The sequence below is a fragment of the Pseudomonas sp. PvP100 genome (genome assembly GCF_017833055.1).
GTDB classification, from domain to species: Bacteria; Pseudomonadota; Gammaproteobacteria; order Pseudomonadales; family Pseudomonadaceae; genus Aquipseudomonas; species Aquipseudomonas syringae.
The window spans coordinates 3,278,813-3,336,483 of sequence record NZ_JAFIBO010000001.1 but is presented as its reverse complement, the minus strand read 5'-3'; the positions used below and the strand labels follow the sequence as shown (position 1 = coordinate 3,336,483).

Here is a 57,671-nt window from a genome sequence, read left to right as displayed (position 1 = left end):
TCGAAGTTGAAAACGGGCCAGGTTGCGTAACAGGGAGAAGGGGTGCTCGGTCATGTCCGGCTCTCCGGTGGTCATGACCCAGCCTTGTTTACCATGGCGCTCGCGTCTAGCTGACAAAAGTGTCAGTCAACCCTCAACAACACCAAAAATTTCTCATCAAAACAGAGTATTAGCGACCGACGCTGAAGGTATATTCATTGGCGATTGACTACCCAACGGTTATGCCTATTGGTTCTTGACCAAGCCGCGTGCTTCCGTTTGTCTGCTGTTATGGTTGAAGGGCGTCACTAACGGCGGGTAGAGGTTTCAAGGATGAGCTCGATCACGCACACCAACACGCCGCAATTGGCGGTCAGCGATTCACGGGGTCTGCCGGTACGCAGTGTGCAGTTCTATCGTGGCGCTGATGGTCAGCCTGTTGACGCGAGGGTGACGCAGCACTATTTCGACAAGGCCGGGCGACTGATCGCCAGTCGCGATCCACGTTTTTCCAGTCGTTTGAAAGATGGCGTCTGCGCGCCTGTGAACCTGATGCAAATCGTCAGCTTGTCCGGGGCTTTGCTGCTATCGAACAGTGTCGACTCAGGTTGGCGGGTGAGCCTGAACGGCGAAGCGGGGCAGTTAGTCGACAGCTGTGACGGACGTGACAACCCGCGCCAGATCGAATACGACAGGCTGTTGCGCCCTTTGGCGATCAACGAATCAGGCCGAATGACCGAGCGCTTCACTTATGGCGGGCCTGCCACTGCTGAGCATAACCAGTGCAATCAACTGATTCGCCATGACGATACGGCAGGCTCGCGTTTGCTGCTGGACTATGGACTGTCGGGTAGGGCGTTGAGCGAAAAAAGGTACTTCCTGCAGTCGCCCGACAGCCCGGACTGGCCACTTGCCGAGCCTGATCGTGATGCACTGCTCGAGCCGGTCGGCCTGCAGACACGCTGGGCTTTCAACGCGCAGGGCGAAGCGCAGGTGCAGACTGACGCCAACAGTAACGTCCAGCGTTTCAGCCACGGTGTGGATGGGCAACTGCGCGCTGTTGAACTGACCCTGGCCAATACGGAACAGCCGCAAACGATGGTCAGTGCCATTCACTACGACGCGTTCAATCAGGTCGAGCAGGAGACCGCAGGAAATGGTGTGGTCAGTCGCTATGTGTATGATCAACAGGACGGTCGGCTGACTGAGCTCAGTGCGCTATCTGCCGACGGCTCAGTGTTGCAAAAACTGAACTACAGCTATGACCCGGCAGGTAACGTTCTACTCATCAACGATGCCTCGCAACCAGACCGGTATTGCGGCAATCAGCGTATCGAGCCGATAAACCGTTACTGTTACGACACGTTGTATCAGTTGATCGAAGCCACGGGGCGGGAGGTCAGAAACGGGGCCAGCCATGGTCCGGCGCTACCTGGTCTGCAACCTCTGCCGACGCTCGATCCTTGCCAGGTCAGCAACTACACACAGCGTTACAGCTACGACGCTGCGGGTAACCTGCTGCAAATGCGCCACGAAGGCGCACACAACTTCACCCGCAACATGCACGTTGCACCGGACAGCAATCGCAGCCTGCCGGACGATGACGGGGATGTGGATTTCGCTAAGAGTTTTGATGCCAATGGCAATCTGCTGCAACTGGTTCGCGGGCAGGTTATGGGCTGGGATGCGCGTAACCAGTTGCAGCACATCACCACTGTGCAACGTGAAGACGGGTCGAACGATGAGGAACGCTATGTCTATGACGGCCAGGGTCAGCGTTGTCGCAAGATCAGCACCGCGCAGGCATCAGGTCGCACACTGACCAATGAAGTTCGCTACCTGCCGGGACTGGAAGTTCGGACCACGGCCGATGGAGAAACTCTTCACGTCGTTACGGCTCAGGCGGGTCGCAACAGCGTGCGGGTCTTGCACTGGGAAGCCGGAAAACCAGGCGCTATTGCGAACGATCAGGTGCGTTACAGCCTGGGTGATCATCTGGGCTCGAGCACGCTGGAGCTTGATCAGCAAGGCGGCCTGATCAGCCAGGAAAGTTATTACCCCTTTGGCGGCACGGCCTGGTGGGCGGCGCGCAGTGCAGTGGAGGCCAAGTACAAGACAGTGCGTTATTCGGGTAAAGAGCGTGACGCCAGCGGGCTTTATTATTACGGCTTCAGGTATTACGCGCCGTGGTTGCAGCGGTGGATCAATCCGGACCCGGCGGGGGCTGTGGATGGGTTGAATTTTTATGCAATGGTTGGGAATAGTCCGTTACGAAATAAAGATATAGCGGGTTTGCAACATCGACCTTATCAGGGCTTTCAAGACGGTTACGAGCAGCAGGCCAGTTCAAGTGGCCTCACCCTCATCGCTCGAGGCAGAGAAAATATAAAACTGTTGAAGAAGCCTCCGACAGATAAGCTGGGTCATGCCCTTGAGGTTGTTGAAGTGGCCTATAAGGAGAGTCAACGTGTTTTTAATAGCGGAGATTTAACTGAAACGCAAAAAGTCGTCGTCTGGAATGTCATGGGGTATACATCACTGGCACAAATGCCCGAAATGGCCAGTCAGTACGCGAGCTTGAACGACGTGGTGCAGGATTATACGGCAGGGCACGGGTTTAATCAGTTTGCCGTCTTTGGCAGGCAGCCAGGTACTCAGGGTCTTACCTTTTCAAACGACCCACACAAAAGAATATTTTTAGGGCGTGAGGTATTGGATTTTCATGTGCTGGGAACCGCGCTGGTAATGGGCCATGAAATTTCCCATACCACGCAGAGGCGTTCGAATGATTACATTTATATGAATGCGAGCGTCAATCGGGATGAAGGTGTTGAGCAGCTAACATCCGGTAACGTGGATGAGCATTTGCAGAGCATGTTAGAGTCGGCAAGTCATATTACAGCAGGGCAGCATGATCACGTCATATTTTCGAATATTGATAGCATGATTAGCGAAGGTAAGCTGACGACAGGTGATGTAACAGGTCTGTTTGCAACCCGTAGTCTTCAAGATATCAACGTTAACCGCTTAAAGTACCCGGGTGTCCGGGACCGCATCCTGCGTAATAATGCAGATAATATTGCGTTTTTAGGGCTTTTTCTCGGAAGAGAGCAGGTTGTTTCAAAAATGAAGGCGCGAGGCTATGTTAAGTAGATGCAGGATGCTGTGGTCGCGCGAAGGTGTCTGGTCTGTACTTGAAGTATGAGCTTGATTTTTCGTGCTGCACGTCCGTGTACTGATCCTGTCAGGCAGGAATAGTGTTCTTATCAAACTTTCATGGATGAAGGTCATGAGTTCGATTGTGCACAGCAATACGCCAATACTGGCGGTCATTGACCCGCGTGCGCTGGCCGTGCGTAGCGTGCAGTTCTGTCGAACTGTGGCCGGGCAGCCTCTTGCCGCGCGGGTGACCCATCAGCGCTATGACTGGGCAGGGCGTCCGGTTGTCGGTCGTGATCCGCGTCTGTTCAGTCGCTCGGAAACCGAAGCGCAGACCCCGGCAAATCGGCTGGTCAGGTTCAGTCTGTCCGGAGCGGCCTTGCTGAGCGAAAGCGTCGACTCGGGTTGGCGACTGAACCTGATGGGCGAGGCAGGGCAGTTGCTTGAAAGCCGGGACGGGCGAGGCACTCAGCGCTTGATGGAATACGACAGTTCGCTGCGTTCGGTCTCTGTGACAGAGCAGGGGCTTGTCGTCGAACGCCTGGCCTATGGTGGCGCCGACGCCGTTGAGCATAACCAGTGCAATCAACTGATTCGCCATGACGATACGGCAGGCTCGCGTTTGCTGCATGATTACGGCCTGCTTGGCGCTGCGCTGTGTGAGAAACGGCATTTTTTGCAAGCGCCTGAAAGTCCGGACTGGCCGCTGGCCGAAGCAGAGCGAGATGCGCTGCTTGAGCTTGTCGGGCTGCAAACCCGCTGGGGTTTCAATGCGCTGGGCGAAGTGCTCGTGCAGACCGATGCCATGGGCAACACGCAGGCCTTTGGCATGACCGTCGCTGGGCAGCTGAAAACTGCTGAACTGACATTGGCCGGTGCCGCACAGACGCAGACGCTGGTCAGTGAAATTCATTACAACGCGCTTGACCAGGTCGAGCAGGAAACGGCGGGCAATGGTGTTGTCAGTCATTTCCAATATGATCCGCAGGACAGTCGGCTCGGTGCGCTCAACGCGATGGCGGCGGATGGCGCGCTGTTGCAAAAGCTGATTTACAGCTATGACCCGGTCGGTAATGTTGTGGTGGTCAACGATGCGTCCCAGCCAGACCGCTATTGTGACAACCAGCTTATCGAACCGATCAGTCGCTTCGAGTACGACACGCTGTATCAACTGATCGAAGCCAGCGGCCGTGAAGTCAGAAACGGTGCCAGCCATGGCCCGGCGTTGCCGGGCCTGCAATCTCTGCCGACGGATGATCCGTGTCAGGTCAGCAACTACACACAGCGTTACAGCTACGACGCTGCGGGTAACCTGCTGCAAATGCGCCACGAGGGCGCGCACGACTTCACCCGCAACATGCACGTTGATCCCGACAGCAATCGCAGCCTGCCCGACGATGACGGGGACGTGGATTTCGCCACGAGCTTTGATGCCAACGGCAACCTGCTGCAACTGGTTCGCGGGCAGGTTATGGGCTGGGATGCGCGTAATCAGTTGCAGCACATCACCACCGTGCAACGTGAAGACGGGTCGAACGATGAAGAACGCTATGTCTATGACGGCCAGGGTCAACGTTGTCGCAAGATCAGCACCTCGCAGGCATCAGGTCGCACACTGACCAACGAAGTTCGCTACCTGCCGGGGCTGGAAATTCGTACCACGGCCGATGGCGAAATCCTTCATGTCGTTACGGCTCAGGCGGGTCGCAACAGTGTGCGGGTGTTGCACTGGGAGGCTGGAAAACCGGATTCTATTGCGAACGATCAGGTGCGTTACAGCCTGGGTGATCATCTGGGCTCAAGCACGCTGGAGCTTGATCAGCAAGGCGGTCTGATCAGCCAGGAAAGTTATTACCCCTTTGGCGGCACGGCCTGGTGGGCGGCGCGTAGTGCAGTGGAGGCCAAGTACAAGACCGTGCGTTATTCGGGTAAAGAGCGCGATGCCAGCGGGCTTTATTATTACGTGTTCAGGTATTACGCGCCGTGGTTGCAGCGGTGGATCAATCCGGACCCGGCGGGGGCTGTGGATGGGTTGAATCTGTACCGTTTTGTTGGCAATGCGCCGGTACTCATGGTCGACAACACCGGCTTGTTTGGTGAGCGAAGCAACGCTGCGAAGCAGGCTGCCGAAGCGAGCAAGCTGCACTTTGATACGTATCTTCAACCCAGAATAATGGAGCGGAGGGAAAGGGATAAGGAAAGCGCCATCGAATCATTGAAAAAGCGCACGGGGGCGAGGTCTTCAGGAAGTGTCGGAGAACTCTTAGATGCGGTGAGCGTGGTTCTTGAGACAGCCCCAATGACCTTCAATATCAAGCCAGAAAAACTCGCAACGCTGAAAGGTAAGGGCATGGTTAATACATGGCATACGTTGAAGAGAGAAAATACCTATACGTCGTTGAGGGACAGGTTTGAAAATCAGATGTTTGAGTATGAGAAATCATCATCTGCGCTCACCCGTAAAGCAGCATTGGCAGGAAAGCAAAAGAACAAGGGAGACCACCGTCCTCTTTATGGAGCCCTTGAGATCGCCAGGGACAGCACGAAAGTGGGGGGCGCTCCTACCTATGGCCGTGCGGCTTTTCATTTGTCTGATCGAGCAAGGTCCTACATGACGTTCACCGGAGCGGACAGTCTTTCTACAGGCGCCAGCCTGGACAGTCTTGCTTCATCCCGGAATGTATTCCCGTTGATACGCGACATGCGTCCAGATACATGGGAAGCGCTCAATCAACATATGAACGGTCAAGATAATGCCGTTCGTATTTCTGAGTCCTCCAGCTATATAGAGTGGCAGTCGCATGCGCCTGTAGCATGGAAGGAGATGGAGTTTTTGGATTTCGAGACGCGCCTGGATTTTGAAAAAGCACTCGATAATCCATCTGCGGTGGCTTTTTTTGAAAGGTATTCGGTCAAAGCGCGCTTGCACTCACAGTAACCCTGGTTTCCTCGCTGTAGGAAAGCATAACCCGTGGTAACGAATTCGGAATGTAGTCCGAATTCGCTACCTGACCGAATGGCGCTTACTGCACTTCCACCGCCAGACTGTCGCTGATCTTCTTCTGCCAGATCTGCGGGCCGGTTATGTGAACGGATTCGCCGGTGCTGTCTACCGCAACGGTCACCGGCATGTCCTTGACCTCGAACTCGTAGATCGCTTCCATGCCCAGCTCGGCGAAGGCCACGACGCGGGATTTCTTGATCGCCTGAGCCACCAGATAGGCAGCACCACCAACGGCCATCAGGTACACGGCCTTGTGGTCACGGATCGCTTCGATGGCGGTCGGGCCGCGTTCGGACTTGCCGATCATGCCCAGCAACCCGGTCTGATCGAGGATCTGCCGGGTGAACTTGTCCATCCGGGTGGCCGTGGTCGGGCCGGCCGGGCCGACGACTTCTTCGCGTACCGGATCAACCGGGCCGACGTAGTAGATGAAGCGACCCTTGAGGTCTACCGGCAGGGTTTCACCCCTGTTGAGCATTTCGACCATGCGCTTGTGCGCTGCATCGCGGCCGGTGAGCATCTTGCCATTGAGCAAAACGGTTTCGCCCGGTTTCCAGCTTTGTACTTCTTCCGGGGTCAGGGTATCGAGGTTGACGCGGCGGGCCGACGGGCCGGCTTCCCAGACGATTTCCGGGTAGGCGTCCAGCGATGGCGCTTCCAGCGAAGCAGGGCCGCTGCCGTCGAGCACGAAGTGCGCGTGGCGGGTGGCGGCGCAGTTGGGGATCATGCACACCGGCAGCGACGCGGCGTGGGTCGGGTAATCCATGATCTTGACGTCGAGCACGGTGGTCAGGCCGCCCAGGCCCTGAGCGCCAATGCCCAGCTGGTTGACCTTCTCGAACAGCTCCAGACGCATCTCTTCGATACGATTCTGCGGGCCGCGGGCTTTCAGTTCGTGAATGTCGATGGACTCCATCAACACTTCCTTGGCCATGACCGCGGCCTTTTCTGCGGTGCCGCCGATGCCGATGCCGAGCATGCCCGGCGGGCACCAGCCTGCGCCCATGGTCGGAACGGTTTTCAGAACCCAGTCGACGATCGAGTCGGACGGGTTGAGCATCGCCATCTTCGATTTGTTTTCCGAGCCGCCGCCTTTTGCCGCGACGTCTACTTCCACGGTGTTACCCGGGACGATGGAGTAGTGAATGACGGCCGGGGTGTTGTCCTTGGTGTTTTTGCGAGCGCCTGCCGGATCGGCAAGGATCGAGGCACGCAGCACGTTTTCAGGCAGGTTGTACGCGCGGCGCACGCCTTCGTTGATCATGTCGTCCAGGCCCATGGTGGCGCCGTCCCAGCGAACATCCATCCCCACGCGCACAAAAACCGTGACGATGCCGGTGTCCTGGCAGATCGGGCGATGACCGGTCGCGCACATGCGCGAGTTGATCAGGATCTGGGCGATGGAGTCACGAGCGGCAGGCGACTCTTCACGCAGATACGCCTCGTGCATGGCCTGGATGAAGTCCACGGGGTGGTAATAGGAAATGAACTGCAGTGCGTCTGCAACGCTCTGAATCAGGTCGTCTTGCTTGATCACGGTCATGCGGCGCGCTCCTCTGTAAGGACGGGAACATTCAATTACGCTATCGGCGGCAGTCTGGAACTGCGGCTTGAACCAGAGCTGTCAGGGTGGCGATAGCGGGCGCAAAAAGGCGCGGCAGTATAACCCGCCCGACAGGCCAGTCTGTACAATCGCCGTTATTTTCTGCACAGGCCGTCTTGATGCCTCAATTGCATGTGGGTGAGCTTAGCTGGTCGGTGGCATCGGCCAGCAATCTGCTCGACGCCCTGAACCATGCCGGTATTCCGGTCCCTTATAGCTGTCGTGCCGGCAGTTGCCATGCGTGTCTGGTGCGCGTCGTAAAGGGCGAGCCTGAAGACGCTTTGCCCGACGCGCTGCCTGTCGAAAAGCGCCAGCAGGGTTGGCGGCTTGCCTGTCAGTGCCGAGTGACGGGGGATCTGGCTGTCGAGGTGTTTGACCCACAGCGTGATGGCCTGCCTGCCACGGTGGCAGGCTGCGACTGGCTCTCTGCATCGGTGCTGCGTTTGCGTCTGGAGCCAGCGCGACCGCTGCGCTACAGCGCCGGGCAGCACCAGGTGTTGTGGACCGAGAGCGGTGTTGCGCGGCCTTACTCGCTGGCGAGCCTTCCCGGTGAGGATGCATTTCTGGAGTTTCACATTGACTGCCTGCAGCCCGGGGCCTTCCGTGACGTTGCCCGCCAGTTACAGGTCGGTGACGCCCTGAGGCTCGGCGAGTTGCGTGGCGGGGCGCTGCGTTACGACCCGGACTGGCAGGAAAAACCCTTGTTGCTGCTGGCCGCCGGCACCGGGCTCGGGCCCTTGTGGGGTGTACTGCGCGAGGCGCTGCGCCAGGACCATCAGGGCGCCATACGCGTGATTCATCTGGCCCGCGACAGCCAGGAGCACTACCTGGCCGATGAACTGCGCGCCCTGGCTGAGCGTTATCCCCAAGTGCATGTTCAGTTGGTTACCCCGCAGACGCTACAGGCAACCCTGGCTGAACTGCGCCTGTTGTCTCGGCACGCGATGGCGCTGGTGTGTGGCAGTGCCGACAGCGTGGAGATATTCGCCAAACGCCTCTACCTGGCAGGTCTGCCGCGTAATCAGTTGCTGGCGGATGTGTTTGTGGCGCGGGATTAAGAGTGACGTCAGTTACAGCTCTCGTTCTTCGGCACGATAATCACATGATTCGCAGGGCTGACCCAACGCAAAAGGCCCCGACTCTTGCGAGACGGGGCCTTGGCTTGCTGTGTGCTGCGATCAGACCAATGGGTCGCCAACGTGCAGAATCTTCATGCCGTTGGTGCCGCCGATGGTGTGGTAGCTGTCGCCCTTGGTGAGGATGACCCAGTCACCTTGCTCGACCAGACCACGCTTGAGCAGTTCGTCGACTGCGGCCTGGCTGACCTGACCTGGCGGCAGGGCTGCCGGGTCGAATGGCACGGTGTAGACACCACGGAACATCGCTGCACGCGCCTGAGTACCACGGTGCGGAGAGAACGCGTAGATCGGCACCGAAGAGCGAATGCGCGACATGATCAGCGGGGTATAGCCGCTTTCGGTCAGTGCGATGATCGCCTTCACACCCGGGAAGTGGTTGGCGGTGTACATGGCCGCCAGCGCGATGCTTTCATCGCAACGGGTGAACGAGTGACCGATACGGTGGCTGGAAGTCTTGCCGGTCGGGTGCTTTTCAGCACCGATGCAGATACGGGCCATGGCCTGAACCGCTTCGATCGGGTAGGAGCCTGCAGCACTTTCGGCCGACAGCATCACAGCGTCGGTGTAGTCGAGCACGGCGTTGGCCACGTCGGACACTTCGGCACGCGTCGGCATGGGGCTGGAGATCATCGACTCCATCATCTGCGTGGCAACGATCACTGCCTTGTTGTGGCGACGAGCGTGCAGGATGATGCGTTTCTGTACGCCGACCAGTTCGGCATCACCGATTTCAACGCCCAGGTCACCACGAGCGACCATGACCGCGTCACTGGCGCGGATCAGCTCATCCAGCACTTCGTCGTTGGCAACGGCTTCGGCGCGTTCGATCTTGGCCACCAGCCAGGCCGTACCACCGGATTCGTCGCGCAACTGGCGAGCGTATTCCATGTCGGCGGCGTCGCGCGGGAAGGAAACGGCCAGGTAGTCGAGGTCCATCTCGGCAGCGAGCTTGATGTCCTGCTTGTCTTTTTCGGTCAGTGCCGGCGCCGTCAGGCCACCACCACGACGGTTGATGCCTTTGTGGTCGGACAGCGGGCCGCCGATCAGCACGGTGCAGTGCAGTTCGTTAGCGGTCTGGGTGTCGACGCGCATGACCACGCGACCATCGTCGAGCAGCAACTCGTCGCCTACGCCGCAATCCTTGACCAGATCCGGGTAGTCGATACCCACGATCTGTTGGTTGCCACTGGTCAGCGGATGAGCGGTGGAGAAGGTGAACTTGTCACCGACCTTCAGCTCTATTCGCTTGTCGGTGAACTTTGCGATACGGATCTTCGGACCCTGCAGGTCGCCCAGCAGAGCGACGAAGCGCCCGTGTCTGGCGGCGATTTCGCGGATCAGCCTGGCGCGAGCCTTGTGCTCGTCCGGAGTACCGTGGGAGAAGTTCAGACGAGCAACGTCCAGACCCGAAAGGATCAGTTGTTCGATGACTTCCGGCGAATTGCTGGCAGGGCCAAGTGTGGCGACGATTTTGGTGCGGCGAACGGTCATGCACAAACTCCTTAATTGAAGCGCAGCGAGAGGCTACTCCTGTCTGGGTCTTTAGTCATTGTTCCTTTGCACTACCGTGTCAGGGTCCGGGAGGGCAATCGGCTGACAACCGGCGCTCTATTGGCCTGAAGAAACAGGCTGTGACGCCGATACAGGGCAGAGAACAGGAGAGTCCCATGCGTATTGTAACGATTGTTGTATTACTGACTGCGCTCAGCGGTTGCACCCGCTGGGCGATGAATTCCAACCTTGATCACGCTTACCGTGCCTATCAGGAAGGTGACTGTGATCGGGTGATGCTCGATCTCTCCAAGGTCGAACGCCAGAGCCGCTCGCGCCGTTATGTCCAGCCGGAAGTGTCGATGTTGCGCGGCCAGTGCCTGGAACGGCAGAAATTGTATGTCGACGCGGCACAGACCTATCAATTCCTGATGGCGCAGTATCCAGAAAGTGAATACGCCTTCCGTGCACGCGCCAGACTCGACACGCTGGCGCAAACAGGTCTTTACCCCAGGGCTCAACCTGCCAGACCCATACCTGTACCTGTTCGAAACGCTCCTGTATCGAAATAATTACCCTCGTTTGAATGGAAGGTGCTGTGTTCGGGTGGATTTCGAATAATTGTGAGCTAGGCTGAGGTCACAAAGCGGACGAGCTGCAGGGCTCCGGGTCGAGACTGTTTCCTGGATAGCCTCTGTCGTGCAGCGCATTAGAAGTCCGCAACGAACACACGGTGCCGCGTGGTCGCAGCATCGGTCTCGGAAGGCAGCTTGCCATGTATAAAGAGCGGAAAATCGAACGTCATCAACTGCAGGATTATTTGCAGGTTTTCAATCGTCATACCGGCAAGCTGGTGGGGTGTCTGGGGAATGTGTCCGGTGAGGGGCTGATGCTTATCAGCAGCCTGCCGGTGCTGGTGGGCGCGAGATTCGATCTGTGCCTGAAACTACCGAATGGCAACGTCGGACAGCCCATCGATGTGAGCGCCAGGTGCCTCTGGTGTCACGAAGACGAGACACCAGGCAGCTATGACTCCGGTTTTGAATTGTGTCAGGTCTCGACAGAGTATCTGGAGTTCGTGCAGCTGTTGCGACAGTACTTCTGTTTTTACCCCTCCTACGAAGCCTCTGCCTGAGGCTGCTGCCTGACGGGCAGGGCGTCGTTCATAACGTACCTGCCTTTTTCCAGCTCATGTAACGGTTGACCAGCTGTGGGCCCAGTTCTCCTGGCCGCGCATCCATGATCACGATGCCTTGCGCGCTCAAACGATCGTGCAGCGAAGCGCGGGCATTGAGGAAGTCGATCGTCCCGCAATAACTCAGTGCTTCATCGTAGGTGTGTACCGGCGAGTGGCGCAGGCCGTCGAGGACTTCTTCGCGCAGACTGGCGATCAGTACCCGATGCTGTTTGCCGAGCTGCCTGGCAGCGGCCAGCAGTTCCTCATCGTCTTCATCGCGCAAGTTGGTCATCAACACCACCAGTGAACGTCTTTTATGACGAACCATCAGATGGCGCACGGCGGCGCTGTAGTCAGCGGGGCGCCGGGTGGTCTGCAGGTCATAGACCGTGTTGAGCACCCGATTCAGCTGCCCAGGCCCCTTCACCGGCGCCAGATAACGATCCTGCTCGCCGGCAAAGGTCGCAATACCGACAGAATCACCCTGACGCAGCGCGACATAACTCAATAGCAGGCAAGCGTTGAGGGCGTGATCGAAGTGAGACAGGTCGCCGTCCTGACTGCGCATCCGACGTCCGCAATCGAGCATGAAAACGATTTGCTGATCCCGCTCGTCCTGGTATTCCCGTGCGATGGGCGCTCGCTGGCGAGCGGTGGCTTTCCAGTCGATCTGGCGCAGGCTGTCGCCCTCGCGAAACTCACGCAACTGGTTGAATTCCATGCCCAGCCCGCGGCGTTGTAGCTGGCGTATGCCCAATTGGCTCAGCCAGTTATCCACCGCCATCAATTGACCGCCGCAGAGGCGGGCTAAATCCGGATAGACCCGCGTGCTGCCGGGCACTGCCAGGTAGCGTCGTGTCGTCCACAGGCGCAACGTTCCCGGCAGGCTGATTTCGCACTGCTCAAACGTAAAGTGACCCCGGCTTGACGGGCGCAGGCGATAGCCGATGCTGCCTTTGCCGCGTGCGGCCAAGGTGAGGGACTGAGGCATGTTTTCGTGTTCCAGCCCGTGCGGCACATGATCGAATAGCCGCATGATCACGGGTCTGCGATCGTCGTGCTGGACGTCGAGCCGGACTTCGTTCCAGCGGTCCAGCGTCAGACTGCCCGCCAGCTCGCGCTGCACGCGTGGCGAGGGGCTTCTGAGTAGCCAGATTGCATCAAGCACGCTCACGACGACGAGGGCCAGCAATGCCCCCCAGTAAAGGTCGTCGATTTTTGCCGGATACTCGATGCCCAGCGCATGAAACGTTCCGAGCAGCAAGGCCACGCCCATCAGTCCGCCGAGCCAGCGCAGCAGCGTTATCGACGGCTTGAGGACCTGTTTCACAGGCGCGGTGCCGAGACCTGGTCGAGGATCTGCCTGAGCACCTGATCCACCGACAGCCCTTCGATGTCCAGCTCAGGCGACAGCCTGACCCGGTGTCGCAGCACCGCCAGTGCACAGCCCTTGATATCGTCCGGGGTCACGAACTCGCCGCCACGCAACACGGCTCGGGCCCGCCCACCACGCACCAGCGCAATCGAAGCGCGAGGGCCTGCGCCCTGACTCAGACCTGGCCAGGTGCGCGTGCTGCGAGCCAGTCGCACGGCGTAGTCCAGCACTTGCTCATCGATGGGCAGTTCGCTGGCAATGCGTTGCAGCGCCTGAACCTCGCGGGCCTGCATGATGACCCTGAGCGGTCGCACATCCAGCATGTCAGCCCGGGACGAGCGGGTGACCTGACGTACCATGTTCAGCTCTTCCTGCGCTTCGGGGTAATCCATGCGCAGTTTGAGCATGAAGCGATCCAGTTCAGCTTCAGGCAATGGATAGGTGCCTTCCTGTTCGATGGGGTTCTGGGTCGCCAGCACCATGAACGGCTGCGGGATCGGCAGCGCGCGCCCTTCAAGGGTGACTTGCCGCTCCTGCATCGCTTCGAGCAAAGCCGCCTGGGTCTTGGCCGGTGCCCTGTTGATTTCGTCGGCCAGCAGCAGGTTGGTGAACAGCGGCCCCTTGCGCAGCTTGAACTGCTCGGTCTGCATGTCGTACACCGCATGACCGGTGACATCGCTGGGCATCAGGTCCGGCGTAAACTGGATGCGGGCGAATTCGCAGCCGATGCAACTGGCCAGCGCCCGAACCAGCAGCGTCTTGCCAAGTCCCGGAACACCTTCCAGCAACACATGTCCGCCGCCAATCAGCGCGGTCAGCACATCGTCGATAACCGCATTTTGTCCGATCACGGCCTTTTGCAGCTCATTGCGCAACGCCTGAGCCAGCTGGCTGGCACGCTGCCGCTGCTGCAACTGGGTGGTGGATTCGGCTGCGGGCTCGGCAAGTGACTCTGTGCTGCTGCCTGATGGGGCGGGTGTTTGATCGCTCATAAGTTCTGGAGCCTTATTAACCGTTACATTTGATTTATCGTCCATAAATCAATTACTTACCTGATTTAACTTTTTTTGTGATTTTTGTGCGCAGCGACGGAGTGTTTCCTCTCTCGCCTAGCATTATTTCCATGGTAACCGCTCAGGGCATGCGGCGTGTTGGTGCATGCCATTCAATTGCACTGACGTAGCTGCTGTCTGCAACAAAGGTAGAAATCTGCGGAAGGATGCCTTTTCTGAATGGGTGCCTCGTGGCTCGAAGGTCAGCAGTCCATTTAAACAAACAGCTTGGGCTTGGAATAACACCACCTAGGTGTGAGCTGTGTCATTTTCCGTGAATACCAAGGAACGCCTGCCTGTAATCTGTTCAGGAGGTCCCTGCCAACTCTCTCAGGATCGTTCGCGATTCGTTACCAATCCTGACAGAGAACCCCTATGACAGAGTCTATCCGCCGAGCAACATCCCTTCGTCCTAGACAATTCAAGCACTTGATCCGCGTAGCATCCGTGACTGGCCGTCTACCAGAGCGCGACGTGATGCTTTTGTGGCTCACCCACACCACTGGCGTTCGCGTAACCGAGCTGGCCTTGGTGGAGGTCGCAGACGTGCTGTATCCCAGTGGGGCCATCAAGCCCGATGTTTATCTTCGCGCAGAGATCACCAAGGGCTGCCGGCCGCGCAATGTGTACCTGACCCATCCACGATGAGTTGCCGCCTTAGAAAGCTGGATAGCGGTTCGCTTGCAGCGCCGCTGGGGCCTTTCTGGCGATGCTGAATACCGAGGCCTGCGCCCAAGTTCAAAACTGGTCACCACACACAAGGGTCAAGCCTTTGAACTGGCGTTCAAGCACCGTGAGCTGGACGGATGGCCAGAAGTTTACCGGGCCTGTGATTCGCTCCAGCAGACCATCAGTAGGCTATACCGGCAAGCCGGTATCAAGCAGGGGGCATCGCACAGCGGCAGGCGCTCCCTGGCAGCAAAAGTGTTGGCCGCTACAGGCGACGTTGAGACAGTGCAGACCATCTTGGGGCACGCCTGCCTTGATCACAGCAAGCCTTATTTGACTGTAACCAAGTGACAATTCGACGTGCATTCGAGGTTGCACTGGCATAGCGACATCAGTAGTGTGGGTTGGATTCATCTTCGAGCAAGAATCGGTTGCTCAGCTACGACCAAGGCCTCAGTTTCCCTCAAACAGAAATGGAATTCGCAAGTGAATTTATTGCTCTGGCTCACTGATTTGAAAGAACTCTGGATAGCACTCGTAGGTGCGATCGTCGGTGGCTTGTTTACCATGTGGGCTACGCATCTTACTCAGAAGGGAGAATTGAATCGCGCAGCACAAGAGCGGCGCGAGGAAAAAGTACAGATTGACGCTGAACATCAGCTGGTCCTTGCCAATACGGCTAAGCTGATTTTGGTAGAGATCACCACCGCTTGGAACGTCTATCGAGATGAGTATGCTGCAGATCTGATGCAGCTGCCCGACGGTGTGCCCTACCTTTGCGTTTTTCCTGTGGGAGAAAATTCGTTTCCCATTTTTGATTCTGCCCCTACGTGTTTAGCGCAACTGCCTACTGAAACTGCGCAACTAATCGTCAGGTTCTTCATGCGTGCAAAAGGCCTAATTGCTATGGTCAACATGAACAATATTGATACCGAGCGAGCACGCGAATACGCTAACGCAGAGCTGCAAAAACGCAGTAGCCAAGCGCTGCTTTCAGTCCAGCTCGAAAACGCCGAGGATATCAATACGAGCTACGTCCAGGACGCTAAAAGAATGGCTTCACTGATTGGGATGGGCAGTACAGCTGACGGTATGAAAGGACTCACGATTGAGATAGAAACGTTGGTTCTCGATCTCCAAGCCCGACTGGTCTGCGTCGACTGACCAGTCGATCGTCTGAGTTGTTTGCTAAAAAAGCTGCTATCTCTCCCACGGACTTGCTGGTTGCTGCCGTCAAGAACGTCAAGTCAATCCGTCTACAACCAGATCCATGAACAATGGAAAAAGTCGCTGCATTCACAAGCCCGCCGAGTTGCGGGCTTTGGCAGTGTCAGGATGCGGTTTTCGCGTCCTCAAGAACGAAGCAGGCTCTATGAATAGTACCTATCTTGAAGCACTTGAGGAGTTTGAAACCCTGACGGGCACTCCCTACCGAGATGAGCTTTATCTAACTCCAGCATCTGTTCCTGCTGAACTGCTCGACGTTATCAGCAAAGCAAAAATCAGTCAGGCTCACGCTCAGCAAATCAGCATTTCCCATCAGATGCAGCATTTCAAACAAGGCAATGTCGCCGTACTGCCAGAGGATAAGACGTACCTGGTGGGTGATTTTGAAAAGTGCAGGGAACAAATCGAGCTATGGAGTGCTGCACGTTCAGATCGTAAAAGTAAGTAGGAAAGCGTACCAAGCGCACACGAAGATCAGCCCATGCTGGGCCGAGGACGTAAAAACAGGGCGTTTTCAGCCCACTACATCAAGTTTGAATTAACCCTAAGAGACGCTATAAATGCTGATGCAAACCCGTGAATATTACCCAATTGCCACCCTATCGGGTGCTCAACCAGTCAAGTTCGAGGTGTCTCCGTTTCACTTGCATGTGAGCATTGGGCAGCCATACACCAAGATGGCCGTCAAGTTGGGCCAATTGCGCTTCGAGGACACCACAATGACAGTCAACAAAATTCCAGTTGTCAACGTGTGCGGTGGTAGCGGCAGCGATTTGTTCTGGCAGATCGCGCTTAAGCCTGAAGACGCCGCCGACCTGCAAGCGCTGATCGCTGAAATTTCCGAAGCGGCCAAGAGTCTCTAGCGACCCCGCCCCAGTTCGACGGGTCTTCAAGGAAAAAAGAGCCTATGAACCTTGATGAAATTCCAGTTGCAGCGCTGTTGGCATTGGCAGTATCCCTGTTTGGGCTATGGCGCGCTGAACGGGCACAAGGCAGGTCCAGAGCAGCGGAGCGATTTCTGCTGCAGCAGACAGTCTTACTCAAGGTCGAGGCGGCCCGCTCCGAATGGTACGCACTGGAGCGGGAAAACAACACGTTGATCCTTCGCTTGAGTCTTGATAGCGGCCTTCAACCTGAACTCCGAGCAATCGCTTCCGACTACCTTAAAGGTCAGAAAGAATTTCTCGCGATGTGTATTGCCGACGCAACCGCGTGTGCAGAAAACGTTTTTGCTAACGGTACCAAGTTCAGTGAGAAAAAATGCCGCGATGACCTTCGCCTTATCGAACTCAGTCTCGAAAAACTGAGACGGAATCAAGGGGTATCAGAGCGAAAGTTTGACGAACTCATGCAGCAAGCAGCTGCCCACGGCTGAATCTAGGAAAACCACCCTTTGTATGTTTTGGGCTGTTACTGCCAGCTGCGGTGACAAGTCACCCCGTCCAACACCAGCTCCACGAACGTCTGGACCTCAATGAAGGGAAGAACCATGGAATTCAAGCTTACTTATCGAACACTTCGCTGGTCAGCAAACACCTCACTCCGAGTCAAAAAGATCGACACTGGATGGCACATTTCACATCAGGCGATTAATGGTGACGCGGACTGCGAAGGCGCACCCTTTCTGGAAATGAATCTGAATCAAGATAACGTTAAATTCCCCGAAGGAGTGGGTACGTTTCTTGGCTTCGTGTGGCATCAATTAGACATTGGCGATATCGACGAGGAGCGGGCCCAGCAGATGATTCAGGAAATTGGCGACTGGATTACTGCCTGTGAGGCATCGCAACCGGTGTGGAAGGTTTGGAACAGCTAGGAAAAGGCGAGGATACCAACATGGAAGAAGTAGCTGTTTTTACTCGGCAGATTGCCTTGCGATCTACTGATCACAAACGGGCTATGCAGCTCGTGTCGGCTGCAAATATCCCAAGTCAGATGATGGCAATTCTGCGTCAAGAGCTGGACTCAATGGTTAGGGTCATCTACCTATTGGCTCAGGAACCTGCACGGCGTGATGAATTAATTATCGCTTCCGTGAATGGTGAGCTCTGGCGGCAACCCAATGGGCGCGGTCGTGTAACGGATCATGAGATGGTTGAGCTGGCACAGCATCTCCAAAATTGGGCTCGATCCGTCTACAAATTTGGTTGTGCTTTCATCCATTTATCCAATTTGCACGATTACAACGACAGAGATCCGTTGCAGCAGCTTCCAGCCGCTGAGCGTGACGCGGTTCTAGAGCACTGCCGGCACTACCATGGTGGTCCTGTGGGATCAGACTTTTCGGAGTTGGTGCCATACTTGCCGAGCGTTTTGGAGAAAGTGTCGAGTAACCTTGAACACTACCTACAGCAGCTAAGGGATGGGGGATTTCATAAGCCCGGTGACATTTGGTAGGAAAATCCTATGAGAGTGCTATGACTAATCGAAAATTTGCGTATCTAGTCGCGGCGATTTTCGTGCTACTCGCGGTTTTCCACCGTCAGCTGATTGGTTGGATTGATGTCGACGGATTCTGGTTTCTGGTCGTTTTTGTCGCAGTGTTTACGGGGCGCTTGAGCCTTTACGTTTACAGGAAATCGCGAGGTAGGAAAGACAGCCTCGATACTCGCCGTTGGTGGGATATCTTTTGATCTAGGAAACGCGCCGCTTGCCCGGTCGCAATATTTACCTGTGGCCGCACTGGATGGCCTGTCCGACGAACGATAGGAAAAATCGATGTCTCGTCAAAGAAAGGTTTCAGTTGCAACGTGGTGCCTCATAGGGCATTCCTGATTGTTTGCAGGTGGGCTACCTGGCGGGTGAATTCGCTGTGTGACAGGCGTTGCGGCGGGCGAGGGCGCAGCGCGTCGCTGATGGCGCTGGTGGGCTGACGGGTCAGGCGTGCAAGCACTTGCCATTGTTCGGCAACGACCAGCCGCTCGAAACCGGGATGCAGCTGGCGGGCGCGACGCAGGATGTCCTGTTGCAGGCGTTTGATCAGCGTCTGCTGCCCGGTGTGTTTGCGCAGGAACTCGGCACTGGCGCGCAGGTGCTCGGTCAGTTGGCGGCGTGCAAGTGGTGCGGGCCTGCGCAACGGGCCCTCGCGCAGACCGATGTGCCACAGACCCAGGCCGATCAGCAGTGCCAGCGTCAGCAGCGCCTGAGGATAGTTGCGCAGCAACAGGCTCAGCAGGTTGTCGTGTTCGGTTTGCAGCACCAGGGTCACTTGGCTGTCCTGCGTCAGATACCAGAGCAGCCAGGCATTGTCATAGTGGCCGATCGAGCGGGTTTTCCACAGGTTGGCGTCCGTGATAACCGTGATCAGCCCAGTGCCCCGGCTTATCTGCAGCAGGTGCGTGGCATCGGCGCTGTTCGCCCAGGACTGGGCGTGATCTTCCGGGTCTTCGAGGTGAAACGCCGGATCGAAACTCATGTAGGCCGGGGCGCTCTCGTTTTCCAGGTACAGGCGGGTCAGCTCCGGCCAGGGCATCTTCTTGTGTTTGGGGGCGGGCGTCATCAGCGGGATGGGCAGTGGCGGCTGAGCGTCGGTCAGCTGCTGTTCCTTGGCATTGATGTCTTTGGTGAGGTACTGATGAATCTGCAGACTGTCCAGCAGCAGATCGCCGCTGCGACCTTTTTGTTCGTCCCAGAGTTGTTCGGCGACAAACAGCAGGTGCCCGCCTGCTTCGGCCCAGTCCAGCAGCTTTTGGGTTTGCGCCGGCGTCATGTCTTCCCGGTCATCAAGCAGCAGCAGGGTCTGGGTGCTCTGACTCGGGTCGGGAAGCTGGGCCAGCGTATCGACGGTATTCACTGTAACAGAGAGGCCACGCAGAAAATGTTCGGCCGCCAGCCAGGGATTGGCCTTCGCCTCTGGCGAGGGGCCCTGATCGACCGTTTTCTCGTAGCGCTCGAGCTGAGTGCTCAGAAACAGCGCGCCACTTGCCAGCAGCAACAGAACCAGCAGCCCGATCAGCAGTCCGGTACGGCGGCTCATGGCTGCGCTGCCTGGTTGAACAGGCGACGCCAGCCATCGCAGAGTTCCTGCCGGGCATGGGCTGGTGGCAGGCGATGCCCGTAGGCGAGGTTTTGCCAGTGTGCGGTCAGCGTGCGGCTGAACTCACTCAGCAGCGGCTGGTTGAGCGCGGCGATACGTTCGAGTACCTGACTTTCGGTATCGGCATTTTTCAAGGGCAATCGATAGTCGCTCAGCAAGCGGCTGAGCAAGGCGCGGTACAGCAGACCCAGCGCTTCGCGAGGCTGGCTGTTCCAGAGCTGCTCGGCCCGGCCAGCAACATCGTCGGGCAGGCTTTCAGCATTCACTTGCAGACCAAAGAGCTGCTCGGGTGTAGGGCGGGTGGTTTTGGCCTTGCCGGTCTTCCGGCCAACGAAGGTCTTGAACCAGTCCCGGTAACGAAAGATCACCAGTCCCACAAGCCCGATGAACACGGCCCACAGCAGTACTTCAATCAGGCTGGCCAGGGCGCTCGCTGCGCGCAGAAGCCGGTTGAGCCAGGTCATCAGCCAGCTCTGATCACGCGTGTCCCGCGCCGCAGACTGGCCTTTCTGTTTTTCAGGAAAGCGCCAGCCCGTTTCGGTCCGGGGGTTGCGGAAGGGCGGCTGTTGCAGAACGTTGTGAATCTGGCTGCGTGCCGCTTCGCTGGTCAGGGGCTGGCGGGTCAGGCGCGGCGTGTCGGGCGCCGCCACGGACGGAGCGGATTGCGCAGGGGCGGATTCCGGCAACGGGCAGCTGTAGCTTCGCTGATCGGCCCAGACCGGTTCTGGCGCTGCCGAAAGCATCAGCCCGACGCCCATCAACACGGCATAGGCCGTACCGATCAGGCGCTGCCGCAGGCGTCGGAAGATCAGTTCTATGTCCCAGGCTTCAAGAACCGTGCGGCGATTCAAGTACAGCGTGAAGCCGCAGGCGACATACACAGGCTCCCAAAGTATCAGCGCCAGGGCATACAAGAGGTTGGTCAGGTGGTCGATCCACAGCCATTGGTTTTCGACGTCGAGCAGACTCATCCAGTGCCAGTCGATCTGGATTTGCTGCGGTATCAGGGCGTAAAGCAGGACCAGCAGGCCTATCCACAGTGCGTATTCCAGGTGTGCGCCAACGATGGTGAGCAGCTGTGCGGCACGCAGGTCTTTCTGGCTGAGAAGGCCGATGCGCAGGGCGCGTTCGGTGCCTGCCAGATGCTCCAATTGCTGCACCGGCAGTTGGAAACTGCGACTCAGGGAAAGACGTCGCCACAAGAGGCTGGGCAGCAGTTGCTCCTTCAGGGTCGCCGGCCAGGCCTTGAGGGCCTGTCGCAGTGTCGGCGTGGCACCGAACAGTGACTGCGAAAGGATCAGCAGCGGCAACCGCTCGAACGCAGGTTTGAGCCACCAGAACAGCAGGATGGCGGCCGTGGGGTAATCCCAGAACAGTGCACTGAGGACACAGAAAAAGGGCAGGGTGACGATTGCCCAACTGCTCATCAGCACACCGCGGTGCCGCCCGGCGAGCAGTACGCCCAGGTCGATGGCTTCCCAGGGCGAGCGAGGGCGTATTGCAACAGTCGACTCAGTCAGGCGCATGAGGTGTACGTCCTGCCAGAGTCAGATACGCGGCCACCAGCACCCACAGGACGGCGCCTGTCAGGTACTTGAGAAGGGGCCCGGGCCAGGTCATCGATGACCAGTAGGCCTCGATGAAGGCTGCGATCAGCAGAAACAGGATCACCCCGCCGACCAGCTGCATGCTGGCCCGCGCGGCGATGCGCAATGCGGCACTGCGCGTCAGTCTTCCCGGAGCCAGCAAGGCCCAGCCCAGTTTGAGGCCCGCCGCCCCGGCGAGGGCGATGGCCGTCAGCTCGAAGGCGCCGTGACCGATGACGAAGGGCCAGAAGGTCTGCCCGTAACCGATGTCTGTCAGGTGCCCGGCGATTGCGCCGGTCATCAGCCCGTTGAAGAGCAGGAAGAACAGACTGCCCAGCCCGAACAGCAAGCCGCTTGCATAGGTTTGGAAGGCGATACCGATGTTGTTCATGATGTAGTAGCCGAACATCATCCAGTCCGTATCGGAACCCCGTTCGACGGGCTGACCGACCCGGCTGGCCGACGGGTCATACATGCTCTGCATGTCTGCCAGTTGTTCGGGGCTGACGACGCTGTAGATCAGTTGTGGAAAACCATAGACCAGCAACGCCATGCCGATCAGGCTGCCGAACAGCAGCAGGCTGGCAACCAGTACAAAGCGCCATTCGGTCCGCACGCGTCGCGGAAAGCCGCTCAGAACGAAGCTCAGCAATCGCACCCCGGCAGTGCTGCGGTGGCGGTAAAGTTGCTGATGACCGCGCATGGCCAACTGATGCAAGGGGTCGACCAAATGGCTGCTGTAGCCACGCTCCTGTGCCAGCGCCAAGTGGTGGCAGAGGCGCCGATAATCGCCGGGAAAGTTCGCGCCGCCGCCGAGATCGCCCTTGCCCTGTTCAAGGGCTGTCAGGCGCTGCTCGAAGCGTTGCCACTCCTGCTGATGGCGGGTTTCAAACAGGCTCTGCTTCATGTCGGCCCCAGCAGGTTGCGGGCGATGCCGTTTACATGAGCGACCGCCGTGTCGGCGGGGATACGCAAGGGTTCGGCGAGGATGGCCGCCAGTTCCTGGGTTCGCGCGCTGGACAGTTCAGCCTGCCGCTCCGCCAGGCCGAGCACCGCCCGCTGTTCATCCAGACGCAGGGCAAAGGGCACCATGACCGGTTCGGCCTGCGGCAGGGTAGGGCGCGCCACCGGCCGGTCGCTGTAAATCACCAGCGTTCCGGCGGCAAGATCACCCAGCCGTTTGAATAGCGGATGGTTCAGACAAGTGATCGCCCCCAGCCCGTAGCCCAGCGGGAGCATGTCGACGAAGCGCAGCAGGTTGCGGATCAGCGAAGAAGACCAGTCTATGGGCGTGCCGTCGTCATGCACCACCCGCAGCCCGAGCAGGCGCTTGCCCGGTGTGCGTCCCTGGTTGAGTACTTCAAACAGCACCATGTACCACCAGTTCACCAGAAAAAACACCAGAGCGGCCAGACCCATGCCGAGCTTGTCGAACAGCTGCAGAAGCACGAAGAACACGCCGAGGAGGGCTGCGCGAATGGCGAAGTCGATGCCGAACGCCAATGCGCGGGAAACCAGCCCGGCAGGGCGCAGAAGCATATCGATGCCTTCTGGCGTCTCGATTTCAATGCGCGTGTCCAACGGCGTGGGCAGCGCTGCACTCCTTGGCGAAGCGGGACGGGATGACATTGTCGGAAGGACGCGCCTGAAAACCAAAACTGATGCTAGCTACCGCAGCGGAGCTAAGCAACCGACCATTCAATACGCGGGCTGTAAGAAAACATTTCCCGGTGCGCCGGATACGACCCGATTAGCCAATGACACCTGTCACGCCCTACACTTCGCCGGTCTTTTGTTCAGGATCAGCCCGTGACCTCCAGCATCTTCTGGTACGACTACGAAACCACCGGTATCAACCCGCGCAACGATCGTGCGCTGCAGATGGCCGGAATTCGCACGGATACCGACCTCAATGAAATCGCGCCTCCGGTCAATCTGCACTGCCAGCTCAGCGATGACATCCTGCCTCATCCTGCCGCCTGCATGATTACCGGAATCACCCCGGCCACGCTGGCAGAAAAAGGCCTGTGCGAGGCCGATTTCATGACGCGCGTACATGCCGAACTGTCTGCTCCGGGAACCTGTGGCGCGGGTTACAACACCTTGCGTTTTGATGATGAAGTCACGCGCTACAGTTTTTATCGCAACTTCTTCGACCCCTATGCGCGCGAATGGCAGGGGGGCAACAGTCGCTGGGATCTGATCGATGTTGTGCGGGCTGCCTACGCATTGCGCCCCGATGGCATTGTCTGGCCGGAACAGGACGGCCGGGTCACGCTTAAACTGGAGCGGCTGACGGCTGCCAATGGTATTGATCACGGGCAGGCGCACGACGCGTTATCCGATGTGCGTGCAACTATTGCGCTGGCACGTTTGATTCGTGAAAAGCAGCCGAAGCTTTACGACTATCTGTTTGCATTGCGCAGCAAACAGAAAGTCCAGGAACAGGTTCGCCTGATGCAGCCTCTGGTGCATATTTCGGGACGCTTTTCTGCGGCGCGCAATTACCTGGGCGTGGTGCTGCCGTTGGCCTGGCACCCGCATAATCGCAACGCGCTGATCGTGTGTGATCTGCACCTGGATCATTCACCGTTGTTGCACGAGGGCGCTGAAACACTCAAGCGGCGTTTATATACGCGGCACGACGCGCTGGGCGACGGCGAATTGCCCGTGCCGCTCAAACTCTTGCATATAAACCGTTGCCCGGTGATCGCGCCGCTGGGGGTGCTGCGCAGCGAAGATCAGCAGCGGCTGCAACTGGACATGGCCGGCTATCAGGCACGCGCAGCGCAATTGAGTGAACGCCGCGAAGTTTGGCACGATAAACTGGCGGCCGTTTACGGCAAGGACGACTTCGTCGCAAGTGAAGATCCCGAACAGCAGTTATATGACGGTTTTATAGGTGACCGTGATCGTCGACTGTGTGAGCAAGTTCGGCAGGCCGAGCCCGAACAACTGGCGCGTGACGCCTGGCCGTTTGATGATGCCCGATTGCCTGAATTGTTATTCCGGTATCGCGCTCGTAACTTTCCTGACACCTTGAGTGGCGAAGAGCAAACACGCTGGCGGGATTTCTGTCAGCAGCGCTTGCGCAGCCCGGAATGGGGCGCTCCCAACACCCTGCATGACTTTACGGCCGCTTGGGTAGAATGCTCCCTTAGTGCCGCGCCAGAGCAGTTAGAGGTGTTGCGGCAGTGGCAGAATTACGCCAACAAGCTGAGTAACCGTCTGGGCGTATAAAAATACCGGGCAATAAAAAACGCCAGCAGGCTGGCGTTTTTGCAATCGCAATGAACCGCGATCTGGTGAAGCTTAGCCCAGCAAAGTGGCCCAGCTTTCAACGTCGTCGCTGCCCCACTTGGCTTTCCACTCTTTCAGCGTTTTGTGGTTGCCACCTTTGGTTTCGATGACTTCACCGTTGTGCGGGTTCTTGTATTGCTTGACCTTGCGCGCGCGTTTGGTGCCGGCAGGTTTAACAGCGCCGCCACGGGGGGCCTTGTTTACCTTGGCATCCGGATCCAACAGGGCAATGATGTCACGCAGCGACTTTTGGTATTCGCCCATCAGCGTGCGCAGTTTGCCTTCGAATTCCAGCTCGGTTTGCAGTTTGTCGTCCTGCGACAGGTTCTTCAAACGGGCTTGCAGTTCTTTGATGGCTTCTTCTGTAGCGCGGTATTCGTTGATCAGGGACATGAGGAGACCTTATGTTGTGAGGGTTGCAGGGATACAGTGCGGCAATAATAGTCACTGTAAATGAGCAAGTAAACATTAAATAAAAGTTTTATTTGAATTATTTAGCAATATACACGCGTCCTACAGACGTCTGAACTAGGAGCGCGTCACGCTTCCTTCAAAAGATCGCCCCTATAAAGCCCTTCTTATTACAGGTTTTGTTTAGCGATGGGCACCCGGAAAACGCATACTGGCAAGGTGCAATCTTTGGCCTTGGCGGTGTGCTTTTTCGGCATCTGAATTCAGGCAACAGAGATACTGCAGTTTTGCTGCGCAGCCGCTAGAATAGCGGCTTTGCGAAGTTCTGGAGTTTCCCCCAATGCGCACTTTTCGTCTGGTGATTGCTTGCCCGGACCGTGTAGGCATCGTTGCCAAAGTCAGTAACTTTCTGGCGTCCCATAACGGCTGGATCACCGAAGCGAGTCATCATTCTGACAATCTCAGCGGCTGGTTTTTCATGCGTCACGAGATCCGTGCCGACACCCTGCCTTTTGACCTGGACGGCTTCCGTGAAGCCTTCACGCCGATTGCCGAAGAGTTTTCGATGGACTGGCGCATTACCGACTCGGCGCAGAAGAAGCGCGTCGTGCTCATGGCGAGTCGCGAATCGCACTGTCTGGCCGACCTGCTGCACCGTTGGCACAGTGACGAACTCGACTGCGACATCGCCTGTGTGATTTCAAACCACCAGGACCTGCGCAGCATGGTCGAGTGGCACAACATCCCTTACTACCATGTTCCGGTGGACCCCAAAGACAAGGAGCCGGCATTCGCCGAGGTATCGCGTCTGGTCGGTCATCACCAGGCTGATGTCGTGGTTCTGGCGCGTTACATGCAAATCCTGCCGCCGCAGTTGTGCCGTGAATATGCCCATCAGGTCATCAATATCCACCACAGCTTCCTGCCATCGTTCGTCGGGGCCAAGCCTTATCACCAGGCCTCGCTGCGCGGCGTCAAACTGATCGGCGCGACCTGTCACTATGTGACCGAAGAGCTCGACGCCGGTCCGATCATCGAGCAGGACGTCGTGCGCGTCAGTCACCGTGACAGCATCGAAAACATGGTGCGTTTCGGCCGCGACGTGGAAAAAATGGTGCTGGCGCGCGGCCTGCGCGCTCACCTGGAAGACCGCGTTCTGGTTCACGACAACAAGACAGTCGTCTTCGGCTGATCTATCTTTTCCGGAGCGCGTCTGTCGCGCTCCCGACTCAGCTGTCGGCAAGGGTGCAACGCGCAAGGTGACAGCCAATGACCGATCCTCTCGACAAAGCCACTTCCACCGCTCCGGCAACGCTTGGCGAAGGCTGCCTGAGCCGCTATGACCCTGCTGAACTGACTGCTGAAAACGGCACTGATTTCGACGGTGCCGCAGCACTGTGGCGCGAGCTGCAGCAAGCGCCTGGTGAAGGGCTTGAGGAGGAGGGGGGACAAGAGGATGAGTGAGTCAAACCCTTGAGCGGTGCAAGGTATGCACCGCCCGAAGGGTTTCGGATCAGGCCAGGGCCTTGGAAGCCAGCCAGAACAACGCTGCGGACAAGGCGACCGTTGCCGGCAGGGTCAGCACCCAGGCCAGCAGGATGGTGCGCACGGTTCCGCCTTGCAGACCGCTCTTGTTGGCGACCATGGTGCCGGCTACACCCGACGACAGAATGTGCGTGGTGGACACTGGAAGACTGAACACGTTGGCCAGACCAATCGCGCAGGCGGTGGTGATCTGCGCCGACATGCCTTGTGCGTAGGTCATGCCCTGCTTGCCGATTTTCTCGCCGATCGTCAGTACCACACGTTTCCAGCCGACCATGGTGCCGATGCCCAGCGCCAGTGCGACCGCCAGAATCACCCAGAACGGTGCGTACTCGGTGGTGGTGGTCAGGTCCTTGCGAAGTTTCTCCAGGTCGGATTTTTCACGCGCTGACAGGTCCGGAAGTTTGCCGACCTTGCGGGCGGTGTCGTCCAGGCACAACAGGTAGCGACGAACTTCGATGCGGCTTTCAGGGGCCAGCGCATGGTAGTCGGACACGCCCTTCAGGCGGTCGAGCAGCGCGTCGATGGTAGGTTCGGTCTGCTTCGGATTACAGGCAGAGCTGGACGGCAGGTCGCCTTTTTCGGCTTTACCCATGGCCAGGTATTCGCCCAGCGTGCTGCTGTTGCGCTGATAGAACTGGTTCAGGTGCTGGGTCGCATCGCGGGTGCGTTCGATCTGGTAGGTCGTGCTGGTGAGGTCAAGCACGAACTGGCTGGGCACGATACCGATCAGTACCAGCATGATCAGGCCAATACCTTTCTGGCCGTCATTCGAACCGTGTACGAAGCTGACCGCCATGGCGGAGATGACCAGCACCAGACGGTTCCAGAACGGCGGGTGCTTCTTGTCATCAAGCTTGCGGCGCTGGTCAGGGGTCTTGTGCATCTTCGACAGCGGACGCCACCATTTCAGGGCAATCAGTACCAGGCCCGCAACGATAAAGCCGGCCAGCGGCGAGAACACCAGCGAAGCGCCGATATCGATCGCTTTCTGCCAGTTCACGCCATCGGCCAGCGGGATATCGTTGAGCAGCGCATTGGCCAGACCCACACCGAGTATCGAGCCGATCAGCGTGTGCGAACTGGAGGCCGGAATGCCGAAGTACCAGGTGCCGAGGTTCCAGGTAATCGCCGCCGCCAGCAGCGAGAACACCATGGCCAGGCCATGTCCGGTGTTGACGTTGATAAGCAGTTCGACCGGCAGCAGGTGGACGATGGCATAGGCAACGCCCACGCCGCCCAGCAACACGCCGAGAAAGTTGAATACACCGGAAAAGAGCACGGCCAGATGAGGCGGCATCGCTTTGGTGTAAATGACTGTCGCCACCGCGTTGGCGGTGTCATGAAAGCCGTTGATGAACTCGAAGGTGAGGACGAAAGCCAGGGCGAGCAACAGGCTCACAAGCACCCAGGCATCAAGCCCGCTGAATAAATCGATCATGTAGGTTTTCTGACCGGGTCTGAAGGGGGCGCGATTATGACAGAAAAAATACCGAACGACTTGTCGTCACCACGTGGTGTCGCCTCAAACCAAAAAAAAGACGCATGAGCGCCGCCCCGTTGAATGTTCAATGAGGCAGTAAGGCGTGTAATTCCGGGGGCTGAAAGTCAGAAACGTATCGGGCAGGGATCATCGGCCCTGCGCTGTCATGGCTCTTCTTTCAGGCCTTCTTCCATTTTTTGCAGTTCTTGCTTGAACGCCTGGTCCAGCAGGCTGGCTCTTTTGCGCCAAGGCTTGCGTTCCGGTTCAGGTTGCGCGGCGTAGGTGGTGATTTCACCGCCGTAGACATCCTTGTAGCGTTGTTCCTGGCGCTCAAGTTCCGCGCGCAGTTCATCTTTAGTCACTTTAATACCTGATCGAGTCGAATGGGCTCTGGCGATGACGCAAAACATTGCAAGTATGTTCACTCCAGTCTGGCTGTATACCAACTACAGTCAGCGGCCTGTTCGGGCGATTGCGCGAAAGGGTTACTGGACATGCCTGTTGTTGTCTGCGGCTACGTGCACCAGAGAGAAACACCTGTCGTAGCGACACACGTTTGATTTCAAGCACAGGGCTTGCGCTGGCAGGCTTGCTGATGATCTCGCTGCGATGGTGCACCGTGACAACGCTTCGACAGGACAGTCGAGGCAGAAATCGGGTCAATGGATCAATCGTTGCGAGGGTATTGCCAACCAACTGACAGATACTATCTCCAAGAACTTCTGCTACGTCAACAACAGAGGTTGAATGAGTTCACATGTCTGGTTTTTTTGTACGATTGTTCCGAAGTTTCAGTGAGCCATTTATATGACATAAGTTTTATAAAACAGTTTTCACGTTCGACGACAAAATGTTGGCGAAGAAATTCACTGTCTTTTATATGCAGGATGTGTGGAGTCGCGTGGCAGGCACCGACCGAGAACGGGATGAAGAGGAGGGGGTCGCGAGCATCGGGCACGAGGGATGCGCCTGAGTAATGAAAACGGCCTTGCTTGGTGAGCAAGGCCGCTGCCTTGGACTTCTCAGTGGGTACCTGACCAGTATTTCCAAGAAGTCACTTCGTGGCAGAGGTAAAGGTATAAGTATATTTACATGGGGTCAATTGCGATTATCGGCCACCTGTTCGATAATCGCACAAATGAGGGCGGGCTTCGCTCCTCTGAAAAGAGCTGAAACCTACGGTTTACAGGGCCTGAAAGGCAGTTACATAAGGTGTTTCAATGAACGACGAACTGCGTAAATCTTTTGCCTCGTTGGCACCGCCCATCGTGGCGTCGCCCGCAAAGCGCATTCAGGCGCTGACCGGTGACCCGGATTTCATGACCTCGCTGGCGCGCGGGCTGGCCGTGATTCATGCCTTTCAGGAGCGTAAGAGACACCTGACCATTGCGCAGATCAGCCACCGCACCGAGATCCCCCGTGCGGCAGTGCGTCGTTGTCTGCACACCCTGATCAAGCTCGGTTATGCGACCACTGACGGCCGTACCTACTCGCTACTGCCCAAAGTATTGACGCTGGGCCACGCCTATTTGTCATCGACGCCACTGGCAACGTCATCGCAGCCTTATCTGGACCGTATGAGCGACCAGCTGCACGAGGCGTGCAATATGGCGACTCTGGAAGGCGACGACATTCTTTATATAGCGCGCTCTGCGACCACGCAGCGACTCATCTCGGTCGACCTTTCCGTGGGCGGTCGTCTTCCCGCGTACTGCACATCCATGGGCCGCATTCTGCTGGCCGCACTGGATGACGTGTCGCTGCATGAATACCTTGACCATGTCGATCTGCAGCCCAAGACCAGCCGCACCATTCGCACGCCGGAGGCCTTGCTCGAATGTCTGCAGCTGGTTCGGCAACAAGGCTGGTGCATTGTCGATCAGGAACTGGAGCAGGGGCTGCGTTCGATTGCCGTACCGGTCTATGATGCGTCGGGCCAGGTGCTGGCTGCGCTGAATGTCAGTACCAGCGCCGGACGTGTGGCACGCAGCGAGCTGGAACAGCGCTTTCTGCCGATCATGCTCGATGCCAGTCGCGACCTGAGTACGCAGCTGTTTACCTGACGTTGCCGTATTTTAGACGGATTGAATTCGTTCGATTACCGAACGTTTAGTCGATTATCGGATTGTTTGCCTTCTTGCTCAGGCATAACCTCATTTTCATTCCGGCGCAGGTCTTCGCGCTGATCATTGAACGTGATGTTGGGTTCGGAGCACCTCATGGCAGACATTCTTTCTCTACGCGATGCGGTGAAGCAACTGGTCAACGATGGCGACACCGTTGCGCTGGAAGGCTTCACGCATCTGATCCCCACGGCCGCTGGGCATGAAATCATCCGTCAGGGTAAAAAAGACCTGACCCTTGTGCGCATGACGCCCGATCTGATCTACGACCAGTTGATCGGTGCCGGCTGTGCGAAGCGGCTGATTTTCTCGTGGGGCGGCAACCCTGGCGTTGGCTCCTTGCACCGTTTGCGCGATGCCGTTGAAAAGCAGTGGCCGCGCGCGATGGAAATTGAAGAGCACAGCCATGCCGACCTCGCCAACGCTTATGTAGCGGGCGCGTCCGGTCTGCCGTTCGCGGTGCTGCGCGCTTATGCCGGGTCCGACCTGCCCAAGGTCAACCCGCTGATCAAGACGGTCACCTGCCCGTTCACCGGCGAAGTGTTGGCAGCGGTGCCTTCGGTACGTCCCGACGTAACCGTGATTCATGCACAGAAAGCCGACCGCAAGGGCAACGTGCTGTTGTGGGGCATTCTCGGTGCGCAGAAAGAAGCCGCACTGGCTGCGAAGCGTTGCATTGTGACGGTGGAAGAAATCGTCGATGACCTCAAGGCGCCGATGAATTCCTGCGTGCTGCCGACCTGGGCGCTGAGCGCGGTGTGCCTGGTGCCAGGCGGCGCGCATCCGTCTTATGCGCATGGCTACTACGAGCGTGACAACCCGTTCTATCAGGCCTGGGACCCGATCGCCCGAGAACGGGAGACGTTCACGGCGTGGATCGATGAATACATCCACGGCACCGCAGACTTCAGTGAATTCCAGAGCAAGCTGGCTCGCGCTTCGGAGGCCAAATAATGACTTACTCCACCAGTGAAATGATGACCGTTGCCGCAGCCCGTCGCTTGCGTAATGGTTCTGTGTGCTTCGTCGGCATCGGCCTGCCTTCGAAGGCGGCGAACCTGGCACGTCTTACCTCTGCGCCTGACGTAGTACTGATCTACGAGTCCGGTCCGATTGGTGCCAAGCCCACGGTCTTGCCGTTGTCTATCGGCGATGGCGAGTTGGCTGAAACCGCAGACACAGTGGTCTCCACCAGTGAAATATTTCGCTACTGGCTGCAGGGCGGTCGCGTCGATGTCGGCTTTCTCGGCGCGGCGCAGGTCGACCGTTTCGGCAACATCAACACCACCGTGGTCGGCGATTACCATCATCCAAAAGTGCGTCTGCCGGGCGCCGGTGGTGCGCCGGAGATCGCCGGGTCGGCCAAGTCAGTGCTGATCATTCTCAAGCAGTCGGCGCGTTCGTTCGTCGACAAGCTGGACTTCATCACCTCGGTCGGCCATGGCGAAGGTGGCGACTCGCGCAAACGCCTGGGCCTGCCCGGTGCCGGCCCAGTGGGCATCATCACCGACCTGTGCATCATGGAGCCGGAAGCCGGCACCCACGAGTTCGTCGTGACCACGCTGCACCCTGGCGTGACCCGCGAGCAGGTGATCGCCGCAACCGGCTGGGAGATCCGCTTTGCCGACACCGTTGTTGTGTCCGAAGAGCCCACTGACGTCGAGCTGACGGCGCTGCGTGATCTGGAAGCACGAACTGCCGCGGCTCATGGTCAGGTCGCAGGAGAAGCGTGATGCGTGATGTATTTATTTGCGATGCGATTCGTACGCCCATCGGTCGCTTTGGTGGTGGGTTGTCTTCGGTGCGTGCAGACGACTTGGCTGCGGTGCCGATCAAGGCGCTGATGGAGCGCAACCCTTCGGTCAACTGGGAAGAGATCGACGAAGTGTTCCTTGGCTGCGCCAATCAGGCCGGCGAGGACAACCGCAACGTCGCGCGCATGGCCGCACTGTTGGCCGGGCTGCCGCAAAGCGTACCGGGCGTCACCCTCAATCGCTTGTGTGCGTCCGGGATGGACGCCATCGGCACCGCGTTCCGGGCCATCGCTTCCGGTGAAATCGAGCTGGCCATCGCCGGAGGCGTCGAGTCGATGTCCCGTGCCCCCTTCGTGATGGGCAAGGCCGATGCCGCGTTTTCGCGCAACATGAAGCTGGAAGACACCACCATCGGCTGGCGCTTTATCAATCCGGCGATGAAAGCACAGTACGGCGTGGACTCAATGCCCGAGACGGGCGACAACGTGGCAACCGACTTCAGGATTTCTCGAGCCGATCAGGACGCTTTCGCCCTGCGCAGCCAGCAACGCACTGCCGTTTCCCAGGCTGCGGGCTTTTTCGAGGAAGAGATCGTGCCGGTGCGAGTCGCGCACAAAAAGGGCGAGACCCTTGTCGACAAGGATGAGCATCCGCGTGGCGATACCAGTCTGGAAACCCTGAGCAAACTCAAGCCGGTCAATGGCCCGGACCGCACGGTGACTGCCGGTAATGCGTCCGGAGTCAACGACGGCGCTGCTGCGCTGATTCTGGCGTCGGCCGAAGCAGTCAAAAAGCATGGCCTGACGCCCCGCGCCCGCGTGCTCGGCATGGCCAGCGCCGCGGTTGCACCTCGGGTGATGGGCATTGGCCCGGTGCCAGCGGTGCGTAAACTGGTCGAGCGTCTGGGGCTGGCGGTGACCGATTTCGATGTCATCGAGCTCAATGAAGCATTTGCCAGCCAGGGGCTTGCGGTGCTGCGCGAGCTGGGTCTGGCGGACGATGCGCCGCAGGTCAATCCCAACGGCGGGGCGATTGCCCTAGGCCATCCGCTGGGCATGAGCGGCGCGCGGCTGGTGCTGACGGCGCTGCATCATCTGGAGAAAACCGGCGGGCGCAGAGGCCTGGCAACCATGTGCGTCGGCGTCGGGCAGGGGCTTGCGCTGGCCATCGAGCGGTAAGCCCTCCCGCTTCAACCTGTTGTCCAGCAACCCGGATCGTTTGTCAGCCTCCACGAAAAGGCAGGCCGATGATCCGGGTTGTTGTTCGTCTGGACGCCCGGATTCTCAACGATCCCGCTATTCCATTCGGCTGAATTGGCCTGACTTATTGTGCTCGATTAAAGACGGTGTTACAGATTGTTTCTTATGGACAGTTCTGCTTGGGGAAAATAATGACTACAACATCAAAAGCACCGCATTACACCGGCGAGGAGCGAAGCAAAAGAATTTTCGCCATTGTCGGCGCCTCATCCGGCAACCTGGTCGAATGGTTCGACTTTTATATCTACGCCTTCTGCGCGATTTATTTCGCACCGGCTTTCTTCCCTTCCGATGATCCGACCGTTCAGTTGCTCAACACCGCAGGTGTATTTGCCGCTGGCTTTCTGATGCGTCCGATTGGCGGCTGGCTGTTTGGTCGTGTCGCAGACAAACATGGCCGCAAGAACTCCATGCTGATTTCGGTCACCATGATGTGTGCCGGATCATTGATCATCGCCTGCCTGCCGACCTATGCCTCGATTGGCGCCTGGGCGCCGGCCTTACTGTTGATGGCGCGCCTGCTGCAAGGCCTGTCGGTAGGTGGCGAGTACGGCACCACGGCCACTTATATGAGTGAAGTGGCGCTGCGCGGCCAGCGCGGCTTTTATGCTTCGTTTCAGTACGTCACCCTGATCGGCGGGCAATTGCTGGCGGTGTTGACGGTGGTCATCCTCCAGCAATTCCTGACCACCGAAGAACTGCGTGACTACGGCTGGCGTATCCCCTTCGTGATCGGTGCTGGCGCTGCGGTCATCGCCTTGCTGTTGCGTCGCACCCTCAATGAAACCACCACGGCCGAAAGCCGGCAGGACAAGGACGCGGGCAGTATTGCGGCACTGTTCAAGCATCATGCTGCTGCCTTCATCACAGTGCTGGGCTACACCGCCGGTGGCTCGCTGATTTTCTATACCTTCACGACCTACATGCAGAAATACCTGGTCAACACCGGGGGCATGGAAGCCAAGACCGCCAGCTACATCATGACCGGTGCGCTGTTTCTGTACATGTGCATGCAGCCGTTCTTCGGCATGCTCGCGGACCGCATTGGCCGTCGCAATTCGATGCTCCTGTTCGGCGCGCTGGGTACGCTGTTCACAGTGCCGATCCTGATGACGCTCAAGACCACCACCAACCCGTTTATTGCCTTTGTGCTGATTACCCTGGCGCTGGCGATCGTCAGCTTCTACACCTCGATCAGCGGGCTGGTCAAAGCCGAGATGTTTCCGCCTCAGGTTCGTGCGCTGGGCGTGGGTCTGGCGTACGCGGTGGCCAACGCAATGTTCGGCGGCTCGGCTGAGTGGGTTGCACTGAAACTCAAGAGTGCCGGAATGGAAAACAGCTTTTACTGGTACGTGACGGCCATGATGGCGGTAGCGTTCCTGTTCAGTCTGCGTTTGCCCAAAGAGCCTAAGTACCTGCATCAGGATCATTGATCGCAGGTGTGTGCCGGCCACAAAAAAACCACCTGATCAGGTGGTTTTTTTGTCTGCCGCTGTCAATCAGAACAGCTGAACCGAAGGCTTCTCCTTGGAGATGGTTTCGGTCTGTCCGGTTCTTTCATACCAGCCGCCGCCGAGGGCCTTGTACAGGTTGACCTCGCTGGTCAGCTGCGACAGGCGATCGGTGATCAGCGTTTGTTGCGCACTGAACAGCGAGCGCTGGGCGTCGAGGAAGGTCAGGTTGCTGTCGATGCCGATCCGGTAACGACGCTCGGCCAGACGGTAGTAATCCTGGTTGGCCGCGACGAAGTCACGTTGCGCCTGGAGCTGCTCGTCATAAGTCTTGCGTGAAGCCAGGCCGTCGGACACTTCCTGGAAGGCGGTCTGAATCGCCTTCTCGTAGTTGGCAACGCTGATTTCCTTCTGGATTTTCGAGTAGTCCAGGCTGGCGCGCAGGTTACCGGCGTTGAAGATCGGAATGTTGATGCTTGGCTGGAACAGCCAAGCGCCCGATCCGCCCTTGAACAGGCCGGACAGCTCGCTGCTGCTGGTCCCGGCACTGGCCGTCAGGCTGATGCTCGGGAAGAACGCTGCACGTGCCGCGCCGATGTTGGCGTTGGCCGCCTTCAGTGAGTGCTCGGCTTCCAGAATGTCCGGACGACGCTGCAGCAGGTCGGACGGCAGGCCTGCCGGCATTTCGGTCAGCATGTCGGAATCGAGCAAGTGGCTGGCAGGCAGGTTGTCAGGCAGGCTGGTGCCGAGCAGCAGCACCAGACTGTTCTGATCCTGGGCAACCAGGCGCTGGTACTGGGCCAGTTTGGCGCGCGCGCTTTCGACGGCGGTGCGCGACTGGCTCAGGTCCAGTGCCGAAGACACGCCGACTTCGCTGGCGCGCGAGGTCAGACGGAAGCTTTCTTCGTAGGTCTTCAGGGTGTCCTGCGTCAGCTTGAGCAGTTCCTTGTCGGCCTGCCAGGTCATGTAGGCATTGGCGACGCTGGCCACCAGACTGATCTGGGTGCTGCGACGTGCTTCCTCGCTGGCGAAGTAGGTCTCCAGCGCCTGCTCGCTGAGGCTGCGTACCCGGCCGAAGAGGTCCAGTTCGTAAGAGCTGACACCCAGGGTGGCCGAGTAGCTGCTGGTGATGCCGGGCTGACCGGTTTGCGACTGGTCACCTGGCACGCGCTGACGTGAGCCGCTACCCGTGGCCGAAACGGCAGGGAACAGGTCCGAGCGCTGGATACGGTACTGGGCGCGGTAGGCGTCGATGTTCAGCGCCGCAACCCGAAGGTCACGGTTGTTGAGCAGTGCAGTCTGAATCAGCTGTTGCAGCGCCGGGTCATTGAAGAAGTGCCGCCAGCCTTGTTCCGCGGCGGCCATTTTGGCGCCTTCGACCGGCGAGTACGCCGGCCCTTGCGGATATTGTGCCGCGACCGGTGCTTCCGGCTGTTTGTAATCGGGGATCAAAGAGCAGCCGCCGAGAATGAACGCGGTAACTGCAAGTGAGATCAATGACTTGCTCATTGGCCAGCCTCATCGTGTGAAATATGTTTCTGCTTGCTCTTGAAGAGCCCTGAAACCGTTACGAAGAACAGGGGCACCCAGAAGATCGCCAGAATAACTGCGGTGATCATACCGCCAATTACGCCAGTACCGATCGAATGCTGACTGCCCGAACCTGCGCCCGTGGAAATCGCCAACGGTACGACGCCGAGGATGAAGGCCATGGAAGTCATGATGATCGGGCGCAGACGCATGCGGCAGGCCTCGATCGCCGCGTCCACCAGGCTCTTGCCCTGTTCGTGAAGCTCTTTGGCGAACTCGACGATCAGAATGGCGTTTTTCGCCGCCAGCCCCACCGTCACCAACAAGCCGACCTGGAAGAACACGTCGTTGGACAGACCGCGCAGGCTGGTTGCCATCAATGCACCGATAACCCCCAGTGGCACCACGAGGATGACCGCGATCGGAATCGACCAGCTTTCATACAGCGCCGCCAGACAGAGGAACACGACCAGCAACGACAAGGCATACAGGGCAGGGGCCTGCGAACCGGAAAGGCGTTCCTCGTAAGACAGACCGGTCCACGAGATGCCGATGCCCTGCGGCAGCTTCTTGGCCAGCGCTTCGACTTCGTTCATCGCGTCGCCGCTGCTGTAACCAGGGGCTGGAGTACCGAGCACTTCCTCTGCCGCCACGCCGTTGTAGCGTGACAGTTTCGGCGAGCCGTAGGACCATTTGCCGCTGGCGAAGGCCGAGAACGGCACCATCTCACCTGCGCTGTTGCGCACGTACCATTTCTTCAGATCTTCAGGCGTCATACGCGCACCTGCATCGCCCTGGATGTACACCTTCTTCACACGGCCACGGTCGATGAAGTCGTTGACGTAGCTGCCACCCAACGCGATGGACAGTGTGTTGTTGATGTCCGACAGGGTGATACCCAAAGCGCTGGCGCGCTCGTCGTCAATGATCAACTGGTACTGCGGTTCGTCGTTCAGCCCGTTGGGACGCACACCCGCCAGAATCTTGCTCTGTGCGGCCATACCGAGGAACTGGTTACGCGCTTCCATCAGCTTGTCGTGACCCACGCCGCCTTGATCCTGCAAGTAAACATCGAAGCCGGTGGCGTTACCCAGTTCAAGTACCGAAGGCGGGACGACCGCAAACACCATCGCGTCGCGCAGACTGAAGAAATAGCCCTGAGCCCGCTTGGCCAGTTCGAAGACGCTGTTGTTGGAATCACGCTCCTCCCACGGCTTGAGCATCACGAACGCAATCGCCGAGCTTTGACCGCGGCCTGCGAAGTTGAAGCCGTTTACCGAGAACACCGACTTCACTGCGCCGCTTTCCTTGGTCAGCAGGTACTCACGCATCTGATCGATGACTTCCTGCGTACGCTCGGTCGAGGAGCCGGCCGGTGTCTGGATCTGGGCGAAGATAACGCCCTGGTCTTCATCCGGCAGGAACGCAGCCGGAATACGCATGAACATGAACACCATGCCCGCGCAGATCAGTATGTAACCCAGGTACGCAGGCCACTTGTGCTTGAGCATGTTGCCGACGCCGCGCTCGTAACTCAGAACGCTACGGTCGAAGGTACGGTTGAACCAGCCGAAGAAACCACGTTTCGGTTGCCCGTGCTTCTCGTGATCGATGGGCTTGAGCATGGTGGCGCACAGCGCCGGGGTGAAGATCAGCGCAACCACGACCGACAGGGCCATGGCCGAGACGATGGTGATCGAGAACTGCTTGTAGATCACCCCGGTGGAGCCACCGAAAAACGCCATTGGCAATAGAACCGCCGACAGCACCAGGGCAATACCGACCAGTGCGCCTTGAATCTGTGTCATGGACTTGATCGTGGCGTCGCGCGGGGAGAGCTTTTCCTCCTCCATGACCCGCTCGACGTTTTCCACCACCACAATCGCATCGTCCACCAGCAAGCCGATGGCCAGCACCATACCGAACATGGTCAGGGTGTTGATTGTGAAGCCGAAGGCCGCGAGGATGCCGAACGTACCCAGCAAGACCACCGGAACCGTCATCGTGGTGATGATGGTTGCGCGGAAGTTCTGCAGGAACAGGTACATCACCAGGAACACCAGCACGATCGCTTCGATCAGGGTGTGCACCACGCCGTTGATCGATTCGCTCACCACCGGTGTGGTGTCATACGGGTACACGACTTTCATGCCAGGCGGGAAGAATGGCTCCAGCGACGAAACGGTCGCGCGGATGGCCTTGGCGGTGTCCAGTGCGTTGGCGCCGGTGGCGAGCTTGATCGCCAGACCGGAAGCCGGTTTGCCGTCGAACTGCGAATCGGTGCTGTAGTTCTCTGCGCCCAGGCCGACTGTAGCGACGTCTTTCAGGCGAACCTGTGAGCCGTCGGTGTTGACCTTGAGGAAGATATTGCCGAACTGCTCGGCGGTCTGAAGACGCGTCTTGCCGATGATCGTAGCGTTCAACTGCTGGCCGCTGATCGATGGCAGGCCGCCCAACTGGCCGGACGACACCTGAACGTTCTGCGCGGTGATCGCGTTTTTCACGTCTACCGGGGTCAGCTGGAAGTTGTTCAGCTTGGCCGGGTCCAGCCAGATACGCATGGCGTACTGCGAACCGAACACCTGGAAGTCACCCACACCGGAGGTCCGGGAGATCGGGTCCTGCATGTTCGACACAATGTAGTTGGCCAGGTCTTCCTTGCCCATGCTGCCGTCTTCCGACACCAGACCGATCACCATCAGGAAGTTCTTCACTGCCTTGGTGACGCGGATACCCTGTTGCTGCACTTCCTGTGGCAGCAGCGGGGTCGCGAGGTTGAGCTTGTTCTGCACCTGGACCTGCGCCGTATCCGGGTTGGTGCCCTGATTGAAGGTCGCCGTGATGGTCATGCTGCCGTCGGAGTTACTTTCCGAGCTGACATAACGCAGGTTATCGATACCGTTGAGCTGTTGCTCGATCACCTGGACCACAGTGTCCTGCACCGTCTGGGCAGACGCGCCCGGATAGGTGACCTGGATACCGATGGCGGGCGGTGCGATGCTCGGGTACTGGTTGATCGGCAGGCTGGAAATCGACAGCGCACCGACCAGCATGATCACGAGGGCAATAACCCAGGCAAAAATGGGTCGATCAATAAAAAATTTCGACATGGGTTACTCCCCTTTGCTGCCTGCGGCTTTATCAGTGGCCGGGGCAGGTGCCGGGTTTGCTCCTTTGACGTTGGTCGCTTCGGCGACTTTCACTTCGGCGCCTGGTTTGACGTACTGCAAGCCTTCGGTGATGACGCGATCACCTTCTTTCAGGCCGTCTTCGATCAGCCAGTCGCTGCCCACGGTGCGATTGGCCACCAGCGTGCGCATTTCAACCTTGTTGTCCTGGTTGACTACCATGGCGGTCGGCGTGCCTTTCAGGTCACGGGTTACGCCTTGCTGCGGTGCCAGGATGGCCTTCGAATTGACGCCAGCCTGCAACTGCGCATGAACGAACATGCCCGGCAGCAGACGGTGTTCAGGGTTCGGGAACACCGCACGCAGGGTCACGGAGCCGGTGGTCTGGTCAACCGATACCTCGGAGAATTCCAGTTTGCCTTCCTGGGCGTAGACGCTGTTGTCTTCCAGGGTCAGCTTGACCTTGGCCGCGTTGTCACCGGCTTTCTGCAGCTTGCCGCTATCCAGGTCGCTGCGCAGCTTGAGCATGTCGGCAGATGACTGCACCACGTCGACATAGATTGGATCGAGTTGCTGGATGGTTGCCATCGCGTCGGTCTGCGCGCTGCTCACCAGTGCGCCTTCAGTCACCGCAGAGCGACCGATACGACCGGAAATAGGAGCCAGCACCTTGGTGTAGCGCAGGTTGATCTGGGCGGTCTGCAGGGTTGCCTGAGCTTCCTGGGTGGATGCTAGCGCCGTGTCGTACTCCTGACGGCTCACTGCCTGCTCGCTGACCAGTTGCTTGTAGCGATCGGACATCGACTTGGCGGACTGCAGGGTGGCCTTGGCGCTGTTGGCGTTGGCTTCATAGACAGCCGGATCGATCTGGTAGAGCTGCTGACCGGCTTTGACATCCCCACCTTCGGTGAACAGACGCTTGAGAATGATGCCGTTGACCTGAGGGCGAACCTCGGCAACGCGGAATGCGGTGGTCCGGCCCGGCAGCTCGGTGGTCAGGGTATACGGCTGTGCTTTGATGGTAACGACGCCTACCTGAGGGGTTTGCGCAGGCGGGGCGGCCTGTTCCTTCTTGCTACAGCCACTGAGCAGGGTTGCCAGGGCGATGGCAGTGACCAGAACGGTAACAGCTGGCTTGAATTGCATGAAGATCCTCGGGGCAGGAGCCTGTTTTCTCAACAGTACGTTGAAGTGTTAAAAAATATTTCGGCTAGATAAGTAGCATGCTAAGGAATATACTTACATTCGCGGTTGTTTGTAAACACCTGCCGTGCGCATTCGGCCAGTATTCAGGGAGCCGGGAGCCAATTCGGGACAAGGCGAGACAAATGCCGCCCGGTCATATCTTGAGGCATGACGCAAAACGCATGCCTGAGGTGAATTTTTTGAGGTCTTATTGCCATGGTTCGTCGCACCAAAGAGGAAGCTCAGATCACTCGCAGCCAGATTCTGGAGGCTGCCGAGCAGGCTTTTTATGAGCGAGGCGTCGCCCGCACGACGCTGGCCGACATTGCCACCCTTGCCGGTGTGACGCGAGGCGCCATCTATTGGCACTTCAACAATAAGGCCGATCTGGTGCAGGCCATGCTCGACAGCCTTCAGGAGCCTCTTGACGAAATGGCCGAGGCCAGCCAGAGCGAGGACGAGGAAGACCCGCTGGGCTGCATGAGAAATCTGTTGATTCACCTGTTTCATGAACTCGCACTGGACCCGAAAACCCGTCGCATCAATGAAATCCTCTTTCACAAGTGCGAGTTTACCGACGAGATGTGTGATTTCCGTCGTCAGCGTCAGGACAACGCCATACAGTGCCACGACCGTATCACCCTGGGGCTGAACAACGCCGTACGCCAAGGGCAATTACCCAAAGGGCTGGACACCGCCCGGGCTGCCGTGGCGCTGTTTGCCTACGTCAACGGCATCATTTACCAATGGCTGCTGGTTCCGGACAGCTTCTCGCTGCCCGCAGAGGCCGAGCAACTGGTCGACGTGTGCCTGGACATGCTGCGTTTCAGCCCGACTTTGCTGATCGATAATAACCGCTCGACAGTGGGTGCCTGACTGAACATGACCGGCGGCGGCACCCGCCGGTTCCGCCTGCCAGCGATGCTGTGCAGAGCCTAACTCCAATCCGTGCCTCTTATATAGTGTGTTTACCGATCGTTTACCTGTATTTACCGATTGCGCTCACCGTGCAAGCATCAGCGAGCGTTGATCTGACAAGATATTGTAGGAAGCAAGTAGGACATTTCCTGATACATGTAGCTGATTTCCCAAAGTAAATTCCGAGTATTGCTCCGCAGGAAAACTCCCTTCACTCTTCGCCTCCTGAAAGATCAGAAGAGAGGAAGGTTGCATGTTTTTGCCGAATCTTGCGCCTATGTGCCCTGAAATCATCACCAGTGACGCTGATGTCTACTCGGGCAGGCAGGGCCATGGCTACCCAATGAGCGGGGACATCTCTGGCGTGACCGATACCTGCGAAGGGCATGCAGGTACGCGCAAAAACCTGACCCCGGCGACTGATGGGAGGGCAGGGCATGTCGGACACTGCAACTGACGCTGTGGGGTTATTGGCCAGGATCACGCAACAATCTGAACGTGTGGCCATGGATTCAGTATTGGGCACACCGGTCATACGATTGGGGTTGATCACCACGCTGTATTTTCGCAATGGCCACACTGTGGAGATGAAGCGTCGCGTCGAAGCCTGCTTTTTGCGCTTTTACGAAGCGTTCAAAACCAGACTCAAATGGCAACTCTTCAAACGCATGCGTCGCCTGAGCGGCTCCGGGTTCGCTTCGACCCGGCGCCAGATTGTCGAGAGCCCGCCTGACGAGCAGTTCATCTGGTCTATCGCCAGCGCCACTCAGGCTGAAGTCGCCACCTACAGCCTGTTCGTGATGAACACCTCAGAGGGGCAGGCCGACAACGACCGATCATGTCTGAAAATGGTTCTGCCCTGGTCATATCTGACCGAGCCCGACGGCTTGAAACAGTACGAGGAGTGGATCAGGTACCTCAGCAGCGAACTGCAGGCCGAGCACGGCTTTGGTGGTCTTGCCTGCGTTTTGCCGTGCGACGGCCATCAGTATTTGCCCCGGGAATTTCGGCTTGCTCAGGATTTTAGCGGGCTGATGGTCGATCCCGGCCCGCACATTGAAAGCCTGCGTCTGCTGGACCGCATAAAGGGCGTCAGTTGGTACACCGTGCTTGGCGATGCGTTCGTCAGGCAACTGGGAGGCAGCGACAAAATGCGCGGCGAGATGAGCGCTCACAGCGAGATCGTGTTCCATACCTATCGCAATGGCTTGATTATCCGCGCCGGTGAGGTGCCCGAGCTGGGCGGGAGAGGGCTGCCGCCGCCGCAGTCTTATGTGACGGTCAACAGGATGATCAAGCCGATTCGCCTGCAGGACACCGGCAATCTTCATCCCTACCTGGTTCCAGGGATTGGCTTTACCGATGAAACCACCGCGCAGTGGTATGCGCGATTCGACGAAAAGCCGCTGCCGCCGGTCAATGCCGGGCAAGCCTGCCCTCGCTCAGGCAGCTGGTTCAGCAGTGCACAGTCCGGCTCGCGTCGACACTTCGACGAAGGTGAACTCATGCCTGCGTTTGCCCATATAAAGAGCAAGAAAACGCAATGGTTTTGGGCCGGGATGCATTCCTGAAACTGAAAGGCCGATCAGTCCCGTCCTCGCAGCAACGTATTGGGCATCACCGCGGCTGCCGCAAGACCGAGCAACGAAATGGCCGCACTGGTGATCAGCAGGTTTCTGAAGGTCACTGCCAGTTCGGCGCGCAGAGTTTCCAGCGCCGGGCCGGTTGCCGCGTTAAGGCTGTCGAGCAGGACATTGCCGGAGCCGCCTTCGCCACCCAGTGCTCCTGCGCCGAGTTGGCCGACTCCGGTGTGTTGCAACATGGCCAACAGCAGCGCCGACATCAGTGCCACGCCCACTGCACCACCCAGTGAGCGGAACAGATTGGTCGTACTGGTGGCCACGCCCATATCCCGGAGCTGAACCGAATTCTGGGTGCCGACCAATGAGGTGGGGAACTGCATACCGGTCGCAACACCGGTGAGGATCATGAACAGGCTCATCACTATCAGCGATTGCGGCGGCGTGAAGGCCATGCCCAGAATCGCAACCGGCATCAACAGCGCACCGGTCAGGATCAGTGGCTTGTAACGCCCGGTATGCGCGGTGCGTCGCCCGGCGAAATAGGCACCCATCGGCATGCCGATAGCCAGTGGAAGCAAGTGCAGGGCGGCGCTGTCTGCGCCGCCCCCGGTAACGGTCTGATAACGCAGCGGCATCAGAACAATCAGGGAAATGGCCTGAAAACTGGTGAAGAACACGGTGCACCAGCACAGCACGGCACTCTTGTTGGTGAACAGATGCATGGGCAGCAAGGGTTCGGCTGTGCGACGTTCGTACCAGACGAAAATGGCCAGTGTCAGCAGGGCCGTGCCCAGTAACAACTGAACCTCGGTGTCGCCCAGACCATGCCCCTGGCCAATTTCGGTAATCCCCAGCAGCAGCGCTGTCAGGCCGATGATCATTAGCACGGTACCCAGGTAATCGATAATCGGCTTGCGTTGCGGGACTGGCAGGCCGACGAGGGTCCGATACGCGACGATCAGCGCGGCTGCTCCCAGAGGCAGATTGATCAGGAACACCCAGCGCCAGGACAGGTATTCGGTCATCAGGCCACCGAGTACCGGCCCGGCGACGCTGGCCACGGCGTACATGCTGCTGAAGTAACCCTGATAACGGCCGCGCTCGCGAGGTGGAACGATGTCGGCGATGATCGCCTGGCTGACCGAAACCATCCCGCCGGCGCCGATACCTTGAAGAACGCGCGCCAGCACCAGTTGTTCCATGCTCTGCGCCAGGCCACAGAACAGCGAAGCCAGGGTAAAAATCCCCAGCCCGAACAGCATCAGTTTACGTCGCCCGTAAAGATCGCCGAGCTTGCCGTAGATCGGCACGGCCACGGTCAGCGACACCATGTAGGCGGATATCACCCAGGCCAGGAGATCGATATCCCTGAATTGCGCAGAAATGGCGGGCATCGACACCGCGACGATGGTTTGGTCCAGCGCGCTGAGCAGGACTGCCATCATCAACGCAAACAGGATGCTGCGGATGGCCGGAGGCGTTTGATTAAGACTGGTCAAGGCAAAACCTGATGGCAGTGTTGACCCGCCGCAAGTGTGGCGGGAGAGTCTGGCCAGTCTAATCCGATAGCTTGCTAATCGATAGCTGCCTTTGTGCAATGGCAATGCGATTCACGCGGCGCGAGTCTCATCGCAAGGCGCTGAAGGTTGCATCGGTTGGCACGCAATGGCCAAACGTACAGCTGGAAACATAGGGGGCCTGGCGCGCCAGTTCGTTACGATAGGCACCGGCGCTGTAGACAGCCAATACCGCCAGAGCTCCTGCGACAACCATGCACTTTCTTGTTATTGCTTTCATGACGCACTCCTTACCTCGGCTACAGAGCAGTTTGAAAGGACTGATTAGAGTGTAGGACAAGGTTGGGTTTTGCGTCGGCGGCTTTATCGCTGCATGCCGCGTGTCGGACGAGCCGAAAGACGCGCTAGAATTCGCGCTTTGACGTATTGGCAGGGTTGAGAGACATGGCACGCAAGGAATACAACGGGTTTGAAGTGGTCTCGGCAGTCATGCCGTCCGAGCAGGGGTATAACGCGGCGATTGCCGTAAAGGCGCTGGGCGCCGGCGGCGCACCGCGCTTCCATGCGCTGCTGCCGGACCAGAAATTCAAGACCGCCGATGATGCCGACCTGGCCGCTGTGCAAGAGCTGCAGCGGCTGGTCGATATCGATGCAGAGGGCGAACCGGTGTGGGCTGACGCCTGATCAGGCGCCTGGGCGGAACATCTTGAACAGCGCTTCCGGGCCGAGCTGGAAGTAATCCGCCGGGCCGCCGCCGCGCAGAATCGGCTCGGCGGCGGCAGTGTCGTAAACGCCGTCCTTGAGCAGCGACTTGTCGATATGCACCGCCACCACTTCGCCGAGAATCAACCAGCTTGGCACCAACTCCTTGTCGGCACGCTGCAACTGAATGATCTGTGTGACCTTGCACTCGAACGACACCGGCGTTTCGAGTACACGCGGCACCGAGACGATCTGCGAGGCCAGTGGGGTCAGGTTTGCCAGTTCGAATTCGCTGACGTCCGGCGCCACCGGCGCGCAGCTCTGGTTCATGGCTTCGGCCAGCGAGCGGGTCGCCAGGTTCCAGACGAACTCGCCGGTTTGCTCGATATTATTGAGGCTGTCTTTGCGACCCACGCTGCAGAAGCCGATGATCGGCGGCACGTAGTTGAACGCGTTGAAGAAGCTGTAAGGTGCCAGGTTGAGTTTGCCGTTGGCATCCTGCGACGAAATCCAGCCAATCGGGCGTGGGCCTACAATCGCGTTGAACGGGTCGTGCGGCAGGCCGTGACCCTTGGATGGCTCGTAGGAGTGAATAGCGTCTGACATGCTCGGTTCCTGATGGGCTCAATAGTGGATGTCAGCATAGTGCTGCGCATTTGCAGAGGATGCCAGAGGGGCGTGCGTGTTTCATTCTGAGCCAGACATGAAGAAGCCCGACATCAGCCGGGCTTTGGGGGTGTTGCGTGAGCGATCAGCCCAGACGATTGGCGCCTACGCGATCTGCACCGTCTGCAGCAAGACGATTGGCACCGACGTGGTCTGCACCATCGGCAGCCTGACGGTTGGCACCGACGCGGTCTGCGCCATCAGCGGCGAGACGGTTGGCACCGACATGATCTGCGCCGTCCGCAGATACACGGATCGAGCCGACGTTAGTGTGTTTGGTGCCGCCTTCAGCAACGAGGGTGGTGCTGGACAGGTCGCTCTGAACGTTGGTGGCTGGAAGTGCAAATGCGCTCGAAGCCAGAACAGAGATAGCCAGGCCAAAGATCAGTGTGTTGGTTTTCATGATGATGTCTCCAATGCGTGTCGGGTGAGTTGTCATCCCGGTATGGAGGCAATGCTACGCGCCAGCGGATTATTAAGAAGTTAATAGGATTGCTAGCGATCATCGCTGAAAATGATAGTTGGCTGTGATGCTCTGATTTCGGGCCTTTCAGCGGGGGTTGCATTATTGTGGTGCAATTCTTGAAAAGTCTTGTAATAAAGGCTCTTGACAAGTTAAAAGTGCAGTTCATTCAAGCGGTTATTGCTAAAAGTTGGCTAAATAGCGCACCGCCCTGTAACACTCTGTTGCAGGTGCTGCATGTAATGGATTGTTTTGTAGCGGTTGATGTATCAATGCGGGCGATGATATTGATCGTTGTAAGTGAGCCTGAATGACTCTTCTGCCTGCGCGGAGTCCTCAGCGTTATACACACGTCTCGATAAGCCCGAAAAATGGAGTGAACGGGGCGGCGATCCCCATTGCTCACGAAGAGTCAGTCATAACGCTCTATTTCTGGAGACTGTACCGGCCTCTTCGCGAGCAAGCTCGCTCCCACGAGATTTGTATATAACGATGAGAGCGGAGCCTGGGCACGAGAATCGTCGCAATCCTTATCAGTCAGTTTCGATACGCGAGTGCTTGCGCGTGTCTTTCATGAACACATACACCAGCAGCGAGCAGGCAATACAGGCAGTGACGTACCAGTAGTAACCGGTCTCCATACCGATGCTCTTGAACCACAGCGCGATGTATTCCGCAGTGCCGCCGAAGATCGATACTGTCAGGGCGTAAGGCAGGCCGACGCCCAGCGCGCGGATCTCGGTCGGAAACAGCTCTGCCTTCACCACTGCGTTGATCGAGGTGTAGCCGCTGACAATGATCAGTGCCGCCATGATCAGGAAGAACGCACCCCACCATGTCTGAATGGTATGCAGCGTGGTCAGGATCGGTACGGTACACAGCGTTCCCAGCACGCCGAACGCAATCAGGATCGGACGACGCCCGATCTTGTCGGACAGCGCACCGACCACCGGCTGCAACAGCATGAACAGAAACAGCGTCGCCGCTGATATCGACGTCGAGTCGGTGATGCTCATGCCGACGGTGTTGACCAGATACTTCTGCATATAAGTGGTGTAAGTGTAAAAAGCCAGCGTCCCGCCCATGGTCAGACCCACGACGGTCATCAGTTCCTTGGGATGACGCATCAGCGTGCGCATCAGGCTTTCCTTGGGCTTTTCCTTCTTCTTGCGCGTGAACGACTCGGTTTCTTCCATGCCGCGACGCAGGAACAGCGCGACGATTGCGCACAGTGCACCGATGACGAACGGGATACGCCAGCCCCAGGCATACAATTGCTCCGTGGTCAGCGTCTGTTGCAGAACGATCAGCACGCCCAGCGCGATGAGCTGGCCGGAAATCAGCGTGACGTACTGAAAGCTGGAGAAGAAGCCTCGACGTTCCTTGGTGGCCATTTCGCTGAGGTAGGTGGCGGACGTGCCGTATTCACCGCCGACAGACAGCCCCTGCAGCAAGCGGGCAAACACCAGCAGGATCGGAGCACCGACGCCGATGCTTTCATAGCCTGGCGTCAGGGCAATGATCAGCGAGCCGAAGCACATCAGCAGCACCGAGGCCATCAGTGCAGCCTTGCGGCCTTTGTAGTCAGCGTAAAGCCCCATCAGCCAGCCACCGATAGGCCGCATCAGAAAGCCGACGGCAAAGATCGCAGCGGTGTTGAGCAACTGGGCGGTGGTGTCGCCCTTGGGAAAGAAGGCTTTGGCGAAGTACAGCGAGAAGGCGGCGTAGACGTACCAGTCGTACCACTCGACCATGTTGCCGACCGAACCACTGAAAATCGATTTGAGACGGCTGGAGGTGGTTTTCTGGCCAGCGGCAGTAGCAGCCGACCCATGGGAGGCGGGATTGGAAGTTTCCATGGTGTTCCTTGTTTTTCATTATTTTTGGAAGGAGGCATTCGATGCCCTGCGTGTTACATAGCAGGAGCTGTGCCAGACCATGAGGGCTTGTTCTAGAGCGGTCGGGCGACTTTGATGAGCAAGAATCCGCTTATCTGCACGGCTGGAGTAAGCGGATTCTTGCCGATGGGAACGCTCGCCGTAGGGTGTTCTGGTCGATTGCCGACAGAAGACCGCTCAAGCGCTCATTTTAGAGGAGATCAACAGCGCCGCCATGACGATGCTCAGCGTGCCAATGATCACCATGACCGTGTGTCTTGCATAAAACTGTCGAATCTTCTGCCGGGCAGGCGCTGTCTGAAACAGGTAGCGATAGGGCGACAGGGCGACCCACAGCACCGCCAGCAGCAGATAAACCAGCAGCGTGCGCGGGCCGTCGAGCACATGGACAAGGCCTAGAAACAAAAACGGAAGGCCATGCCGCAAGACCAGCGCCTGGGCACCGGGCCAGCTCAGCACCTTGGGCAGTAACTTGCTGCTCAGCCAGGCATCGGCAGGCTCTGCCAGAATCATCAGCGGACGCCATACGCAGATAAAGATGAAGAAGCCGACGGTTGTCCAGAGCGGTGTCAGGAACAGCACGAGGACCCGCGTTCCCGGATTGTATTCCGTGCCTTCAGGCGCTAGTGGAGGCGCCAGCAACGCCAGCAGAAACGCGCCGATGTAGACCCAGATGAGCGGCGTGAAGTCGCTCTGCTCACGCATGAGTTTCCAGGCATTCAGGTCTGCTTCGGGGTAGCGCTTGAGGACGTCGGGGTAGTGGACGGTCAACTGCTCCTGAATATGCGCGCAGGCGTTCCACACCGAAGCGTCTTGCTTGACTGCGGTACGGATCCGCGCAGCCAGACGTGGCGGCTTGAACATCAAGTGCGCGGCCTTGCCTTCGGCAGTACTCGGTTTGGCATCGAGCAGGCGTTGCAGATGCTCGGCGTACTCCACTTCTTCGTATCGCTGGCGCAGTGTCTGCCAAAGGTCTTCAGGACCGGGGTGAAGGTTTTGCTGCAGGTTCCAGCCAAATACCGCGCGCGTCTGTTCCAGCAGGTCAGAGGTCACATGGTGGCTGGCAATCAGCAAGACCATGCACCTGCATTGCAAATGCTCGCGACGCTCCAGCTCTGTCAGCCAGGGCTGCTGCTCCAGCGTCTGAAGTTCTTCAATGAAGCGCTCATGCTGCCCGCTCTCGATGAGTGCGCTGAACGCTTCGAACGCCTCGCGCAATATCGCCTCGGCCAAGGCGTGCTGCTGGTAGCTGCTGATATGAATGCTTTGCCATACCGTCAGCCAGCGCAGATGCTGAAATGCAGCTTTGATCAATTCGACGCGACGCGCCGAGTCGTTCAGGCACTCCAGCAGCAACAGTTGTTGAAAGCGCTCCGCCTGTCCATGCTCCATGGCGAGCTGCTGTTGCTCGGGCAGGTTCTGCGCTGTGGTTTGCCTGACCTGTTGAAGCCAGTCCATGCCATCGGACTGCTCGATAACGGTCGTTGTCAGAAGCGGGGCAGGCAAGGGCTCACGCAAGGGCTGGCGCAGCATGACAGGCTGGTCGTCTTCATCTGCGCGCGATCGTGCCAACTGCAGCGCCTCTTCATAGGCATCACGCAGATTCTGGAAGGCTACCGGGTCTTCATCTGGGCGGTTGACCTTCAGTAACCGGGCATATTGGCGTTTGATGCTGCGCTCGTCGGCATCGTTATTCAGCTCAAGTACGGACCAACAGTCGATCATCTTGCGCCCTGCTCGAACGTGTCGACTTCCTGTTTGAGTTGCTTGCGAATTTCGCTGATCTGCCGCTCGTCCTGCGTCTCCAGCACATGCTGGAACTGGGTGGTCCAGTGATCGATAAGTTCTCGATCGCTGCCCAGGCATTCCTGATACAGGCGTTCAAGTCTGGCGATCAGATGAGTATTGGCCTGCTGTTCGCGCGGATGGACTTTGAGCGCTTCAAGTACCTGAAGGCGTTCCTGTATTTCATCAGGCGTCATCACGCCTGGGTTGTTTTCGATGACCAGCTTGTGACGTTCCCCGGTCAACTGTGTCATCACGTCGGCCTCCAGCAGGCCGTTGTTGTCATAGGTAAAACGCACATCCAGCGCCACTTCGCCGGCCTTCGCCTTGGGGATCGGGATAATGAGCTCGCCCAGGGCGATGTTGTCCTTGACCATGCGGCTTTCGCCTTGAAAGATCCGCACCATAACGTGCTCTTGATCATCACTGACGGTCTGGACCGTTTTTACCCGGCTGACCGGTACGACACTGTTGCGTTCGATAATGGGCAGGTAATGACCGCTTTCATAGCGATTGCCAACTTGCGTGATGGTCTCGATCCCCAGTGTGTAAGGGCACACATCGGTGAGGACGATCTCCTCCAGCGCTGCGTCCCGGTGCTTGAGTGCCGCCTGCACCGCTGCGCCCTGAGCGACGATCTCATCGGGATTGAGTGCAATGGAAGGGAAGCGCCCGAACAGGCTCGCGGCAAGCTTGCGGATCAGTGGCATGCGCGTGGTGCCGCCCACCAGCAGAATCTCATCCAGATCGGCGACGCGTATCCGCGCGTCTCGAAGCGCACGCTCGGCCGGCGCACGAAGGCGGTTGAGCAGGGGCGCATAAAAATCGCTCATTTGCTCTTGAGTAATGGTTTTTCGCCATTCCCTGTCGGCGTGACGCAATACGAAGTCGGCACTCCCGTCCTGGCCCAAAGCCCTGCGCACCCGCTCGGCTTCGCGCCGCAAGGCCGGGGCAATCAGCTCCGTTGACGGGAAGTCCGGCTCATCGCGGTGCAGGTTCACAAAGTGCTCGACCATGACCTGATCGAAATCTTCACCCCCCAGAAAGTTGTCGCCCGCGCTGGCACGCACTTCCATCACGCCGTCGAAAAGTTCGAGGATCGAGATGTCGAAGGTACCGCCACCCAGGTCGAAGACCAGAAACGAGGTTTCGCCTTCCTTCTGGTGAAGGCCATACGCAAGTGCCGCCGCTGTTGGCTCGTTGATGAGCTTCTCGACCTTGAGCCCCGCCAGCTCCCCGGCGATACGCGTGGCTTTACGCTGCGCGTCGCTGAAATAGGCCGGGACGCTGATCACCGCTTCGGTGACAGGCTCGCCAAACGCGCGCTCGACATCAGCCTTCAGGCTTTTGAGCACCAGCGATGACAACTCTTCGGGGCGGTAAGTAGCAGATCCCAGGCGAATTTCTTGGGCGCTGCCCATGTAGCGCTTGAACAGGGCGGTGGTTTTTTCCGGGTGTGTCTGCAGGCGTTCGCGGGCTGCCTTGCCGACCAGGATCTGCCCGTCGTCGTCCAGCCCGACAACGCTGGGGGTGAGTGTTTCTCCCAATGCGTTGGTCACCAGCTCGCTGCTGCCGTCGCGCCATACAGCCACCAGGCTGTTGGTGGTGCCCAGATCAATACCGACGATCATCTCGAAAATGCTCCCTGCTCTAAGAGTGTTGCGATGTTTTGCGTGATTCTGAATCAAGGCAACCGGTGTTGTCTTGGTTTTATGCGTCGGTAGTGCCGGGATTCACTCATGCGTATCAGGCATCAGTGAATCCGCTGGCGTGATGAATTGATGCGAATCCATCCCCTTAGTGTTCGCCGCTACGGCTCACGGCCTTGTGCAGAATCGCCGCCAGATCGTCTCTGGAATAGGGTTTCTGCAACAGGTCGAAGCGATGTGTTTCGTCCTGAGCGATCGTCGCGAACTCAGTGCTGTACCCGGTGGTGAGAACCACCGGCATCCACGGGTAGCGCGCTTCGATTTCGGCGTACAGCTCCAGGCCACTCATGCCCGGCATAGCGATATCCGAGAACACCACATGGAAGTTTTCCGGGTTGCCGGAAAGCTCTTTCAGCGCTTCGGCGGCACTGCTCACCCAGAGCACCTGAAAGCCCAGTTGCTCAAGCATGGGGCGGGTGTAGGTACCGATGTCCTGATTATCCTCGACCATGAGCACGCATAGCCCGGGCAATGGGGTGAGCGTGTGGTGATGGTCTTCCTGGACGACTTCGTGACTCTGTGCGCTGGGCAGGCACAGGGTGAAGCGGCTGCCTTTGCCCAGCTCGCTTTCAACCAGCACTTCACCGCCCGACTGCTTGGCAAACCCGAATACCTGCGACAAACCCAGCCCGGTGCCCTGGCCGACACTCTTGGTGGTATAGAACGGTTCGAAGATCAGGCCCAGTTTTTCCTTGGCAATACCTGCGCCGGTATCGGTCAGCGATACCTTTACATAGTCACCCGCGCTGTGTGAGGCCGGCTGGTCTGCAGTGCAGTGGGCAGCGCATTCAACCTTTATGATCAGCTTACCCGCGCCGGACATTGCATCGCGGGCGTTGACCACCATGTTGACCAGCGCAGTATCGAACTGGCTGCCGTCGGCGAAGATAAAGCACGGTCCGGCAGGCAGGTCGATGCTGACCTGAATACGGGCGCCGGTCAGCGTGTCCATCATCTCGCCGATGCGCGCCACACTCTTGCACACATCGAACACTTCCGGCTGCAAGGCCTGACGGCGGGCGAACGCCAGCAGCTGGCCGGTCAGGCGCGCGGCCCGGTCGACCGTGCTGGAGATGGCCTCGACGTACTTCACACGACGGTGCTCTTCAAGGTTCGATGACTTCAGCAGGTCGCTGCAGGAGCGGATCACGGTCAGCAGGTTGTTGAAATCATGCGCCACGCCGCCGGTGAGTTGACCGATGGCTTCCAGCTTCTGCGCCTGATGCAGGGCGTCCTGCGAAAGCCGCAGCGCTTCATTGGCCTCTTCCTCGGCCTGAATGTCACGGCCGACGGCATGGATGAATTGCTTGTCCGGAACGGCAGTCCAGGAGATGGTCCGGTACGAGCCGTCCTGATGACGATAGCGATTCTTGAAGTGCGGAATCGTGCGGCCGCTCTCCAGCCCGCTCATGGCGGCCAGCGTGCTGTCCACGTCTTCAGGGTGCACCAGTGCCAGAAACTGGCTGTCGAGCAGTTGCTCTTCCGACCAGCCGAGGGCTTGCGTCCATGCCGGATTGACTGCCGATATGATCCCGTCGAACTGCGCCACCAGCATCAGGTCGGTCGACAGCCGCCAGATGCGATCACGGTCCTGGGTGCGTTCGACCACCCGCTGTTCAAGGGTCTCGTTGAGCGACAGCAGGGCTTCTTCAGCGTCTCTGAGCTGGGTCATGTCCCTGGAAACACAGAGAATCTTCTCCGGTTTGCCGTCCTTGCCGAAAATCGGGCTGACCTGTACATGCCACCACTTGGTGGTGCCCGCCAGGGTCTGCGCCGAGCCGGTGAAGCTGGCGTTCTGACCCGCCTTCGCCGCTTCGACCGCTGCGATGGCGTCCAGATTGCCCTGGTCCTGCCAGAAGTCAGGCCAGGGACAGCCGCGAATCGCATTGAAATCGCTGACCTCCATGATCCGCTGACCGCCTTCACTCATGAAGGTCAGGCGCGAATCGAGGTCCAGCACCTTGATGCAGTCGTTGATGCTCGACAGCACACGGTCGGTGAACGCTTCGTTCTCCGACTGACGGACTTCAGCCATGACCTGCAAGGTGGTCTCGTTGACCCGGCAGAACACACCTTCGATCAGGCCGCTATCGCCATACAGCGGCGAATAGGACAGCGACCACCAGGTCTGCTCGGGCTTGCCATTGCGCACGATGGTGCGCTGAATATTGTCAGACCGGCGGCTTTGTCCGGCCAGCGCCTGCTCGGCGAGCGGCCGCACGGCTTCCCAGGCATCGCCCCAGACCGAGGCAATGGGCTGCCCCTGCGCCTGTCGGGCGGCAATCGGCAGGACCTGAGAGTAAGCGTCATTGAAAAACAGGGTGTAGTCAGGTCCCCAGAGCAGGTACATGCTGTCCGGGCAACTGAGCATCAGATTCATTGAAGACAGTAGCGCTGCGGGCCATGCTTGCTTCGGTCCCAGCGCGGACGTCGACCAGTCCGTCTCTCGGATAAACCGACCCATTTCGCCGCCTCCCAAGGGGAGGTCGAGGGGAGTATTCACGGTAGAAAATGCCCCATCTTTCGGACTGTCAAAGTGAGCTGAGTAATCAGGCGGGCATGATGTCATTATGCCTCACAAGTATCCAGCCATCACGACCTCATATAGCCGTGAACAGTATGCAGACCCGGCGCTGCGGGAAATGTTCGGTTATCGCCGGAACAAGCTGTACGGAATGTGCGCAGCCCTCATTCAAGGAACGTTTCGCGTACCAGAGCATGGCGCTGCATCTTCTCGTTCAGCGTCCGCCGCGGCAGTTGCAACTCATTGAGCACCGCCTTGATGTCGCCTTTATGACGGGCCAGCGAAGCGCGCAGGCATTGTGCTTCGAAGGCTTCCTGACGCGCCGCCAGCGAGTGCCCTGCCGATTGGGTATCAGATTGCGGCAGGGCGTGCTCCAGACCCAAAGCCTGCCGTTCGGCGGCGTTGGCCAGCTCGCGCACGTTGCCTGGCCAGTCATGGCCCAGCAGGCGGCTCAGATGAGCTGCGTCCAGCGCGGGCGGTTCCCTGCCCACGCGTTCGGCGGCGGCGCGGGCGAAGTGGCTGAACAGTTGCGCGATGTCTTCAAGGCGCTCGCGCAGCGGCGGCAAGCGTAGCTCGGCAACGTTGAGGCGGTAGGCCAGATCTTCGCGGAAGCGCCCGGCACGCGCCTCTTCGAGAAGATCAGGCTTGGTCGCGGCAATGATTCGCAGATCGACGTCGATACTCTGATTCGAGCCTAGCCGCTCAAGGCGCTTGTCCTGCAGAACGCGCAGCAGCTTGACCTGTTGTGCCATCGGCATGCTCTCGATTTCATCGAGGAACACCGTGCCGCCGTCGGCATACTCCAGGCGACCGATGCGCTTGCCCTGCGCACCGGTGAAGGCGCCGCTTTCGTGGCCGAACAGCTCGGCTTCGAACAGGTGTTCCGGGATGGCCGCGCAGTTGAGTGCAACAAAAGGTCTGGCGGCGCGCGGACCGAAATCGTGCAGGCAGCGCGCCACCAGTTCCTTGCCGCTGCCGGTTTCCCCGCGAATGATCACGTTGACCGGCAGTTGCGCCAGTTCCAGCACCTGGCGGCGCAGTGTCTGCATGCCGGGTGATACGCCGAGCAGCGTGGCGTCCAGCCGGGTTCTGGCATCGGCCTGCTCGTGCAGGCGGCGGTTTTCCAGCACCAGTTGGCGTTTCTCGAGGGCGCGCCGCAGGTTGCTGATCAAGGTTTCCGGGCTGAACGGTTTTTCCAGAAAGTCATAGGCCCCCTCGCGCATCGCCTCCACGGCCATCGGCACATCGCCATGGCCGGTCAGGAGGATGACCGGCAGGTCGCGGTCTGCGCCTTGCAATCGGGTCAGCAGCTCCAGGCCGCTCATGCCTGGCATGCGCACATCGGTCAGCACGACGCCGGGGAAGTGCTCAGGCAGGTGGGCCAGGCACTCTTCGGCGCGGGCGAAGACTTGCACCTCGAACCCCGACAGCGTCAGCCATTGTTCGACGGCTTGCCGGATGGGCGCCTCGTCGTCTACCACGATGACCGAATTCAACATGCCGGGTCAGGCCTCCAGAAAGTCGTTGGGCAAGCTGAACCAGAACTCGGCACCGTCCGCATGGTTTTGCGCCGTCAGTTGTCCGCCCAGTTCATGAATGATGGCGTACGACACAGCCAGGCCAAGGCCCAGGCCGTCGCCTACCGGTTTGGTGGTGAAGAACGGATCGAAAATGCTTGGCAGATTTTCCGCGGCGATCCCGCTTCCGTTGTCCCTGACGCTGAGCCGCCAATAGTTGTCGACGGCGTCGATACGCACTTCAAGATGCCTGGAGCGGCACTCGCGCATGGCGTCCAGGGCATTGCGCAGCAGGTTTATCATTACCTGTTCCAGGCGGATGGCGTCGCCGCGCACCCATGCCGGGCGAGCCAGATGAAGGACGCAGTCGACGTGTTCCTCGCGCAGGCGCGGGTCAAGCAACAGCAAAGCCTGATCGACAACCGTGGCCAGGTCCAGCCTCTCGCGCAGGCCGCTGGGGCTCTTGCGCGCGAAGGTCTTCAGGTGGCTGGTCAAGGCGGCCATGCGTGTCAGTTGCTGATCGACGGGAACCAGCGCTTTGCAGGCTTCATCGATGCGGCCCTGATCGAGCAGCAGTCGCAGGGTCGCCAGTTGCATGCGCTGGGCGGTTAGCGGCTGGTTGATTTCGTGGGCCAATGCTGCCGACATCTGCCCCAGCGCCGCCAGTTTGGCCGACTGCACCAGACCGTCCTGCGCGGTTTGCAGATCACGCGTGCGCGCTTGCACCAGGCGCTCAAGTTCATCCCGGTTGCGCTCCCTCAATCGCGCCAGTCGCCAGCGCTGATAGAGAAACAGGCTCAGAAATACCAGCGCCAGCCAGATGCCTGCGGCGGCCAGTCCTGCATTGCGAACGTCCTCACTGGAGGGGGGCGGCTTGCGCAACAGGTGCAGGGTCCAGTTTTCGTCGGTAAGGGGCAGCGACTGCCAGAGATAATCCGTGGTGCCGTACGGGCCGTCGACACGGCTCAAATGGCTGTTTTCGCTGAAGCTGTCGATGACCCGCCTGCGCAGCGGTGACAATACCTGCTTGTCGTACTGGCGGGTGCGCAACAGTGTGGCACGGTCTTCCATCGAGATCGGCAGCAGCTCGCGATAACGCCAGCCTGGTTGATTGGCGATAAATACGATGCCTTTCTCATCGCTGACCAGCAGCAGGTCCTCACCCTGATCCCATTCCTGCTCAAGGCTGGGGAACTCCAGTTTGACGACCATTGCCCCCATGAACCCACCGGTATCGTTCAAGACCGCGCTGGACAGAAAGTACCCCGGAATTCCGGTGGTCACACCGACCGCATAAAAGCGCCCGGTGCCCTTGGCGCGGGTTTGCAGGAAGTAGGGTCGAAAAGCGTAGTTGTGGCCGACATAGCTATTGGGCGTACGCCAGTTGCTCGCGCCAATCGCCAGACCATGCCGGTCGAGCAACTCCAGCGTCGAAGAATGAGCCGCGCTGTTGATTTTTTCCAGCTTGAGGTTGAGTGCGTTCTGCACCTCACCGGTTACCGGGCCGCTCAGCGCGGCACGAATTTCCGGGTCCAGCGCCAGCACGGAGGGCAGGGCGCGATAGCGCTCGATCAGGGTGTGCAGGGTATTGGCATACAGTGCCAGCTGTCCTTCGGCACGTGCGGCATCTTCCGACATTGCGTGACGCTGCGCCTGACGCATCGCTAGCCCGGCGCACAGGGCTGCACCGGCCAGAATCAGCAGCACGTACAGGGTAATGCGC

The 57,671-nt window shown here is 58.5% G+C and carries 50 protein-coding genes (1 of these 50 cut by a window edge); 26 read left to right on the top strand and 24 right to left on the bottom strand.

Features of this window, described 5'->3' with window-relative positions:
* Positions 1-312 precede the first annotated feature (312 nt).
* The gene (locus JOE39_RS14145; protein ID WP_210078621.1) at positions 313-3,132 is read left to right on the top strand and encodes an RHS repeat-associated core domain-containing protein; all 2,820 of its coding nucleotides are present in this window, start codon (positions 313-315) and stop codon (positions 3,130-3,132) included.
* Positions 3,133-3,268: 136 nt separating this feature from the next.
* Entirely contained in the window at positions 3,269-6,076 is a 2,808-nt protein-coding gene (locus JOE39_RS14140) for an RHS repeat-associated core domain-containing protein (protein ID WP_210078622.1), read from the top strand.
* 85 nt (positions 6,077-6,161) lie between these two features.
* On the opposite strand, the gene JOE39_RS14135 is transcribed toward JOE39_RS14140, so the two are convergent.
* The gene (locus JOE39_RS14135; protein WP_003418683.1) at positions 6,162-7,685 is read right to left on the bottom strand and encodes a fumarate hydratase; all 1,524 of its coding nucleotides are present in this window, start codon (positions 7,683-7,685) and stop codon (positions 6,162-6,164) included.
* Between the two features lie 179 nt (positions 7,686-7,864).
* On the opposite strand from JOE39_RS14135, the gene JOE39_RS14130 reads away from it, so the two are divergent.
* Complete coding sequence (locus JOE39_RS14130) at positions 7,865-8,803, top strand: iron-sulfur-binding ferredoxin reductase (RefSeq protein ID WP_210078623.1); 939 nt, start codon at positions 7,865-7,867, stop codon at positions 8,801-8,803.
* Between the two features lie 120 nt (positions 8,804-8,923).
* Here JOE39_RS14130 and pyk read toward each other — a convergent pair whose 3' ends face one another.
* Positions 8,924-10,375 (bottom strand): pyruvate kinase, encoded by a 1,452-nt coding sequence (gene pyk, locus JOE39_RS14125; protein ID WP_003345368.1) that lies wholly within the window; start codon positions 10,373-10,375, stop codon positions 8,924-8,926.
* A gap of 176 nt (positions 10,376-10,551) precedes the next feature.
* On the opposite strand from pyk, the gene JOE39_RS14120 reads away from it, so the two are divergent.
* Positions 10,552-10,947, top strand: coding sequence for a lipoprotein (locus JOE39_RS14120; RefSeq protein ID WP_003345370.1), 396 nt, complete (start codon positions 10,552-10,554; stop codon positions 10,945-10,947).
* A gap of 203 nt (positions 10,948-11,150) precedes the next feature.
* Complete coding sequence (locus JOE39_RS14115) at positions 11,151-11,510, top strand: PilZ domain-containing protein (RefSeq protein ID WP_003345371.1); 360 nt, start codon at positions 11,151-11,153, stop codon at positions 11,508-11,510.
* Between the two features lie 28 nt (positions 11,511-11,538).
* Here the strand turns inward: JOE39_RS14115 and JOE39_RS14110 are convergent, their stop codons facing one another.
* Together JOE39_RS14110 and JOE39_RS14105 are read right to left on the bottom strand one after the other, a co-directional pair.
* A complete protein-coding gene (locus JOE39_RS14110; RefSeq protein WP_210078624.1) occupies positions 11,539-12,882 on the bottom strand; it encodes a DUF58 domain-containing protein in 1,344 nt (447 codons plus the stop codon).
* Positions 12,879-13,919, bottom strand: coding sequence for a MoxR family ATPase (locus JOE39_RS14105; RefSeq protein WP_003418672.1), 1,041 nt, complete (start codon positions 13,917-13,919; stop codon positions 12,879-12,881). Before JOE39_RS14105 ends, JOE39_RS14110 begins: the two co-directional genes overlap by 4 nt.
* Positions 13,920-14,453: 534 nt before the next feature.
* On the opposite strand from JOE39_RS14105, the gene JOE39_RS26345 reads away from it, so the two are divergent.
* The 8 genes from JOE39_RS26345 (at position 14,454) to JOE39_RS14070 (ending at position 18,272) form a co-directional block, all read left to right on the top strand.
* A complete protein-coding gene (locus JOE39_RS26345) occupies positions 14,454-14,627 on the top strand; it encodes a hypothetical protein (protein ID WP_245227011.1) in 174 nt (57 codons plus the stop codon).
* Positions 14,628-14,660: 33 nt separating this feature from the next.
* The gene (locus JOE39_RS26340; protein WP_235202855.1) at positions 14,661-14,999 is read left to right on the top strand and encodes a tyrosine-type recombinase/integrase; all 339 of its coding nucleotides are present in this window, start codon (positions 14,661-14,663) and stop codon (positions 14,997-14,999) included.
* A gap of 135 nt (positions 15,000-15,134) precedes the next feature.
* Positions 15,135-15,812 (top strand): hypothetical protein, encoded by a 678-nt coding sequence (locus tag JOE39_RS14095; RefSeq protein ID WP_010423975.1) that lies wholly within the window; start codon positions 15,135-15,137, stop codon positions 15,810-15,812.
* A 208-nt stretch (positions 15,813-16,020) separates the two neighbouring features.
* The gene (locus JOE39_RS14090) at positions 16,021-16,323 is read left to right on the top strand and encodes a hypothetical protein (protein ID WP_010423977.1); all 303 of its coding nucleotides are present in this window, start codon (positions 16,021-16,023) and stop codon (positions 16,321-16,323) included.
* Between the two features lie 112 nt (positions 16,324-16,435).
* Entirely contained in the window at positions 16,436-16,738 is a 303-nt protein-coding gene (locus tag JOE39_RS14085) for a hypothetical protein (protein WP_010423979.1), read from the top strand.
* 44 nt (positions 16,739-16,782) lie between these two features.
* The gene (locus JOE39_RS14080; RefSeq protein ID WP_024665149.1) at positions 16,783-17,250 is read left to right on the top strand and encodes a hypothetical protein; all 468 of its coding nucleotides are present in this window, start codon (positions 16,783-16,785) and stop codon (positions 17,248-17,250) included.
* 114 nt (positions 17,251-17,364) lie between these two features.
* Positions 17,365-17,691 (top strand): hypothetical protein, encoded by a 327-nt coding sequence (locus tag JOE39_RS14075; protein WP_116817492.1) that lies wholly within the window; start codon positions 17,365-17,367, stop codon positions 17,689-17,691.
* A gap of 20 nt (positions 17,692-17,711) precedes the next feature.
* Positions 17,712-18,272: a hypothetical protein gene (locus JOE39_RS14070; RefSeq protein WP_010423989.1), complete on the top strand. Its 561-nt coding sequence runs from the start codon at positions 17,712-17,714 to the stop codon at positions 18,270-18,272.
* Positions 18,273-18,633: 361 nt separating this feature from the next.
* Here JOE39_RS14070 and JOE39_RS14065 read toward each other — a convergent pair whose 3' ends face one another.
* Genes JOE39_RS14065 through JOE39_RS14050 form a run of 4 tightly spaced genes read right to left on the bottom strand, consistent with a single transcriptional unit; the run spans position 18,634 to position 23,126 of the window.
* Positions 18,634-19,851, bottom strand: coding sequence for a DUF4350 domain-containing protein (locus JOE39_RS14065; protein WP_065093644.1), 1,218 nt, complete (start codon positions 19,849-19,851; stop codon positions 18,634-18,636).
* Positions 19,848-21,437: a DUF4129 domain-containing protein gene (locus JOE39_RS14060; protein ID WP_210078625.1), complete on the bottom strand. Its 1,590-nt coding sequence runs from the start codon at positions 21,435-21,437 to the stop codon at positions 19,848-19,850. The genes JOE39_RS14065 and JOE39_RS14060 overlap by 4 nt, the downstream gene beginning before the upstream one ends.
* Entirely contained in the window at positions 21,424-22,404 is a 981-nt protein-coding gene (locus JOE39_RS14055; RefSeq protein WP_129429973.1) for a stage II sporulation protein M, read from the bottom strand. The genes JOE39_RS14060 and JOE39_RS14055 overlap by 14 nt, the downstream gene beginning before the upstream one ends.
* Positions 22,401-23,126 carry an RDD family protein gene (locus tag JOE39_RS14050; RefSeq protein ID WP_046266335.1) on the bottom strand — a complete coding sequence of 242 codons (726 nt, stop codon included), beginning with the start codon at positions 23,124-23,126 and terminating at the stop codon, positions 22,401-22,403. Before JOE39_RS14050 ends, JOE39_RS14055 begins: the two co-directional genes overlap by 4 nt.
* A gap of 180 nt (positions 23,127-23,306) precedes the next feature.
* On the opposite strand from JOE39_RS14050, the gene sbcB reads away from it, so the two are divergent.
* Positions 23,307-24,737, top strand: coding sequence for an exodeoxyribonuclease I (gene sbcB / locus JOE39_RS14045; RefSeq protein ID WP_210078626.1), 1,431 nt, complete (start codon positions 23,307-23,309; stop codon positions 24,735-24,737).
* Positions 24,738-24,809: 72 nt separating this feature from the next.
* On the opposite strand, the gene mvaT is transcribed toward sbcB, so the two are convergent.
* Positions 24,810-25,190 (bottom strand): histone-like nucleoid-structuring protein MvaT, encoded by a 381-nt coding sequence (gene mvaT, locus JOE39_RS14040; RefSeq protein WP_002554971.1) that lies wholly within the window; start codon positions 25,188-25,190, stop codon positions 24,810-24,812.
* A 358-nt stretch (positions 25,191-25,548) separates the two neighbouring features.
* On the opposite strand from mvaT, the gene purU reads away from it, so the two are divergent.
* On the top strand, positions 25,549-26,400 hold the full coding sequence (gene purU, locus JOE39_RS14035; protein ID WP_003413243.1) for a formyltetrahydrofolate deformylase: 852 nt from the start codon (positions 25,549-25,551) through the stop codon (positions 26,398-26,400).
* Positions 26,401-26,477: 77 nt separating this feature from the next.
* Entirely contained in the window at positions 26,478-26,672 is a 195-nt protein-coding gene (locus JOE39_RS14030; protein WP_096134477.1) for a hypothetical protein, read from the top strand.
* Positions 26,673-26,721: 49 nt separating this feature from the next.
* Here the strand turns inward: JOE39_RS14030 and JOE39_RS14025 are convergent, their stop codons facing one another.
* Positions 26,722-28,194, bottom strand: coding sequence for an inorganic phosphate transporter (locus tag JOE39_RS14025; RefSeq protein ID WP_003425186.1), 1,473 nt, complete (start codon positions 28,192-28,194; stop codon positions 26,722-26,724).
* Positions 28,195-28,400: 206 nt separating this feature from the next.
* Entirely contained in the window at positions 28,401-28,598 is a 198-nt protein-coding gene (locus JOE39_RS14020) for a hypothetical protein (RefSeq protein WP_002554967.1), read from the bottom strand.
* Between the two features lie 858 nt (positions 28,599-29,456).
* On the opposite strand from JOE39_RS14020, the gene pcaR reads away from it, so the two are divergent.
* The 5 genes from pcaR to JOE39_RS13995 all read left to right on the top strand — a co-directional run bounded on the left by pcaR (position 29,457) and on the right by JOE39_RS13995 (position 34,805).
* Positions 29,457-30,299, top strand: a complete 843-nt coding sequence (gene pcaR, locus JOE39_RS14015; RefSeq protein WP_003363842.1) for a pca regulon transcriptional regulator PcaR — start codon at positions 29,457-29,459, stop codon at positions 30,297-30,299.
* 156 nt (positions 30,300-30,455) lie between these two features.
* Complete coding sequence (locus JOE39_RS14010; protein WP_024683939.1) at positions 30,456-31,313, top strand: CoA transferase subunit A; 858 nt, start codon at positions 30,456-30,458, stop codon at positions 31,311-31,313.
* Positions 31,310-32,092, top strand: coding sequence for a CoA-transferase subunit beta (locus tag JOE39_RS14005; RefSeq protein ID WP_170963814.1), 783 nt, complete (start codon positions 31,310-31,312; stop codon positions 32,090-32,092). Before JOE39_RS14010 ends, JOE39_RS14005 begins: the two co-directional genes overlap by 4 nt.
* Positions 32,092-33,291 carry a 3-oxoadipyl-CoA thiolase gene (pcaF, locus tag JOE39_RS14000; protein ID WP_210078627.1) on the top strand — a complete coding sequence of 400 codons (1,200 nt, stop codon included), beginning with the start codon at positions 32,092-32,094 and terminating at the stop codon, positions 33,289-33,291. Before JOE39_RS14005 ends, pcaF begins: the two co-directional genes overlap by 1 nt.
* 212 nt (positions 33,292-33,503) lie before the next feature.
* Entirely contained in the window at positions 33,504-34,805 is a 1,302-nt protein-coding gene (locus JOE39_RS13995) for an MFS family transporter (RefSeq protein ID WP_003425192.1), read from the top strand.
* A 66-nt stretch (positions 34,806-34,871) separates the two neighbouring features.
* On the opposite strand, the gene JOE39_RS13990 is transcribed toward JOE39_RS13995, so the two are convergent.
* Genes JOE39_RS13990 through JOE39_RS13980 form a run of 3 tightly spaced genes read right to left on the bottom strand, consistent with a single transcriptional unit; the run spans position 34,872 to position 40,627 of the window.
* Positions 34,872-36,332 (bottom strand): AdeC/AdeK/OprM family multidrug efflux complex outer membrane factor, encoded by a 1,461-nt coding sequence (locus tag JOE39_RS13990; protein WP_010424048.1) that lies wholly within the window; start codon positions 36,330-36,332, stop codon positions 34,872-34,874.
* Positions 36,329-39,463, bottom strand: a complete 3,135-nt coding sequence (locus JOE39_RS13985) for an efflux RND transporter permease subunit (protein ID WP_010424049.1) — start codon at positions 39,461-39,463, stop codon at positions 36,329-36,331. The genes JOE39_RS13990 and JOE39_RS13985 overlap by 4 nt, the downstream gene beginning before the upstream one ends.
* Before the next feature lie 3 nt (positions 39,464-39,466).
* Positions 39,467-40,627: an efflux RND transporter periplasmic adaptor subunit gene (locus JOE39_RS13980; protein WP_004389713.1), complete on the bottom strand. Its 1,161-nt coding sequence runs from the start codon at positions 40,625-40,627 to the stop codon at positions 39,467-39,469.
* Between the two features lie 255 nt (positions 40,628-40,882).
* Here JOE39_RS13980 and JOE39_RS13975 point away from each other — a divergent pair, with 255 nt between their 5' ends.
* The 3 genes from JOE39_RS13975 to JOE39_RS13965 all read left to right on the top strand — a co-directional run bounded on the left by JOE39_RS13975 (position 40,883) and on the right by JOE39_RS13965 (position 43,155).
* Positions 40,883-41,542: a TetR family transcriptional regulator gene (locus tag JOE39_RS13975; protein WP_210078628.1), complete on the top strand. Its 660-nt coding sequence runs from the start codon at positions 40,883-40,885 to the stop codon at positions 41,540-41,542.
* A 295-nt stretch (positions 41,543-41,837) separates the two neighbouring features.
* Positions 41,838-42,041, top strand: a complete 204-nt coding sequence (locus tag JOE39_RS13970; protein ID WP_074907327.1) for a hypothetical protein — start codon at positions 41,838-41,840, stop codon at positions 42,039-42,041.
* Positions 42,022-43,155: a DUF3396 domain-containing protein gene (locus JOE39_RS13965; protein WP_024665790.1), complete on the top strand. Its 1,134-nt coding sequence runs from the start codon at positions 42,022-42,024 to the stop codon at positions 43,153-43,155. The genes JOE39_RS13970 and JOE39_RS13965 overlap by 20 nt, the downstream gene beginning before the upstream one ends.
* Positions 43,156-43,169: 14 nt before the next feature.
* Here JOE39_RS13965 and JOE39_RS13960 read toward each other — a convergent pair whose 3' ends face one another.
* Both JOE39_RS13960 and JOE39_RS13955 read right to left on the bottom strand, forming a co-directional pair.
* Complete coding sequence (locus JOE39_RS13960) at positions 43,170-44,666, bottom strand: MDR family MFS transporter (protein ID WP_004389716.1); 1,497 nt, start codon at positions 44,664-44,666, stop codon at positions 43,170-43,172.
* Between the two features lie 127 nt (positions 44,667-44,793).
* A complete protein-coding gene (locus JOE39_RS13955) occupies positions 44,794-44,964 on the bottom strand; it encodes a hypothetical protein (RefSeq protein WP_004416346.1) in 171 nt (56 codons plus the stop codon).
* Positions 44,965-45,128: 164 nt separating this feature from the next.
* Between JOE39_RS13955 and JOE39_RS13950 the strand changes: the two genes are divergently transcribed.
* Entirely contained in the window at positions 45,129-45,368 is a 240-nt protein-coding gene (locus JOE39_RS13950) for a hypothetical protein (RefSeq protein WP_003406313.1), read from the top strand.
* On the opposite strand, the gene JOE39_RS13945 is transcribed toward JOE39_RS13950, so the two are convergent.
* Entirely contained in the window at positions 45,369-45,992 is a 624-nt protein-coding gene (locus tag JOE39_RS13945; RefSeq protein ID WP_003406312.1) for a flavin reductase family protein, read from the bottom strand.
* Between the two features lie 145 nt (positions 45,993-46,137).
* Positions 46,138-46,455, bottom strand: a complete 318-nt coding sequence (locus JOE39_RS13940; RefSeq protein WP_003395917.1) for a hypothetical protein — start codon at positions 46,453-46,455, stop codon at positions 46,138-46,140.
* Positions 46,456-46,634: 179 nt separating this feature from the next.
* Between JOE39_RS13940 and JOE39_RS13935 the strand changes: the two genes are divergently transcribed.
* Positions 46,635-46,829, top strand: coding sequence for a hypothetical protein (locus JOE39_RS13935; protein ID WP_161632679.1), 195 nt, complete (start codon positions 46,635-46,637; stop codon positions 46,827-46,829).
* A gap of 219 nt (positions 46,830-47,048) precedes the next feature.
* Here the strand turns inward: JOE39_RS13935 and JOE39_RS13930 are convergent, their stop codons facing one another.
* From JOE39_RS13930 to JOE39_RS13905, 6 genes are all read right to left on the bottom strand, one after another.
* Positions 47,049-48,374, bottom strand: coding sequence for an MFS transporter (locus tag JOE39_RS13930; protein WP_003395916.1), 1,326 nt, complete (start codon positions 48,372-48,374; stop codon positions 47,049-47,051).
* Between the two features lie 216 nt (positions 48,375-48,590).
* Entirely contained in the window at positions 48,591-50,138 is a 1,548-nt protein-coding gene (locus tag JOE39_RS13925) for a J domain-containing protein (RefSeq protein ID WP_003395914.1), read from the bottom strand.
* Positions 50,135-51,829, bottom strand: a complete 1,695-nt coding sequence (locus JOE39_RS13920) for a molecular chaperone HscC (protein ID WP_024683524.1) — start codon at positions 51,827-51,829, stop codon at positions 50,135-50,137. The genes JOE39_RS13925 and JOE39_RS13920 overlap by 4 nt, the downstream gene beginning before the upstream one ends.
* Before the next feature lie 166 nt (positions 51,830-51,995).
* A complete protein-coding gene (locus tag JOE39_RS13915; protein WP_210078629.1) occupies positions 51,996-54,371 on the bottom strand; it encodes a PAS domain-containing protein in 2,376 nt (791 codons plus the stop codon).
* A 224-nt stretch (positions 54,372-54,595) separates the two neighbouring features.
* Positions 54,596-55,930: a sigma-54 dependent transcriptional regulator gene (locus JOE39_RS13910; protein ID WP_003395903.1), complete on the bottom strand. Its 1,335-nt coding sequence runs from the start codon at positions 55,928-55,930 to the stop codon at positions 54,596-54,598.
* Between the two features lie 6 nt (positions 55,931-55,936).
* A protein-coding gene (locus JOE39_RS13905) for an ATP-binding protein (RefSeq protein ID WP_096115837.1) crosses the window boundary here: on the bottom strand, positions 55,937-57,671 show its 3' portion. Its footprint extends 23 nt past the window's final position; 1,735 of the gene's 1,758 nt are visible here — the last part of the coding sequence; its start codon lies beyond the right edge, outside the window; the stop codon is at positions 55,937-55,939.

Excerpts from the sequence above, each read along its gene's own strand:
- JOE39_RS14135 (WP_003418683.1), bottom strand. The coding sequence starts at position 7,685 with ATGACCGTGATCAAGCAAGACGACCTGATTCAGAGCGTTGCAGACGCA.
- mvaT (WP_002554971.1), bottom strand. The coding sequence starts at position 25,190 with ATGTCCCTGATCAACGAATACCGCGCTACAGAAGAAGCCATCAAAGAA.
- JOE39_RS14010 (WP_024683939.1), top strand. The coding sequence starts at position 30,456 with ATGGCAGACATTCTTTCTCTACGCGATGCGGTGAAGCAACTGGTCAAC.
- JOE39_RS13970 (WP_074907327.1), top strand. The coding sequence starts at position 41,838 with ATGTTTTTGCCGAATCTTGCGCCTATGTGCCCTGAAATCATCACCAGT.
- JOE39_RS14055 (WP_129429973.1), bottom strand. The coding sequence starts at position 22,404 with ATGAAGCAGAGCCTGTTTGAAACCCGCCATCAGCAGGAGTGGCAACGC.
- JOE39_RS13975 (WP_210078628.1), top strand. The coding sequence starts at position 40,883 with ATGGTTCGTCGCACCAAAGAGGAAGCTCAGATCACTCGCAGCCAGATT.
- JOE39_RS13945 (WP_003406312.1), bottom strand. The coding sequence starts at position 45,992 with ATGTCAGACGCTATTCACTCCTACGAGCCATCCAAGGGTCACGGCCTG.
- JOE39_RS14105 (WP_003418672.1), bottom strand. The coding sequence starts at position 13,919 with ATGAGCGATCAAACACCCGCCCCATCAGGCAGCAGCACAGAGTCACTT.
- JOE39_RS14065 (WP_065093644.1), bottom strand. The coding sequence starts at position 19,851 with ATGAGCCGCCGTACCGGACTGCTGATCGGGCTGCTGGTTCTGTTGCTG.
- pcaF (WP_210078627.1), top strand. The coding sequence starts at position 32,092 with ATGCGTGATGTATTTATTTGCGATGCGATTCGTACGCCCATCGGTCGC.
- JOE39_RS13950 (WP_003406313.1), top strand. The coding sequence starts at position 45,129 with ATGGCACGCAAGGAATACAACGGGTTTGAAGTGGTCTCGGCAGTCATG.
- JOE39_RS14145 (WP_210078621.1), top strand. The coding sequence starts at position 313 with ATGAGCTCGATCACGCACACCAACACGCCGCAATTGGCGGTCAGCGAT.
- JOE39_RS13965 (WP_024665790.1), top strand. The coding sequence starts at position 42,022 with ATGTCGGACACTGCAACTGACGCTGTGGGGTTATTGGCCAGGATCACG.
- JOE39_RS14090 (WP_010423977.1), top strand. The coding sequence starts at position 16,021 with ATGAATAGTACCTATCTTGAAGCACTTGAGGAGTTTGAAACCCTGACG.
- JOE39_RS13995 (WP_003425192.1), top strand. The coding sequence starts at position 33,504 with ATGACTACAACATCAAAAGCACCGCATTACACCGGCGAGGAGCGAAGC.
- JOE39_RS13990 (WP_010424048.1), bottom strand. The coding sequence starts at position 36,332 with ATGAGCAAGTCATTGATCTCACTTGCAGTTACCGCGTTCATTCTCGGC.
- JOE39_RS14025 (WP_003425186.1), bottom strand. The coding sequence starts at position 28,194 with ATGATCGATTTATTCAGCGGGCTTGATGCCTGGGTGCTTGTGAGCCTG.
- JOE39_RS13910 (WP_003395903.1), bottom strand. The coding sequence starts at position 55,930 with ATGTTGAATTCGGTCATCGTGGTAGACGACGAGGCGCCCATCCGGCAA.
- JOE39_RS14085 (WP_010423979.1), top strand. The coding sequence starts at position 16,436 with ATGCTGATGCAAACCCGTGAATATTACCCAATTGCCACCCTATCGGGT.
- pyk (WP_003345368.1), bottom strand. The coding sequence starts at position 10,375 with ATGACCGTTCGCCGCACCAAAATCGTCGCCACACTTGGCCCTGCCAGC.
- JOE39_RS13925 (WP_003395914.1), bottom strand. The coding sequence starts at position 50,138 with ATGATCGACTGTTGGTCCGTACTTGAGCTGAATAACGATGCCGACGAG.
- JOE39_RS14130 (WP_210078623.1), top strand. The coding sequence starts at position 7,865 with ATGCCTCAATTGCATGTGGGTGAGCTTAGCTGGTCGGTGGCATCGGCC.
- JOE39_RS13980 (WP_004389713.1), bottom strand. The coding sequence starts at position 40,627 with ATGCAATTCAAGCCAGCTGTTACCGTTCTGGTCACTGCCATCGCCCTG.
- JOE39_RS14120 (WP_003345370.1), top strand. The coding sequence starts at position 10,552 with ATGCGTATTGTAACGATTGTTGTATTACTGACTGCGCTCAGCGGTTGC.
- purU (WP_003413243.1), top strand. The coding sequence starts at position 25,549 with ATGCGCACTTTTCGTCTGGTGATTGCTTGCCCGGACCGTGTAGGCATC.
- JOE39_RS13955 (WP_004416346.1), bottom strand. The coding sequence starts at position 44,964 with ATGAAAGCAATAACAAGAAAGTGCATGGTTGTCGCAGGAGCTCTGGCG.
- JOE39_RS13930 (WP_003395916.1), bottom strand. The coding sequence starts at position 48,374 with ATGGAAACTTCCAATCCCGCCTCCCATGGGTCGGCTGCTACTGCCGCT.
- JOE39_RS14075 (WP_116817492.1), top strand. The coding sequence starts at position 17,365 with ATGGAATTCAAGCTTACTTATCGAACACTTCGCTGGTCAGCAAACACC.
- JOE39_RS14140 (WP_210078622.1), top strand. The coding sequence starts at position 3,269 with ATGAGTTCGATTGTGCACAGCAATACGCCAATACTGGCGGTCATTGAC.
- JOE39_RS13940 (WP_003395917.1), bottom strand. The coding sequence starts at position 46,455 with ATGAAAACCAACACACTGATCTTTGGCCTGGCTATCTCTGTTCTGGCT.
- JOE39_RS14070 (WP_010423989.1), top strand. The coding sequence starts at position 17,712 with ATGGAAGAAGTAGCTGTTTTTACTCGGCAGATTGCCTTGCGATCTACT.
- pcaR (WP_003363842.1), top strand. The coding sequence starts at position 29,457 with ATGAACGACGAACTGCGTAAATCTTTTGCCTCGTTGGCACCGCCCATC.
- JOE39_RS14060 (WP_210078625.1), bottom strand. The coding sequence starts at position 21,437 with ATGCGCCTGACTGAGTCGACTGTTGCAATACGCCCTCGCTCGCCCTGG.
- JOE39_RS13920 (WP_024683524.1), bottom strand. The coding sequence starts at position 51,829 with ATGATCGTCGGTATTGATCTGGGCACCACCAACAGCCTGGTGGCTGTA.
- JOE39_RS14050 (WP_046266335.1), bottom strand. The coding sequence starts at position 23,126 with ATGTCATCCCGTCCCGCTTCGCCAAGGAGTGCAGCGCTGCCCACGCCG.
- JOE39_RS13985 (WP_010424049.1), bottom strand. The coding sequence starts at position 39,463 with ATGTCGAAATTTTTTATTGATCGACCCATTTTTGCCTGGGTTATTGCC.
- JOE39_RS13915 (WP_210078629.1), bottom strand. The coding sequence starts at position 54,371 with ATGGGTCGGTTTATCCGAGAGACGGACTGGTCGACGTCCGCGCTGGGA.
- JOE39_RS14030 (WP_096134477.1), top strand. The coding sequence starts at position 26,478 with ATGACCGATCCTCTCGACAAAGCCACTTCCACCGCTCCGGCAACGCTT.
- JOE39_RS14080 (WP_024665149.1), top strand. The coding sequence starts at position 16,783 with ATGAACCTTGATGAAATTCCAGTTGCAGCGCTGTTGGCATTGGCAGTA.
- JOE39_RS14115 (WP_003345371.1), top strand. The coding sequence starts at position 11,151 with ATGTATAAAGAGCGGAAAATCGAACGTCATCAACTGCAGGATTATTTG.